This is a genomic window from Sphingorhabdus sp. Alg231-15 (assembly GCF_900149705.1).
Lineage (GTDB): Bacteria > Pseudomonadota > Alphaproteobacteria > Sphingomonadales > Sphingomonadaceae > Parasphingorhabdus.
Genome location: NZ_LT703001.1, coordinates 633659 through 689788, shown reverse-complemented (window position 1 = coordinate 689788; position 56130 = coordinate 633659). Strand labels below are relative to the sequence as shown.

Below are 56130 nucleotides of genomic sequence, written 5' to 3'. Positions count from 1 at the left end.
CGTGCACCAAGTCGCTGATTTTTCGAAAATTGAGGGGTGATATGATTGCCGATCAACATCGTGTGAATTGTGTGAACTTTGCGATGGGCAAATGCTCCTCCTCCGTTGAGCATGAACGGAATTTATGGTCTGTGATTTGTGTGAACTTTGGCATTACGACGGGTCAAGAACAGGTCAGAACATGCTCGACATGACGGTCAGAAAAGACCCTGTGAACCGTGTGAACTTTGAAACCGTAAAATTGCGGAGTGGATCATAAAATGACCCAATATGTATATCGTTTCGGTGGTGGTGTGGACGCGGATGGTGCGCCAACTGACGCAACGGATGCGCGCAACCTTCTGGGCGGCAAGGGTGCCAATCTCGCCGAAATGGCCAATATTGGCCTGCCAGTACCTCCTGGTTTCACGATTTCCACCGAAATGTGTACGCGCTTCATGCAGGATGACGGCGTCTATCCCGACAGCCTAACCGGTGAAGTCGCGCAAGGCGTGGCGCATATCGAAACGATTACCGGCAAGAAATTCGGCGATGCGGCTGATCCGTTACTGGTTTCGGTCCGTTCCGGTGCGCGGGCATCCATGCCCGGCATGATGGATACGGTGCTCAACCTCGGCCTGAACGATGAAACTGTTGAAGGCCTCGCAAAAACCTCTGGCGACGAGCGTTTTGCCTGGGACAGCTATCGTCGGTTCATTCAGATGTATAGCGATGTTGTGCTGCAGTTGGATCATGATAGCTTTGAGGAAGCGCTGGAAATAGCCAAGGAAGATAATGGCTTCTTCACGGATACTGAGATGGAGTCTCAGCATTGGAAAGCGCTAGTGGCGGAATATAAGGGCCTTGTCGAAGAACAATGGGGCAAGCCGTTTCCGCAAGATGTGAACGACCAGCTCTGGGGCGCAGTCAGTGCCGTTTTTGGCAGCTGGCAGGCAGAGCGGGCCAAAGTCTATCGTCGGCTCAACGACATTCCCGCTGAATGGGGCACTGCGGTCAACGTACAGGCGATGGTGTTCGGCAATATGGGCGAAACATCGGCAACCGGTGTGGCCTTTACCCGCAATCCTTCAACCGGTGACAGCGCCTATTATGGCGAATGGCTGATCAATGCGCAGGGTGAGGATGTTGTCGCGGGCATTCGCACGCCGCAATATCTCTCCAAAGCTGCGCGGGAAGAGGCCAATGCCAAGCCGCTGTCGATGGAAGAGGCGATGGCCGAGACCTATGGCGAGCTGACCAACGTGTTTGATCTGCTGGAACGCCATTATCGTGACATGCAGGATATCGAATTTACCGTCGAACGCGGCAAATTGTGGATGCTGCAGACACGGTCCGGTAAAAGAACGGCCAAGGCGGCGCTGAAGATCGCAGTGGATATGACGAATGACGGCCTGATTACCGAAGAAGAAGCTGTAGCGCGGGTTGATCCGATGGCGCTGGACCAATTGCTTCATCCAACGCTGGATCCCGATGCCAAGCGCGATGTGCTGACTACGGGTTTACCAGCCTCTCCGGGCGCAGCCTGCGGGATTATCGTATTCGACTCCGATACTGCTGAACACCGCACCGAAATGGGCGACGACGTGATATTGGTGCGGGTCGAAACCTCGCCAGAAGATATTCACGGCATGCACGCGGCCAAGGGCATTTTGACGGCCCGTGGTGGCATGACGTCACATGCCGCAGTGGTGGCCCGCGGCATGGGCCGTCCCTGTGTATCCGGTGCGGGCGGGCTCAGTATTAATAATGAGACCAAACTGCTGAAAATCGGCGATCGTGAGCTGAAAGAAGGCGATGTTCTGACGATCGATGGCAGTAATGGCCAAGTGATGGCCGGGCGCGTGAAAACGATCCAGCCGGAACTGGTTGGCGATTTTGGTGTCCTGATGGAATGGGCCGACAAGGTCCGCCGTCTGGGCGTGCGCACCAATGCCGAAACACCGCAGGATTGCAGGGTTGCGCGCGATTTCGGTGCGGAAGGTATCGGACTGTGCCGGACCGAGCATATGTTCTTTGAAACCTCCCGGATTACCGCTGTTCGCCAGATGATCCTCGCTGCCAATGAAGCGGGCAGGCGGGAAGCACTGGCCAAGCTGCTCCCCGAACAACGCGAGGATTTCCGCCAGATATTTGAAGTAATGGTCGGCTTACCGGTGACAATCCGCTTGCTCGACCCGCCATTGCACGAATTTTTGCCGCATCATCAGTCAGAATTTGAAGAAGTGGCTGCTGCTGCGGATGTTGGTGTGGAAACGCTGAAACAGCGGGCCAATGAACTGCATGAATTTAACCCGATGCTGGGCCATCGCGGTTGCCGGCTTGGGGTTACCTATCCCGAGATATATGAAATGCAGGCCCGCGCGATATTTGAAGCGGCCTGCGAAATCGCCGAATCCAGCGGTGAAGCGCCCATACCAGAGGTTATGATTCCGCTGGTTGCCACGGCGCGCGAGCTGGAACTGATGAAAGATGCCGTTGACCGGATGGCGGAAGAGGTTTTTGCTGAGAAAGGCCGCCGGATCGAATATCTGGTCGGCACCATGATCGAACTGCCTCGCGCTGCCTTGATGGCTGGAAAAATCGCTGAGCATGGCGAGTTTTTTAGCTTTGGTACTAATGACTTAACCCAGACAACACTGGGTGTGTCGCGTGATGATGCCGGACGTTTCCTGACTCAATATGTCGACAAGGGCATTTTCCCGCGCGACCCGTTTGTCAGTCTCGACGTGGAAGGCGTCGGGCAGTTGATCGAGCTGGCGGCCGAGCGGGGCAGAGCGACGCGCGGCGATATCAAGCTTGGCATATGTGGTGAACATGGCGGTGATCCGGCATCCATCGCCTTCTGCGAAGAAACCGGATTGGACTATGTCAGTGCGTCACCCTATCGCGTGCCGATCGCACGGCTCGCTGCGGCTCAGGCGGCGCTTAACAAGCGCTAGTCAGCTGGACCCTTTAGGATCTGATCCACCAGTGCCTCGTCGACGTTGAATTTCCAGTTCTGGATCAGATGGCGGGGATGGAGTTTACCGTTCAGGCAGGACAGGTGGCAATAGACGCCATAGGACATCGCCATATTGTCCTTGCTGCTCATGTCGCGAATTGAAAGGCTGGTGAGGTCCTTTGGGTCAATATCCTTGCTGCAAAAGACGCAAGGACCGAAGCCACCGGAAACCTCTTTGATTTCAGCAGGCGAGGGGGGATTGGCGGCTACATCGGAATTGAGCCGCGCGATCAGGCCGGTAATCGCCAGATTCCATCCAGCGCTGTCCTCTGAATCTTCAGACCACAGATCGAGCAGCTCGGAGTCGCCCAAAACCTCGGATACGGCCATTTTAGCCTGTTCAATAAGCGCGGCATCGGCTTCTTCTAATTTATCGAGCTTCTTCAGAAGGTCACCGGGAATATCAGGCGCGACTTGGTCCATAGATATCGCAACAATCTCGGCCGCTGCGATGATCTCTGATGCCAGATCGACATCAATGTCCTGCTCTTCAAGACTAGCCAGCGTATCGAATTTGGCAGTCACATCACTCAGACTTGTAACATCAGACACCCAATCCTGTGCGCTGTCATTTTCAAAGCTACCGGTACCCCATGCGCCCATTTTCTGTGCTCCATAAATTGATGAGCAGATAAATAGAGCGGTTTCGCAAAAAACAGGTTAAAATGGCTTGCCAGCAGAAGAATCTCCCCCTATCTGACTGCCTTCAATGCGCGCCCGTAGCTCAGCTGGATAGAGTACTTGACTACGAATCAAGGGGTCGGGAGTTCGAATCTTCCCGGGCGCGCCATTTCCCTCTTATTGGACAAGATACGGTCTTAGGTGCACTTGCACTGTTGCACTGGGGCGCGTAGATTATTTGCATTGTATCTGTATCCCACGCGTAAAGGATTGCCTTTTGGCCGATTTTTCTGACACTTTTGAAGATGCCCTGGCTGCTCGCGAAGCGGCCAAAATTCCTGTTCCTGACGAAGTACAGGACGCGGTGAAGACTTTACTGCGCTGGTCTGGTGAAGATCCAGATCGTGAAGGGTTGCTGGACACACCAAAGCGGGTAGCGAGAGCATGGAAAGAATATTGCGAAGGCTATAATGAAAACCCTGCCATACATCTGGCACGGACGTTCGAAGAAGTCGGCGGTTATGATGAGCTAGTGTTGCTCAAGGACATTCCATTCCATTCGCATTGTGAACATCACATGGCTCCGATCATCGGCAAGGCCAGTATAGCCTATATGCCGACAGACAGGGTTGTCGGTATCTCCAAGCTTGCAAGGGTACTTCACGGCTTCGCTCGACGTTTGCAGGTGCAAGAGCGTCTGACGGCGGAAGTAGCCGAATGTATCTGGGATAATCTGAAGCCCCATGGCGTGGCTGTTGTGATCGAGGCAAGCCATAGTTGTATGACCGCCCGCGGTGTTCGCACGCCGGGTGTTGGTATGACGACGAGCCGTCTCCTGGGCTGCTTCCTGGAAGATGCGCGTAGCCGCAAGGAAGTTATGAGCCTGATGGGCTATTGATCAATCAGGAGGATTGTGGCGCAGCGTGAAGCTGACCGCGGCCTCCAGCATCTTCAATCGTGTATCACCACTAGACAACCAATGATCTTCGCCTTTTAGTCGAATGAAATCGAAAGGTTTTTTGGCATCTTTTAATGCATCTGCCATTGCTTTGGATTGGTTGATATTGACCACGGTGTCATCGTTGCCATGAATCAACAATATTGGTGCGTCAGCGCGCTCTGCAAATTTTATCGGGGAGACTTCCTTGAGGTCGCGGCCTTTGCCCAGCTCGGCAAACAAAGCTCTTCGAAGGCCTCGACTATTTCCGCTTTCTTTCCTTTCTGTCTCAACGAGCAAAGATAAATCGCTGATACCGGCAAAAGAGACAGCGCATCTATAAAGGCCTTGCTGAACGGTCACACCGGCCAGAGCGGCATAGCCACCATAAGAGCCGCCCATGATGCAGGCTCGATCACCATCGGCTATGCCAAGACTAACGAGCGCTTGTAGTCCGTCCGATATGTCGGATTGCATTTTACGGCCCCATTCGCCTTCACTTGCATTGCGAAATTTTACGTCCTTGTTGGTGGAGCCACGAAAATTGGGCTGGAACACAGCATATCCTCGTGAAGCAAAGGCTTGGGCCCACCAATTGAATTCGGCTTCGTCATGGGAATGAGGGCCGCCATGAGGAAAAACGATTATTGGTAATTTTTCCGGCTTTCGTCCAGGCGGCAAAGTCAAAATTCCATCCAGATTGAGACCATCTTGCGCTTGGTAGGCAAATGTTGTGATTTTACCAACCTGTTGACCCTGAATGGCTGGATAAGAACTTCCAAGAAGTTCCGCTTTGAACGCCTTCAGATCAATCGACCACCAGCTGCCAGCATCTGCGTTTCCATTGGTGAACACAATTACTCTGCTAAATTCATCATTCCAATCAATGATGTCGACATTGACTTTACTGAAAGCACTTCTGATTTTGGCGGCCAGTTTATTGCGCTCACTGTCCAGAAAAACGGATCGATTATGGCCATTTTTCCGGCGATATCCGATCAGTCGGTTCGTTGATTTGTCGATAAACCAACTTGCGATTGCCTGATCAGTGAAAACGCGTTTTTTCTCTCCACCTGATAGTGGTATTTCAAAAATCTTCTGAGAGTTAATGCTATTGTCGACCTGCTGAAAAATGACCGTGTCGCCATCTTTTCCAAGCGCAATCAGCGACAAATTTCCACGCTTGATCATTCCATTGGTAATGGTCTTACCTTTGGCGTTCTCTATTTCCCACTTGCCATTCTCTGTGTTGAAGTTGAGCTTGGCAGCGACTTGCCCGTTTTCCTCCAGAACCCAGTCGCTATAGGCTCTGAAATCACTCGTCTGTTCGTCGACCAAACTGTCGGATTTTGTATCAAGATCGATTTTGAAGACCCGCTCACGATAGGTGGTGGTTCGGTTTGAACGGAGTTTATTGTCGATTTCGAGCGCCATTCCTCCAAAATAACCAGACCAACGGTTATCAATTTTTCGCAAGCCATAGCGTCCAAAAATAGCATTCGCGATCCTCGCCTGCTTTTCGAAGACCCAGGCATCTTCATCTTTCAGCAGGGAGTGAATGAACACTTGCATAAACTCCCCCTTATTTGCTGCGAAGCCCCGACCCATTCGTTCTGTCTGTGAAGCCGTGACCACTATATATTCATCACCGGCCCAATCTACGTCGCGAACCTTGATTGTTCCGAGGTTTATCGATCTCAAAAGCCGATCTTTGCCCTCTAATATTATCAGTCGTCTCTGGTCTTTGTCAGCGGTGACAATGGCATAATATCTGCCCGTTGCTGAGATTGCAGTTCTCTCTAACGAAGGCAATTCGCCATAAGCTTTAAGAGGTGGAAGTTCATTTGCATTCGCTGGACCGTTCCATGCAAAAATAGTCAACAGCGGCAGTAGAAGCACTTTATATATGAATCGCATGGATAGATACACTAATGCCCAACATGTAAAAATATAGCGCTAAATTGGAAGATTTGGAATTGCTACTCCATCCACATACGCATGAGATTATATTGCAGCGCTTGCATGCGGGTGTAGTTTTCATCGCGCATATTTAATCCTTCCAGTGCCGCAACTTCGTTCAACTCGTACATGAGGTTGCGTTTCATGACATCGCGGATGCGGCTTTGAATGAAGGTAATCGCTACCATTCTCTCACCTTGCGAGATCGCTTCGACTTCATGCAAAGTATGGGATGGATAGACGATGGCAGTTCCAGGAACGCCCTTGAAGCGCATGCCGGCTTCACCTTGAGTCACATACAATGCCCCACCTTTATAGTCTTCGGGGCCATTCAAAAAAATTGTACAGCTAATGTCTGATCGAATGGGCCCATCGGGCAGGGGAATGATCGCACTATCCGCGTGCAGCCCATAATGCATGCCGGGTTGATAGCGAGTGATCAGTGGAGGAGCGACCTTCTCGGGAAAAGCGAAATCTGTGAATTCCGGATTGGACATTAGTGCATCATGGAGAATCTTCGATGTTTTGTTGTAGGCTTCCAGATCATGCAGTTGCAGGTTGTTTTTCACCTTTGAATGGGGATTGCTGATCTTCCCATCCACAAATTGACCGCTACTGGCGATTTTTTTGATTTCATTGACCTGGCTTTGGTCGAGTAATTTTAGCTGCTTAAACATTATTTTCTCGTTTCAATCCATTGCATCGCATCGGCTACCAGAGGAAAGTTGGTGGCTATTTTTTCCGTCCACACTATCGCGGCACGTATCTCAGCGGCATAGTTTTGGTTGGCTTCTGCCAGCAATTCCTGACGCAAGTTGGGACTATAATCATGTTCCGGTGCTTTGGAATAGGAAGACATGATGGGCCCCGCTACCAGTTCAGCCGCTTTTTGCTCTGACAGATCAAGATTGAAGTGTGATGCGGCGGTGATCAATTGATCTTGGGGGGTGTCGAGAAATGCCTCAAAATCCATCCACAAGATTTTGGCCGACTGGCTTGTCTTCTGCGCTACGAAAAGCGTCACCAGTTCGCACATCCAACTCATTGCAACGCGCTGGGCTAATGATAACTCCCAAAGCCGTGCAGGCGGTTCACCCAGATGTTGGGTCAGTCTTTTGAGACGGGCACCGGCCATCATGTGCGTTTCCTGAACCGATGCCTCACCAGCTAATATGGTGGGGATGTAACGATCGAGCGGAGCGTAAAGAAACAACGCTTCCGTTGGCATTGCCAGTAGCTGTGGAGCCAATTCGCTAACAAAACTGCTCGCCTTGATCATCACCCGTTGATGAGGATGGAATGCACGCGATAACCAACGGACGGTTTCGGAAAAGCGTTTTTCATAGACTTCCGGCGACCATGGACTTTCCGGCTCGTGTCGTATTTGGGAGATTTCACATAAGGTGCGTAGAAGCTGCGGTTCCCGCAGCGCGAGTACGGTATCAATTTCCCCGAGCAGCCGTGAAAGCAACGTCGATCCGACATGTCCGATATGAAAAATATACTGCGGCACGACGCCTTGGGGCAGATTGACCTTGGACAGTGCCGCCCATGGAACCAGCTGTCGCCGCAATTGCGGTGTAATGATGCGCTGATCGAGAAAGCTTGCCTTGCGATAGTCGTCTTCCGTCAAATGCGATAACAGCACTTGATCGGTAGGTAGATCAACCAGATGGGTCAGGAGCCGAGCATCCTGAGAAAACTGATTTTGCCAGCTATTGGTCAATATGCCCTCAATCCTAAGAAAAAGCCCGGAGGCGGATTGTTACTCTGTAACGCACCAGCTCCGGGCTTTTCAATCACTTGCTGACAAATATTATTCTTTGTCTTCAGCGCTTTCTTCTGTTTCTTCAGCCGCTTCCTCGGAAGTGTCTTCATCTGAAGCTTCGTCAGCCTCTGTTGCTTCAGCTTCTTCACCGTCATCTTCGCTTTCCGGTGCCAAAGCCGCAGCAGCCAATTCGGCCTGCTCTTCTTCAAACATCTGGGCGATCACGTCGATGCCGTCTTTCTGTAGCTCAGCTTCATCGTCAGAGCGGGCCACGTTGACCTCGACAGTGACAGAAACTTCAGGGTGTAAACGGATGCGAACGTCGAAAACACCAAGCGTTTTGATCGGTTTTTCGAGGATCACCATGCTTTTCTCAACACTGGCACCGTCGGCAGCCAATGTTTCGACGATGTCACGAACCGAAACTGAACCATAAAGCTGGCCGCTGGCGGAAGAGGCACGGATCAAAACGATCTGTTTGCCATCAACATTGCCGGACGCTTTTTCGGCGTCTTTGCGTTTCGATTCATTGTCCGCTTCAATCTGCGCACGGTTGGCTTCGAAAACCTTTTTGTTCGCTTCGTTAGCGCGCAAGGCTTTCTTGTTAGGCAGCAGAAAATTGCGTGCATAACCGTTTTTCACGGTTACGACGTCGCCAATGCCGCCCAGTTTTTCGACTCGTTCAAGCAAAATAATATCCATGTCTCTTGCTCCTATTTCACGAGGTAAGGCAGCAGGCCGAGATGGCGAGCGCGTTTAATTGCCTTGGACAATTCGCGCTGCTTCTTGGCAGAAACTGCGGTGATACGACTAGGTACGATTTTGCCACGCTCGGAAATATATCCCTGCAGCATTTTCACATCTTTATAGTCGATGGGTTGTGCGTTCTTACCGGAAAAGGGGCAGCTTTTGCGGCGACGGAAAAATGGACGTCCCATGTTTATTACTCCTTTTCTAGCTTAACTGTCGTCGCGGTCACGACGAGGGCGGTCACCACCACGATCGCTACCACCACGGCGGCTGTCACGGTCTGGCTTGCGCATCATCACGGACGGGCCTTCTTCATGCTCGTCCACGCGGATGGTCAGAAAACGGATCACGTCTTCGTTGATACGGGTCTGACGTTCCAGCTCGGCAATCACGTTGGTTGGCGCGTCGAGACGCAACATTACGTAATGGGCTTTGCGGTTCTTCTGAACCTTGTAAGCCAGCGTACGCAGGCCCCAGGTTTCCGTCAAAACGACTTTGCCTTCATTGGCTTCAACAATTTTTGTAGCTTCCTGAGCGAGACTATCGACCTGAGACTGGCTCAGATCCTGACGCGCGAGGAAGACATGCTCATAATGCGGCATGCTTCATTTCCTTCATGTTACCGATCGCTGACGCCGCACCATGCTGACACGCCCCTCCGGCTTTCTTCATTTTCCGCGTGATTCGAAGTCCGAACTGCGCGGAAGCGGGGCCTATGGCGGATTTGCAGGACGATTGCAAGTGCTGTGATTTGAGGGAAAATAGACAACCTTCTCTCCAGCTGCCTCACCAAGCTAACCAAATTCGCAGTAGTCAAAAAGGGCGCCTATTTGAGATAAGTCCCGTATCGGAAGGATATACTATGTCAGTTGAAGCATTGGAAAAACCTTGGCATCTGCGTGGCAACTGGGCCCCTGTTCTGGAAGAGAAGGCGGCTACCGGCCTTGTCGTAGAAGGTGAAATCCCTGACAATTTAAATGGTACTTACATACGGACAGGACCCAATCCGAGTTCAGGACAATCGGTTCACTGGTTTTTTGGAGATGGCTTATTGCATGGTATTCGCCTGCAGGATGGCAATGCCGAATGGTATCGAAGCAAATATGTCGAAACGATAGGTTTCGGCGAGGATCCTTTGCAAGCAGGCCATATGGGAAAATGGGATCACAGTAAGGCGAACACCCACATTGTGAGCCATAATGGCGAGGTTCTAGCGCTTAACGAAGGAGCATGGCCTTACGTCATAGATCAAGATCTCCGCACTATTGGCATGCAGAATTACGATGGTGCTCTGACCACGGCGATGACCGCTCATCCAAAAATCTGTCCTGAAACAGGAGAATTATTGGCTTTTTCCTATGCGAATTTTCAAGCACCTTTCCTGCAATATATACGAGTTGGAGCAGATGGAGAGTTAAAACAGCTGGAAGGCATAGATATTCCTCAGAAGGTGATGATGCATGATTTTGCGATCACTCGAAACTACGCGATTTTCCTTGATCTGCCGGTCGTTTTTGATTTCGAAATGGCGATGAAGGGCTTTCCCTATGAATTTCGCCCAAATGCAGGAGCGCGTCTGGGGGTCATGCCACGCAATGGCAATAACGGGGATGTGAGATGGTTCGAAATTGCGCCTTGCGCGATTTTCCATACCGTCAATGCTTTCGAAGAAGGGGATAAAATCGTAATGATTGCTTCCCGCATGGGCTCCTGGAGCCATAGCGACTTTAGCGATGTTGGTTATTTGTGGCGCTGGACCATTGACCTGAAGACCGGTCAGGTAACCGAAGAGCAGCTGGATGATCGTCCCGGAGACTTTGGCCGGGTGAATGAACAGTTCACAGGCCTTCCGTCTCGCTATGGTTATTTGATGGAGATGGATGGCGAAGGTAATCCGGAAGAACCAACCTATGGCAAGGCGTTGCTCAAATATGATCTGCAATCCGGGGCGTGCAAGTCGCACGAACTGGGGGCTAGCGTCCGTGGCGGTGAACCCACTTTCGTGCAAACGGGAACCGATGAAGATGATGGTTATGCCATGACCTTTGTCCATGATGAAGCAACCGATCAGTCAAGCTTTGTCATATTGGATTGCAAGAATTTCGACGCAGAACCGGTAGCGACAATAAGATTGCCCGATCGGGTTCCCTACGGCGCACATGGCAATTGGATACCGCTGCAATAATTATACAAATCTGCCTCAGTGCACAAAACGAGTTCTGGCTGATCGCAATCAGCTGAGATGAGGAAATTTGAACCCAGATATGTTACAAGGGTGTTCTCAAAGCGAGATTAGGAACATTCTTGTGTCGAAGCTTTCCCGGACTGTTGGTTTTTCAATTGCGTTGACGTTGGCCATCACTCTTTCTGGCTGTGCCACCGATGTCATCCGAATTGAGCGCGCCGGAACCATGACCGATGCCGCGCGCTCCGCCACCGATGCGACACGGGTGCTAATGGCGGATGTGCAATCGGAAAACCGAAAGGCACTTATCGATCTGGTCGCCGTAGATCCCAATTGCCGCCTTCCTACACCGCTAATTGCCCAGGGAGAAACAGGCAATAACGAGACGATCTGCCGTAAAGGCAGCAGGCAAGAGAACGACTTCCAGCTGCCGCGTCTGACCCGTCAGGACTTTGGTCCATCGCTGGCTGTTATTGATGGGCTGGTGACTTATTTTGACGCAGTGGATGCAATAGTTACCCGCGAACCCACGGACTTGGCCGGCAAGCTGCTTGGTGCGCAAGCAACTTTAGACGCCGTCGCGGCCAATTTGGGAAGCATAGCCGGGCAAGAAGACGTCAAACTCCCTGCTTTGACCGATGATCAGAAAGGGGCGGTTGAGGACACGCTGTCATTGCTCAATGAGATTATCGATGAATCAGCGCGTGTCGATGACTTGCGTGATGTTGAAATTCAGCTGGATCAGGCCGCTTTCGCCAAGGATATCGACAGGCTGAGCCGGATAAATCAGAGATGGTTGCTTGTCATGGATGTGCAGATTGACAATCGGTTGACCCTTATTGAGAGCCGACTGCCTCGCATTCCCGCACAACAATTCGATCAAAGACATCGTTTCGCTGCACAGCAAATGACATTGATCGAACGGCAAGAGGCATTGCCGGAATTGGCAATCGCATTGTCGAAGACCGTAGGAACGTTGCGCGAAACGCATCGCGATTATCAAGGCCTGTTATTTGGTGACGATAGGCTACTGACGCTGGACGAAAAACGGAAGGCAGCAGCCATCACCCGGACGCGATTGCGCAGGGCTCTGGGTCATCTTGCTGCGATCGCCAGAGTGTTCTGAAAAGGAGAGGTAAATGGTTGAACTAGCCGGCCCATTGCTCAGCATGCGTGACAGCTTGCATATTCTTCTTGCACGTGTCGGCAGCAATTATGCGCAGTCTGATCGCGTCACGCGCGCCATCTTTAAGGTAAATTCTCTGCTGCAAAATCTTGCAACGGGGACTAGTGCGGACATCGTCAAACTGCGCGTTGTGACTGAGAATATTGCGCTATTCACGCCCCAAGAAGCGGCTGCTTTTGATCTCTTGTTTGATGAAATTGAAAAAGTTCTGGCCGATTTGTAACCGCGGGTGCTGGGTTCAAGATGAGGTTTCTGCTGTCCGTTTTGTATCCCATCCTGACCCTCCGGCTCATTTGATGAATTTGAACATATGACCGCCGATCTTGCGCATCTGAATTTCTTCCGAACCCTCGGTGATCCGGTAGCGCCGGTGATGGCGGTAGATATGTTCGAACGGTTTGTGGCGGGAATAGCCCATGCCGCCATGGACTTGCATTGCGCGGTCGGCTGCATCGCAGCACAATCGATTGGCGCGGTAGTTACACATGGACACCTGCGCTGACAGATATTTGGCAACATCGACCTTGGCCATACCGTCCATCTGTGCTGCGGTTTTATAGATAAGCTGGCGCAGCATTGCCGCTTCGGTATGCAATTCTACCAACGGAAACTGGATCGCCTGATTGACGGCCAGTGGTTTTCCGAACGGCTTGCGCTCTCCGGCATATTTTACTGATTCATCGATGCAATATTGCGCGGCACCCAGTGACGACGCGGCCTGACGAATACGGTTTTCGTGGACGAAATGCTGTGCGGCAGCGAGACCCATGTCGAGGTCTCCCAATATTTGGTCCGCTGGAATCCAGACATTGGTGAAGCTGCATTTTGGGTGATCGGTGGGCATGTTAAATGTCCACATATATTCGCCAATTTCAAAGCCTTCTGCATCGGTGGGAACCAGAAAACAGCCAATACCCTGGGCATCGCCATCCTTGCCGCGATGGCGGGCAAAGGTCATGACATGAGTGGCGACGTGCAGACCGGTGGTCCACATCTTGTTGCCGTTGATCAGCCAGCCATCCACTCCATCGCGCTGCTCTGGCACGGCCGTGGTATCCATCCATGTTGCATCAGAGCCGTGATCTTCCTCTGTCAGGCCAAAGCACCATTTCATCTCACCTTTCAGCATCGCAGGAATGCATTCCTGTTTCTGCTTCTCGGTGCCAAAGTCGCGCACCATGAGGGGCTGGACGAGATTACCGACGATTGAATTTTCATTCTGCAGATCGTTATGCAGGCCAAGGCCCTTGTGTGCTAGATGTTCGCGAATGCGGGCCATGCCTAGGTTGGAGCCATCTTGTCCGCCGAAATCCTTGGGCAGGGCATAGCGGAAATGACCAGCGGCATCGGCGGTGCGGCGCATCTCGTCGAGCAGGTCTTCCCATTCCTTGGTCGGCAGACCCTGATTGTCCCAGTCGGTTCGGCTGTCTTCCCGGCGATGGTCGAAAAAACGGATATTATCGTCGCGCTGCTCAATCGGTTTGATTTCAGCTTCGATAAAATCATCCAGAACGGTGAGATAGTCTTCAATATCCTGTGGAATGTCAAAACTCATATCATGGGTTCCATTTGTTGAGAGCGACGGCAAGGCCGGCATATTTGGGTTGGTCGATAGACAGGCGTTCCAATGCAGACAGCCTGAGATGATCCCACAGACCCGGATGTTCCGGACCCACGCGTCCTTCTGAAAGCGCCGTGCAGAGCTGTCCATGGTCAAATCCGATAGCTTTTAACCGTTCGTCTGAAGCGGTCTGGAAAGCAGAACCAAAGCTGGCGTGCCGCTTGGCGATGCCCAGTGCATTGCCGGCAACCCTGGATTGGAAACGGTCATGGCCCTTCAGATCGGGCTGGACCGTTTTCATATTCCATTCGGAGAGGGCAGCCAGCAGCTCATCATAGCTGGTTTCACCTTTAGCCTCTTGTTCTTCGGGTATTTTCCAATTCAGCGCAGTGCTGATCTCTTGTGGCAAAATCTCTTCAAACAGCAGTGCTAGATCAATTTCAACTTCCGACACGCGGCGACCAATGACGGTGCGCTCCAACGAACGATCCCCGTGGCTGCGCCAGATCTCACCCATGACCAGACAGGCGACTCCCCACCAGACAGTGGAATAGATCAACCAGAACCGGAAACGGTCCGGGTCAACATTTTTTCCGCTGTGCCTGGCATATGCAGCGAGAAACGCTTCGGCGCTGTCAAAGCCGCCCGCAACCTTCTCATAATGGCCAAAGCGCCAGCTGGGAGTGCAAAGATAGGCGAGATCCTGGACGGGATCACCCAGTCGGGCCAATTCCCAATCCAGTACCGCAGACAGGCCGGATGGCTGGATCATGAGATTGCCCATGCGGAAGTCGCCGTGCACCAACTTTCGGGATTCACGATCTGGATCATCCGGGCTGGCCGGAGCATTTTCCTTCAGCCAGTGAAAAGCATATTCGTAGATCGGGATGGCACCGCCAATCTCTTCATATTTGTCTTGCTGCAAGCCGATAAGGTCCAGCGGGGCGTAATATTCCAGATTGCCGAACAACGGGCCGGGATCGATATTGTGGATGTTCCACAGCTCCGCCGCGCATTGGTCGGTCAATTTGCTCTCGGCTTCAGCAAATTCGGGATTGCCAAGGATTTTGTGGGGCAGGGTCTCCCCCTCCGCCTTGTCCATAACAAAACCTTCGCCAAGGCCATCTTCTGGCGATAGTCGCGCTCGGACCGTTGGGGCCGTCACGCCAGATTGAACCGCCAGATCGATAATATCCGCCTGGGTGGCCAGCGGCACACCACGCAAACCTTCATCATCCGGAGAAATCCCTGCAGGCAATCGGCGGAGAACAAATTCCTCGCCTCCATAGGCAAAGGCCCAGCTCTCCATGCTGGCTCCGCCCGATAGCCTGCGAAGGCCTGACAACTCACCGTCCATGCCGAGTGTCCTGCGGCAAAAAACAGTCAGTTCATGTTCGGAAACGGCTTCATTCATCCTGAAAGCTTAATTGCTCAGTTAAAACTTGGCAATCGTAATAGTGGTGCAATAGTGATAGCGATTTACGTCGTGATACTTGCATGCACTTCCATTCCCTCTTACCTGCAGGGACAACAAATCAACAAACCGATAAGGGGCAAGCATGAGGGCGTTTATTTTTCCGGGACAGGGCAGCCAGGCGGTTGGCATGGGCAAGGCGCTTGCCGAAGCCAGCAACACGGCCCGCGAAGTTTTTCAGGAAGTCGATCACGCGCTGGAACAGAATCTCTTCCAGTTGATGTGTGAAGGCCCGGAAGATGAGCTGACCCTAACAGAGAATGCACAGCCGGCGATCATGGCCAATGCGATCGCGACTCTCCGTGTTATGGAGAAAGAGGGCGGCAAACCGATGGCGGACCTTTGTACCTATGTCGCCGGCCATAGTCTGGGCGAATATACCGCGCTTTGTGCGGCGGGCGCGCTAGATCTGACAACAACAGCAGAATTGTTGAAATTGCGCGGTCAATCGATGCAAAAGGCGGTTCCGGTGGGTGAGGGCGGTATGGCCGCATTACTGGGAGCGGATATCAAGAAGGCCGCCAGCCTAGCGAAAGCAGTGGCGCAGGGCGACATCTGTACGGTCGCCAATGACAATGATCCGACCCAGGTGGTCATTTCCGGCCATATGGCAGCGATCGAACGTGCCATTGCACTTGTTAAAGAACATGAGATTAAACGCGGTGTGTTGTTGCCAGTTTCGGCGCCATTTCATTGTTCGTTGATGCAGCCTGCGGCGGAGGCGATGGAAGAGGCGTTGGCAGAAGCCAGCATATTGCCGCCCGCTGTTCCGGTTTTTGCCAATGTGACAGCAGATGCGGTGACCGATACAGATGAAATACGGCAGTTGCTGGTAGAACAGGTCACGGGAACCGTGCGTTGGCGGGAATCGGTGCTGAACCTGTTCGAGGCTGGCGTTGAGCAGTTTGTCGAATTCGGTGGCAAGGTGCTTGGCGGAATGGTGAAACGCATAAATAAGGAAGTTCAGACAACCAGTCTTATCGCAATGGATGATATTGAAGGCTTTCTGAAGGATATTTGATTTGGTGGATTTGGAGGCCATAGAAATATTTGAGGTCACCAACAATAATATAGAGCTGATGGATCATGTCGCTGATGATCTGTTTGATAATCCTGTCGATCCGGCGCGGCTGTCTGCTTTTCTGGCGGAGGAGAGCCACTGGCTGGTTGTTGCGCAGCTGGATGGAAAGGTGATCGGCAAGTGCACTGCAATGGTCCACAAACGGCCAGACAAGGCAGATGAGCTCTATATTGACGAAATTGATGTTATTGAAAAGCTGCGGCAGAACGGAATAGCCAAGCAAATGCTTGCCAAAGTCTTGAAATTGGCAGACGAACGCGACTGTGAAGAATGCTGGCTAGGCACGGAACAAGACAATATACCCGCCCGCAAACTTTATGAATCCAATGGCGCCAAGGCCGAAGATTTCGTTCTATATTATCTGGAATACTGAGGAATTTTATATGTTTGATCTGACAGGAATGACCGCGCTGGTAACCGGCGCATCGGGTGGCATTGGTTCAGCAATTGCTAAATCGCTGGCTGCACGCGGTGCGACAATTGCCTTGTCCGGTACGCGCAAGCTGACATTGATGGATCTGATTCCGGAACTGGAAGGAGATGGACATGTTGTCATCCCTTGTAACCTTGCCGACGCCGAAGAAGTCAACGCGCTGGTGCCGCAAGTGATCGAAAAACTTGGTAAGCTCGACATCCTGGTCAACAATGCCGGAATTACGCGTGATGGGCTCGTCATGCGTATGTCCGATGATGACTGGTCGGATGTATTGAACGTCAATCTGGAATCAGCCTTTCGTCTGGCCCGTGCTGCTGCGCGGCCGATGATGAAAGCCCGGCACGGCCGGATCATTTCTATTACATCGGTTGTCGGCGCTACCGGTAATCCGGGGCAGGTGAACTATGTCGCATCAAAGGCGGGATTGGTCGGGATGTCCAAGGCGCTGGCGCAGGAACTGGCGTCACGCGGAATTACCGTAAACTGTGTTGCTCCCGGATTTATCGCTACGCCGATGACCGAGGCACTGACAGATGCGCAAAAAGAAGAGATAAATCGGAAAATTCCCGCAGGTAAAATGGGGGCTGGTGGGGATATCGGGGCGGCTGTGACCTATTTGGCCAGCGATGAAGCATCCTATGTTACCGGCCAGACACTGCACGTGAATGGCGGCATGGCAATGATCAGCTAAACGGCTTTCACAATGTTCTCCACAATATTTCTGCTGGTGATGACCGCAAACCCCGAACCGCTTCTTCCGACTGCGGGACTGCTGACAATTGAAAATTTCGATTGTGTGAGCAAGGGCGTCTCGGCCGATCAGGCGCAGGCATATTTTGCGCTGGCGCGTCAAGGTAAGGAAGTTGATGCGTTCAAGTCAGCAAAGGGACTGACTGAAGACTGTCAGGCCGAACACGGCTGGACAGATATTCAGACGCGAAGTGCATTTAGGGTTTCCTTGATGGATGGCTGGATAATGCAAGACGGATTGGTGGAGAAAATCCAAAAATTGGGAGATTTTAAATCCTTTTTGGATCAATATTATAGCGATAATGTGAAACCGACAGGTCGATATATGCTGGAGGATGTCTTCCTGTCTGGGAAAATGGACAAGGATTTGACCGCAGCGGGCTATCCCGAAGACAAGGAATTGCGGGAACTAGCGTATAATTACTGGGAATGGCGCGGAGCATTGTACGGTATCGAAGAAGACTTTCGAAACGGCGAATTGCGACAATAAGAACAATAAACAGCGTTCATTCATAAAGCTGCGCTTGCCCTCTTGCATGCAACGCGCCATGCCACTAGGACAAAATAGAAATTAATACCAACGAAGAAGGAACTCTCATGAGTGAGACTGCAGACCGCGTAAAAAAGATTGTTGTTGAGCATCTTGGTGTAGAAGCTGACAAAGTAAACGAAGAAGCGGCATTCATCGATGATCTGGGCGCTGACAGCCTCGATATTGTTGAACTTGTGATGGCGTTTGAAGAAGAGTTCAGCGTCGAAATTCCTGACGATGCGGCTGAAAAAATCGCAACGGTTAAAGATGCGATTGATTTTATCGACAACAACAAGGGCTAATTGATTTTGGAATGCGGCCACTTTTGTGGGCTGATATTCCGGGGCCAATGATCGCTAAATGATTACAAAGCGGCTCACCGGCCTGGGAAGCATTTCCTGAACCGGTGGCCGCTTTTGAATTGGGGCTTAGGAAGGCCCGTTATAAGGAGCATAGCATGCGTCGTGTTGTAGTGACCGGACTGGGTTTGGTAACGCCTCTTGGCGGAGATGTGGAAACAAGTTGGAGCAATATTCTTGCTTCAAAATCCGGTGCGGGAAAGATTACGCGCTTCGATGCTTCAGACCAGAAATGCCATATCGCCTGTGAGGTGAAGCCCGCCGACCATGAATATGGTTTTGATCCGAATTTGCGCGTCGATCATAAGGTACAACGTCAGGTTGATCCGTTCATCATCTACGGCATCGATGCCGCTGGACAGGCACTGGAAGATGCAGGGCTGACAGAATTAAGCGATGAAGAAAAATTGCGCACAGGCTGTTCTATTGGTTCCGGTATCGGCGGATTGCCGGGTATCGAAAAGGAATCGCTGGTTCTTAACGAACGTGGCCCAGGACGGGTAAGCCCGCATTTTGTCCACGGGCGACTCATCAACCTGATCTCTGGACAGGTTTCAATCAAATATGGTCTGATGGGGCCCAATCACGCTGTTGTCACAGCCTGCTCAACTGGCGCGCATAGCATTGGTGATGCAGCACGAATGATTGCCCTTGATGATGCTGATGTGATGCTTGCGGGTGGAGCTGAAGCAACTATTTGCCCCATTGGTATCGCCGGATTTGCGCAAGCCAAAGCGCTGTCCACCAAGCGAAATGATGATCCAGCCGCTGCTTCGCGGCCATATGATAAAGACCGTGATGGCTTTGTCATGGGCGAGGGTGCAGGTGTTGTCGTTCTGGAAGAATATGAGCGCGCCAAGGCTCGCGGCGCGACCATCTATGCCGAAGTGGTTGGCTATGGTCTGTCCGGTGACGCACACCACGTAACCGCGCCGCATCCCGATGGGGTTGGCGCGTATCGCTCAATGGAAATGGCACTGAAACGCTCTGGCCTGACCACTGCCGATATTGATTATGTCAATGCTCACGGCACATCGACCATGGCGGATGTTCTGGAGCTGGCCGCCGTGCGCCGCCTGTTCGGTGACGATATCGCGACGATGTCGATGAGCTCAACCAAGTCTGCCATCGGCCATTTGCTCGGCGGCGCAGGCGCAGTAGAAGCGATTTTCTCCATCCTTGCGCTGCGTGACCAGACCGTTCCACCAACACTGAATCTGGATGATCCTGAAGAGAGTTGCGCGGGCGTCGATCTGGTACCGCATGTCGCCAAAAAACGCGAAGTCAAAGCGGTTCTTAGCAACAGCTTCGGCTTTGGCGGAACCAATGCCAGCGTCATCATGAAGGCGGTATAGCATCATCATGCGGCGCTTCGGCTGCCTTATTCTTCTGGTTGCGGCCGCGCTGGTTTTGATACTTGCGGGCAATTTCCTCTATGGCTGGAACGCCAGTGGACCATTGGAGAATGAGCAGCAATTTATCGTCAAGTCGGGCTCCAGCCTGGGCATGGCGGCAAAAGCGCTGGAAGACGAAGGTGTCATCAAGTCTGCGGATGCCTTCTTGAATCGCGCCAAGATTTTCGGTGGATCCGAGCCAATCAAGGCTGGCGAATTCGTTATTCCTGCTGGCGCAAGTAATGCCACGATTCTGGGCATATTGCAGGGCGGGAAAACCGTGCAGCGGCTCATCACGATACCAGAAGGTACGCCCTCGATTATCGTGCATGAAAAACTAATGGCAGAAAAACTTTTGACCGGTGACATCCCCGTTCCCGAAGAAGGTTCACTCTTGCCAGACAGCTATAGCTTTGAACGCGGTGAGAGCCGAGCGGCGGTCGTGGCGCGCATGCAAAAGGCGATGAAGGATACGATTGCCGAACTATGGCCCAAAAAAACCGCAGCCAGTGTGGTCAAGACACCAGAAGAAGCCGTCATCCTTGCGGCGATCGTCGAGAAGGAAACGGCGCTAGCCCGCGAACGACGCACCGTTGCGGCTGTCTATAGCAACCGGATCAATCGCAACATGATGCTGCAGGCCGATCCTACGATTATCTATCCGATCACCAAAGGCAAACCGCTGGGTCGGCGCATTCGCCAATCCGAAATTGCGGCAGTGAATGATTATAACACCTATTCGATGGTTGGCTTGCCTAAGGGGCCAATTGCCAATCCCGGGCGCGCCTCAATCGAAGCGGTGCTTAATCCGGCGGACAGTGAATATCTCTTCTTTGTCGCGGACGGCAAAGGCGGGCATGTTTTCGCAAAGACACTGGCGGAACATAATGCCAATGTCGAAAAATGGTTCGCCATACGCCGCCAACGCGGAGAGATGTAAGCGTGCCTATGGCAAGCCAATTGATCAACAGCGTGATGGCATCAATATTGGCATTTTCGGGCTCAGACTCGCCTGAAATATCCGAAGAGGCGGGTAGCGATATCGTGCAAGCTTCGCCGGATGCGCAGGATCATGATGCATCACAAAAATTGCTGGGACGCTATTATCTGCGAGGCGTGATGGAAACGGCTTCCGGTCTGCAATTGTCCGAGGATGGCAGTTTTCAATGGTATCTGAGCGTTGGAGCACTGGACATTATTTCTGGCGGAAGCTGGAGTTTTGAGGATGGGCTGGTGACGCTGATCTACGATCCACCGAAAGAGGGTGCGCGTTATGACCCCATCGGCACAGTCATCATGAAGATCGACGGAGAAAACCTTGTTCCACCGGAAAAAATGGGACGGGGCGTTTATGTGAAAGCGAAGCCACGACCAGAGAGCGAGTAATGTGTCTCAGTCGTCCGAACTATCAGACCCGGCAGCCACAACAATAAGTCCAGCGTCGACGATTTTCTGACCCTCTACACCGTCTGTCGGCATCACCACCATTCTGAGTCCTGGTTTGCCATCCGCATCGGGTTTGCGCCAAGACATTGTGTTGAGCGGCGAAAACTCTCCGGGCATGTCGTTCTCTGTCATGCCTACGGCATCGGCACGCTCGGTCAGTCGTGTTGGGAAGCCAGCGGGTTCGACCCCCAGCATCATTGGTTCGTCGGATGGTCGTGATGTGAGAAGAATACAATAGCGATCCTCGCTATCCTCTCCCCATGCCACGACGTAGCGGTCGGAAAACAGGTGATGTATGGCGCCGTTCTCGGTATAGCGCGCGCGAACCATATCTCTGCCTCTGGCGGTGATCGGTAACAGCGCCAAGCCTTCAAAAGGTGCAATATCCTTTTGGACAAAGCCAAGGCAATCGTCGAAAATTATCCGCATAACCAGCGGCTCGTTATCTTCTATTGTCCGGGGTTCAGATGCCGCAACTGGAAGAGCCGACAAGACAGAGCCGAGCAGTGCCATGGCGACCCATTGAGACTTCCGCATATCAACTATACTCCATGCTTGTAACCAAGCGTAGGATAGGTCCGATCAGTAGTTAAACCGCGTCGCCAAGCTATCCCGAGCTTCCTGATATTCGCTGATCAGTATGTCGACCATGTCCTGAACCGAGCGGACTTCATCAATAGCACCGATGCCCTGACCGCTACCCCAGATATCTTTCCACGCTTTTTTCTCGGTATTGCCGCCAGAGCCGAAATTCATGGTCTTATAGTCACCCTGTGGCAGGTCATCTGGGTTCAGGCCGGCATTCTCGATGGAGCCGCGTAGATAATTACCGCTTACACCGGTGAACAGGTCGGAATAGACAATGTCCTTGGCACGGCCTTCGACGATTCCATCTTTATAGCCCTGGTCGGCATTGGCTTCCTTAGTCGCGATAAAGGCGGAGCCCATATAGCCGAGATCCGCACCCATAGCCTGCGCGCCGAGAATAGATGCGCCGCAACCGATAGAGCCAGACAGGGCAACAGGGCCATCAAACCACTGACGAATTTCCTGCATCAGTGCAAAGGGAGAAATAACACCGGCATGACCGCCAGCACCTGCTGCCACCGGGATAAGGCCATCGGCGCCTTTTTCGATCGCTTTATGGGCAAAGCGGTCGTTGATAATGTCATGCATGGTGATCCCACCCCAACTATGCACGGCGGTGTTGAGATCCTCAATGGCGCCCAGTGACGTGATGATCAGCGGGACCTTCCACTTGGCACAGGTGGCCATGTCTTGATCGAGACGATCGTTGGATTTGTGGACAATTTGGTTCACCGCAAAGGGAGCTGCTGGCTTGTCGGGATTGTCCCGGTTCCATGCCGCAAGTTCTTCTGTAATCTGGTGCATCCATTCATCGAGCAGGCTTTGTGGCCGTGCGTTGAGGGCAGGGAAGGACCCGACGATACCGGCTTTACACTGCGCAATGACCAATTCCGGTCCCGATACGATAAACAAAGGTGAACCGATAAGCGGCAGGCGAAGATTGTCGAAAATAGCAGGTAAAGTCATAAGGTCCCCAATAGAAAAGGCTAAACGGAAAAGCTTAGACCTCCGCCATAGCCCAAGCCGAGGCGGATTCCACTGTTATTTTAACCGATTGCTTAATCCGGCTGCTAAATCCGGTTTACCGCACTGAGCAGCGCTTCAACCGAGGCTCTTGCGACATCGCTATTGATGCCGACACCATAGAATTCGCGGCCATCACCGGTCTTGCATTCGACATAGGCCGCCGCCTGCGCGTCCTTGCCTGAACCGAGGGCATGTTCCTGATAGTCCATGATCTCCAGCGAGATGCCAAGAGATGAGGCGAGGGCGTCGACAACGCTGGATATCAGGCCATTGCCGCGACCACTGACGGACGTTTCTCCGTCGGGCCCTTTGACCTTGCCGACGAATATGCGTTCGCCGCCGGTCTGACTTTCCTGATAGTCGATAAGGCTGTATTTACCGCCACCATCAAGATGATAGCGTTTCTGGAATGCACCCCAGATATCTCTGGCAGACAGTTCCCGGCTTGTCTCGTCGGCCAGTTCCTGCACCGTGCGACTGAAATTGGCCTGCAGGCGTTTGGGGAGCTTTAACCCGTAATCCTGCTCCAATATCCAGGCGATACCACCTTTGCCGGACTGGCTGTTAACACGGATCACCGCTTCATAGTCCCGGCCTATGTCGCGCGGGTCGATAGGCAGATAAGGGACATTCCAAAGTTCGTCATTGCGCTGTTCTTGCGCCGCAAAGCCCTTTTTGATGGCATCCTGATGGGAACCGGAAAAGGCGGTAAAGACCAGTTCTCCGGCATAGGGATGGCGTTCCGGAACCGGCAGTTGATTGCAATATTCGACCGTATTGACGATTTCATCCATGTTGGAAAAATCAAGTTTTGGGTCGACACCCTGCGTGTACATGTTGAGGCCGAGCGTCACCAGATCGACATTACCCGTGCGCTCGCCATTGCCGAACAGACAGCCTTCGACACGGTCAGCACCGGCCATCAGACCCAGCTCCGATGCCGCGATGCCCGAACCGCGATCGTTATGCGTGTGCAGGCTGATCACGACATGCTCGCGCTTGCTAATATGTTTGCACATCCACTCTACTTGGTCGGCATAGATATTGGGCGTTGAGGCTTCGACCGTTGCTGGCAGATTAAGGATCAACGGTTTCTCTGCCGTCGGCTCGATAATCTCCATGACTGTCTCACAGACCTCCAGGCTGAATTCGATCTCTGCGGTTGAGAAAGTTTCGGGCGAATATTCGAAATGCCAATCGGTATCTGGATATTTCTCCGCCTGTTCGCGCAGGATCGTTGCGCCTTCCTTGGCAATATCCTTTACGCCTTCCTTGCCCAGCTTGAACACAACATCACGCCATGCTGGTGAAACCGCATTGTAGAGATGGACAATGGCCTGCTTGGCGCCTTCCAGACTGGCAAAGCTGGTTTCGATCAGATCACGGCGGGACTGGGTGAGGACTTGCACCATGACATCATCGGGAATGCTGCCGGACTTGACCAAACCGCTTATAAAATCAAAGTCGGTCGCGCCGGCGGACGGGAAGCCGACCTCAATTTCCTTGATCCCGATTTTTACGAGCAAATCAAAAAAGCGCTGTTTCTTTTGTGCATCCATTGGATCAATCAGCGCTTGATTGCCATCCCGCAGGTCGGTGGAGAGCCAACGTGGAGCCTTGTCAATGATGCGGGAAGGCCACTGGCGGTCCGGCAAATCAATCTGACCAAAGGGGCGATATTTTTGAGATGGATTAGAATGCATGATCGATACTCTTATGCTGCAAGCGATTTCACGCAAGGCGGAAATTGCTAGTTAATTTCAATTTTCTGGAAAAATAATCCCTTAGACGGGGCCGCCGCATCAAGCAGCAGCTCAGCTACGCCTAAGGGCGCATAAGTCGGTGTAGCTCTAGGTTTGAGGCACATCTCATGCCGACATTCATATCTTTTGCGGTGCAAAAATCAACCATGCTGGTGAAATTATTTTGCAGGAAGTGAAACCTTTTCGCTCGACCTCGCGAAACCATCAACGAGCATGACGGCTCAACGAAATTATTTTTACCCTCAATCACAAGAACTTAAATCTTACCAAGGAACAAAAAATGAAAAATCTTATTATGCCATTGGCGCTCGCACTAACCGCGACCACCGGAACTTTCGCCCTTCCTATTGATGCGGCCATTGCTGGCCCGACCTACACCGGTGTTAAGGGTGGTAACACGGCAGTCGGCGGTTATGACGTCACGTCTTACTTCACCGGAAGCGGCGTTCCAGTCAAAGGCAGCAAGGCGCATAAGGTAAAATATAAGGGCGCTGACTATTTTTTCAGCACCGCGGCTAACGCCAAAAAGTTCAAGGAAAAGCCAGCACAATTCGCTCCACAATATGGTGGTCACTGTGCATGGGCGTTGTCACGCGGCTCGCTCGCTCCCGGTGATCCACTGGTCTACAAAGTAGTTGGCGGCAAACTCTACCTCAACGTCAATAAACAGGTTCAGAAAACCTGGCTGACCGACGTTGCTGGCTTCATCAAGAAGGCCGACATTAACTGGCCAAAATTCCCGGATAACGCCAAATTCGGCGGTTAATCGGACCCCCTATTCGTCACGTAGCTTTCTAACCTGAACTCTAAACTCAAAGGAAAATATCATGAATAATACACGTAAACTGTCCGCAATGCTCGCTGTCATGGGTGGTCTGTCCCTCGCAGCTCCATCGGCTGCTCTGGCAACCTGTACCGCAGCGCCAGCGACCCAACCGGCCTGTAGCGCCTGTGCAGCAGCGGCCTGTGCTGCAGCCTGTGGCGCTTGTGCAGCCGCGGCATGCGGAGCCTGCGCTGCTGCCCCAGCCTGCGCTGCTGCCTGTGGCGCTGACGCCGGTGCCTGTGCTGCCGAACCTGCCGCTTGTGGTGCCTGTGCCGCCGCTTGTGCACCTCAATAATGAATAGTGGTTTGGGGGGGATAGCCTGTGCTAAACTACAGCGCCCCCCTCAAACAAATTTCCCGAAGGACTTACCAATGAATAAAACATTTCTTGCAGCCATCATGATGGCGACACTGCCCATCGCATGTTCTGCTCCATCGTCGGATACAGCAGAGACGACCGAAACCGTGGAAGCCGCGATCACTGAAATTAGTGATGAAGTTCAGGTTCCGGTGTTTACTGGTCCTGCCGGATCGGAAAATGTCGCGGTGAGCGGCTATGACACGGTGAGCTATTTTGAAGGCGACGGTGTGCCTGTTGAAGGTAGCGATCAACATCGCGTTAAATATAACGGCGTTGAGTATCATTTTGCCTCAGCTGAAAACGCCGCGAAGTTTCAGGCGGAACCCGCTAAGTTTGCCCCACAATATGGCGGACACTGTGCTTGGGCTGCTTCACGCGGAAAGCTTGCATCGGGTGATCCGAAACTCTACGCGATTGTCGACGGCAAGCTCTATCTGAACTTCAATCAGCAAGTCCAGGAAACCTGGAACAAGGATATCCCGGGCTTTATCGAAAAGGCTGATCAGGAATTTCCAAATATTCCGGCAACGGCGCGTTACGACGACGCTTAAACACCGGATCAATGACCAGAAAAGGCGGCGAGGCAGGACTTCGCCGCCTTTTTTTGTTTGCACTCTGGATTTGCTGGTAAATAATTAACGAAGTTGCACTAGCTTCCCCCTTCATCGTCTTGGGGAGCGATACATGTTTCGACTGGTTTATCTGAGTACACCTAAACCAGAGGTGGGTAAGCCAGAAATCGAGCAGATATTGGCATCCTCACGTAAGAATAATGGCCATAACGATATTACTGGCTTGTTGATTCAAGACAAGAAGCGCTTCCTGCAATATCTGGAGGGCGATCAGAGCGCGGTGGAAGATACGTTTAACCGGATCGCATCCGATCCCCGGCACACAGCGGTGATTTTGCTGAAAAGCGGTTTTGTTGAGCGCAGGCAGTTCCCCAAATGGGCCATGGCATCGAAAAATGCCGAACGCAGCAATAGTCTGACGGCGGCCGTTAGCGAAATGACGGCCGCTTGCGACAAGGATGTTGCCGATGAACTGCTCAGCTTTGCTGCGGCAAGAGACCACGCCGCCTAGCCAATGATATGGCCACAGCGGACGTGGTTACTCAAACGCTTGCCAGATTCTAGTTCTTCTCTTTGTCGACCAACTGATTGGCACCAATCCATGGCATCATGGCGCGAAGCTCGGCTCCTGTTTTTTCGATAGGATGGGCCTCGGCCTGTTTGCGTGCCGCTTTCAGCTCTGGTTGACCGGCGCGGTTGTCGAGGACGAAATTCTTGACGAAACGACCAGACTGAATATCGGCCAATACCCGCTTCATTTCAGCCTTTGTTTCATCGGTAATGATCCGCGGACCGGTTGTGATATCGCCATATTCTGCCGTGTTGGAGATCGAGTAGCGCATGTTGGCAATGCCGCCTTCATAGAGCAGGTCCACGATCAACTTGGTTTCGTGCAAGCATTCGAAATAGGCCATTTCCGGAGCATAACCAGCCTCGGTGAGGGTCTCGAAGCCTGCCTGGATCAAATGCGTGATCCCTCCGCAAAGCACCGCTTGTTCACCGAAGAGGTCGGTTTCGCATTCTTCGCGGAAATTGGTTTCGATAATGCCTGAGCGACCACCACCTACGCCGGAGGCGTAAGCAAGGGCCACGTCATGAGCATTGCCGCTCTTGTCGGCATGAATGGCAACTAGGCAAGGGACACCGCCACCGCGCTGATATTCACTGCGTACCGTGTGTCCGGGACCTTTTGGTGCGATCATGATGACATCCAGATCATCACGAGGTTCAATCAGGCCGAAATGCACGTTCAGGCCATGAGCGAAGGCAAGGGCAGCGCCGGGTTTCATATTCTCATGATAATCGGCGGCATAGATTGCGGCTTGATGCTCATCGGGGGCCAGGATCATGACAATATCGGCCCAGGCGGCCGCGTCAGCGTTGCTGAGCACTTTGAAATCAGCGCTTTCAGCCTTTTTCGCGGTTGCGGAGCCTTCGCGCAGGGCAATAGCGACCTCTTTGACGCCGCTATCGCGCAGGTTTTGTGCGTGGGCATGGCCCTGACTACCATAGCCGACAATGGCGATTTTTTTGTCTTTGATGAGGCCTAGGTCGGCATCTGCGTCATAATAGACTTTCATTATTCTTCCTTATATTCAGATAATTAGAGCAGTGAGTGTGATAATCCCAACGCTTGACAACATGATCCAACCGGGATGTTTAAACTTCGCCAGAATCGCGTTTGCGATACCTAGGCCGATAAAGGTCACAGCTATTGCTGTTAACTGGAGGTCATTGCCGGGGGTAAAGCCGCCCGCGACCAACGTCAGATAGAGTGCGATCAGTAAAAGCAGCGCGGTTGTGGAATGCCAGCCGAAAACTATGAGTGCGCGCCACTTGGGATCGGACAGGATTGTGGTGTTTTCTTGCAGCATGGGGCCGATCAGTTTCCTTTGGCCTGCAACCGAATGGAACAATGCAAGAATCACGATCAAGCCTGCCGCAACAAAGAGCAATAGCGCGCTCATGCCGAATCCGGTCCCCGGCCAATGGCAACTACACCAGTGCGTCCGACTTCGACCAAACCGACTTCCCGCATCAGGCCGACAAATGTCTGGATCTTGTCGGGTGCACCGGTAATTTCGAATACAAAGCTCTCGGTTGTCGCATCCACCACACGCGCGCGATAAACATCAGCAAGACGCATCGCTTCGATCCGGTTTTCGCCTTTACCGGCGACTTTAACCAAGGCCAGTTCGCGTTGTACATGGGGACCAGCTTCGGTTAGGTCGCGGACACTATGGACCGGAACCAGGCGGTCAAGCTGGGCGATGATCTGTTCAATCACATGCGGCGGGCCGTTGGTGGCAATGGTAATCCGGCTAATCGCATGATCGGCGCTGATGTCGGCCACAGTAAGGCTTTCGATATTATAACCGCGCGCAGTAAACATCCCCGCGATCCGCGCCAATATGCCCGCTTCATTGTCGACGAGTACCGCGAGGACATGGCGTTCGACCTGTTCTTCTTTGATATGCATTACACAAGCGCCTTTGCGTTATCGTCCATCGTGCCTTTGACATCTTCCGGTGCCAACAGCATCTCAGTATGAGCGGCTCCGGATGGAATCATCGGGAAACAATTGGCCAGTTTCGCAACGCGGCAATCTACAAGCACAGGACCATCCGTTTCGATCATTTTCTTGATACCCGCTTCCAGTTCAGCCGGATCTTCAATCAATATGCCGGTCCAGCCATAGCTTTCAGCCAGCTTAATAAAGTCTGGCAAACTATCGCTATAACTATTTGAATAACGGCTTTCATAGGTTAGTTCCTGCCACTGTCGGACCATGCCCATATATTCGTTGTTGAGGATGAAGATCTTGACCGGCAAGCGATATTGGCTGGCAGTGCCCAGCTCCTGAATGTTCATCTGGATCGAAGCTTCGCCAGCAATGTCGATAACCAACGCGTCGGGATCGCCCAGCTGCGCGCCGATGGCAGCGGGCAGTCCATAGCCCATCGTGCCGAGACCGCCACTGGTCAGCCATTTATTCGGTTTCTCAAAATCAAAATGCTGCGCCGCCCACATCTGATGCTGGCCAACTTCGGTGGTAATGATCGGACTTTGCTCATGCGTAGCTTCCCACAGCTTGCGGATAGCCTCTTGCGGCATGATTTCGGTCTTGCTCTCGGGATAGGCGAGGCAATTGGTCGCCCGCCATCCTTTAATCCGAGCCCACCATTCTTCATAGTCAGGCGTCGTGAATTTCCGGCCCTTCAAGACTGCAAGCAATTGTTCCATAACCCGTCCGACATCGCCGATAATTGGCAGATCGACGCGAATGGTCTTGTTGACAGATGACCGGTCTATATCGACATGGATCTTCTTGCTATTGGGGGAGAAGGCGTCGATCCGGCCTGTAATCCGGTCATCAAAGCGAGCCCCTAGGCAAACGACAAGATCGGCACGGTTCATAGCCATATTGGCTTCATAGGTGCCATGCATGCCCAGCATACCGAGCCATTGCTCCGAAGATGCAGGAAAGGCGCCGAGGCCCATCAGCGTCGATGTCACAGGCGCGCCCATGAGCGCCGCCAACTCACACAATAGGGTGCTGGCCTTTGGTCCACTGTTGATAATCCCGCCGCCGGTATAAAGCACCGGAGCGTTGGCATTCATGATCATCTCAGCTGCTTCGTTAATGGCCTTGAAATCGCCGTCAATCTGCGGCTGATAGCGTGTGTTCTTCAGGTTATTATGTGAACTGAATTCAGCTTCGGCAACCTGTACGTTTTTCGGAATATCGACAACGACGGGGCCAGGACGGCCCTGAGTGGCAATATGGAAGGCCTCAGTCAGCACACCGGCCAGATCGGACGGCGTTTTAACGAGATAGTTGTGCTTGGTGCAGTGCCGGGTAATACCTACCGTATCAGCTTCCTGAAAGGCATCAGAACCAATCAGATTGGTCGCAACCTGTCCGGTGATAACAACCATCGGAATCGAGTCCATAAGCGCATCGGTGATGCCGGTCACTGCATTGGTGGCACCTGGTCCGGACGTGACCAGAACTACGCCGGGCTTGCCGGTTGATCGGGCATAACCTTCGGCCGCATGAGTCGCTGCCTGCTCGTGCCGAACAAGAATATGTTTTATCTTCGGATGATCATATAGCGCATCATAAATTGGCAGTACCGCGCCGCCCGGATAACCAAATACGGTATCTACACCCAGATCAAGCAGGGTTTGAACCAATATTTCTGCACCGCTTTTTTCGGCCACTTTGCGCTCCATAGTTACTGTTTAACCCGCGATCGGCGGGCGTTTGATAGGCGATGCTGCACCGCAACGCAACGTGTAAGAAAGCAGGCGGTGACGGTTCGAATGGGGCGCGCTACCTATTTATATATATTATGTCAAGGACAATTATTGTAATAATCTAACAATATTCTCCAGATTATCATTATTTATAATCTCTTTGTGGCGTGGCCATTCGGCGGGGCACTGATTGCGAAACCAGGTAAACTGACGCTTGGCATATTGCCGGGTTGCCGCCATTGCCTTCGTCTTGGCATCGTCGAGACTGATCTCGCGCTGTATCCATGCGGCAATTTCAGGGACACCGATGGCTCGCATGACTGGGCAATCCGGCGGTAGATCCCTTTTCAGCAAATGTGCGACCTCTGCTTCGCCGCCGTGATCGAGCATGATCCCAAACCGGCGGTCACAGCGCTCATAGAGCCATTCACGCGGCGGCAGGAGCACCAGCGGGTGTAAGGAAATGTCATCGCTAATCCCACCAGCCATATGAGCATGCCAATGATCCATCGGTTTGCTGGACGAGCGAACCACCTCAAGGGCCCGCATGATCCGGCTCGAATCATTTGGGTTCAATCGGTCCGCTGATATCGAATCTTCCTTCAAAAGTGCCTTATATGCCTGATCAACCGTCAAACTTCGAACCTCGGCTCGAATGGTAGGATTGATCTCAGGTATCGGAGCAATGCCATCAAGCAGGGTCCGCACATATAGTCCCGTTCCGCCAACCAATATGGGTAATTTGTCGCGCTCATGGGCCTCGGCTATTTCCGCTTTTGCGTCTGCGGCCCATCGTGCGGCTGAACAGGTCTCGGCACCATCAATATAGCCGTATAGCCGGTGCGATATTCCCGCCATCTCTTCTTCACTGGGTCGCGCGCTGAGGATTTGGAGGTCGCTATAGACTTGCGCGCTATCGGCGTTGATGACTACGGAGGGTTGCTTTTTGGCCAAGTCCAATGCCAAGGCGGATTTACCGCTGGCGGTCGGACCGACGATCAAAGCGACGTCTTTTTTGTCTTTTGGAGAATATATGCTCATTGCCACGCTAATAGCAGCAGATCAGCTGGAAAAGGGAGAGCTAAGTTCAGCTGCCGATCGTTTGGCAGATGCAGGCGCCCGGATTGAACAGATTGGCAAAATTATCGATGGCAAAGCGGGTGATATTATCTGTGAAGGCGAAATCAGGGCGCTACGCGAGGCGTTGCCAATTGATGAAGCTACGATTGATTTCGTTCTGCAGCCAGCCGAGGCTCGAGAGAAGAAACTGCTGATATCGGACATGGACAGCACGATGATCACCGTCGAGTGTATCGATGAGCTGGCGGGATATGCCGGAATAAAAGATCAGATTGCTGAAATCACCGAGCGCGCAATGCTGGGTGAATTGGATTTTGAAGAGGCGCTACGGGGCAGGGTGGCGCTGTTAGCTGGCCTCGAGATTTCCGCAATCGATCGGTGTCTTGATGAGAAAGTCGAGATAATGCCGGGTGCGAAAACCTTGGTGCGTACGATGGCTGCGCGCGGCGCAAAGACCATATTGGTTTCCGGAGGATTTACACGGTTTGCTGAGCCGGTGGCGCGAGATATCGGCTTTGATAGCTCAGAAGCGAATATATTGGAGGAACAAGGTTCCCAATTGACAGGAAAGTTAGCCGGCCCTGTCGTTGATGCTCAACGAAAGGCGGAATTGCTCCGCCAAACTGCCCAATCGCAAGGTCTTTCGCTTACCCAGTGTATGGCTGTAGGCGATGGCGCCAATGATATCCCGATGATTGCGTTGGCAGGAACCGGTGTCGCATATCGCGCCAAGCCCAAGGCCGCAGCAGCTGCTGATGCGGCAATTAAGCACAATGACCTCAGTGCCTTGCTTTACATCCAAGGGATCGGTGCTGATGAATGGAAAACCGAGTAAGCGACCTGGGCAGAATTACTACCGCGACTTAACGATACAGTCATTGCCAGAGGCCTTAACGGTGCTGCACATCTGACTGGCTTGCGTCTTGGTTGCAAAGGGCCCAGCTTGTAGCCTGGTTATATTGCCAGCCGCAACCAGATAGGGTTGCAGATTATTCAAGCCCGATACCCGCTTTTCGAGTGTATTCCAAAGAGCCTTGGCCTTGTTCTGGCTGCCAAAGGCACCCAGCTGAACGCGCCATTTCCCGTTAGAGGCAGTGCGAACCGGGGTGGGGGCTGGCTTTACAACCTTAGGTGTTGCCGCAGGCTTGGGTGCGGCCGCAGATTTAGGTGCTGGTACCGGCTTGGTCACAGGTTGTCCTGCTGGTTTCGGTGTCGGAACAATTTTTGGCGGGACAGCCTTTGAGGCCGGCAATTGCGCTGTCTGGATGGCACCAGACGATTGTACCGGACGCAATCCACCCACTTGCGCGGTTCGGACACGTTTTTCACTCTCTTCCATCTGCCCGGCCAGTTCAATGGCACGGCGGCGTTGATCAAGCGGGATATATTTGTCCATCTGCGCCATATTAGATGTCGCTTGCGGCAAGCCGGCTGCTGAGGCGCGTGTCATCAGGGCGTAGGCCTTGATCCAGTCTTTCTCCACGAAATCGCCATTAAAATGACCGGTGCCCAGGACATATTGTGCACGTGGTTCGCCGCGATTTGCTGATGCTTGCAGATAAGGCAAGGCCGCCTGTTGGCGTTTCTTCTGAAACAGGATCAATCCATAATTGTCGCTTGCTTGCAGGTGGCCCTGATCGGCGGCTTTCTTATAATAACGTTCGGCCTGGTTCAAATCCATCGCAACGCCACGGCCAAGCTTATGGGCCTGACCCATATTGAACTGGGCATCTGCATCACCGGCAGCAGCAGGACCGCGCCATTCAGCCACGGCCGTCTTGTAATCGCCGCGTCCCCAAGCATCCACCCCCGCCTTTACATCGGCCAGTGCAGGGGAAGCCAATCCGAAAATTGCCGAAGCCAACGCCAGTTGACGTGCTATTTTTGAATATCTCATGCGAAAGGCCCTTAGTCTGCTAAAATTGGTAAATGCATCATATGCGTAATTTCCCTTTAACGCCAATTTGCAAATTTTTCGTAACCTTGATCAAAATTTGCAAGCGATGAAGGAGCTCATTTCTAACATCGTGTAAAATGGATTCTGGCCCGACAAAAAACATCCTGTGTTCGTTAACCCTATTTTAGCCCTGTTCTGTCAGAGAAGGCGATGAATGTAATTCAGACGATCTGATCAACCCGCGATATGACGAAGGGGAATAGAGTGCGAGTTCTAGCAATGGCATCCCAAAAAGGTGGTTCCGGCAAGACAACTTTGTCGGGCCATCTGGCCGTACAAGCACAACTGGCAGGCGCAGGCCCGGTTGTACTTATCGATATCGATCCACAAGGCTCCTTGGCCGATTGGTGGAACGAACGCGAAGCGGAACTGCCTGCATTTGCGCAAACAACCGTGTCGCGCCTGGCTGCCGATCTGGCTATTTTGCGACAACAAGGATTTAAACTGGCCGTCATTGATACACCGCCTGCGATCACCATGGCGATCCAGTCGGTGATCTCTGTTGCTGAGCTTATCGTGATCCCAACCCGTCCCAGTCCACACGACTTGCGTGCTGTTGGCGCGACCGTGGATCTTTGCGAACGCGCAGGCAAACCGCTGCTATTCGTTGTAAACGGCGCGACGCCGAAAGCGAAAATTACTTCGGAGGCTGCGGTTGCACTATCGCAGCATGGTACTGTTGCACCAATTACCGTTCATCATCGCACGGATTTTGCCGGATCGATGATCGATGGCCGTACGGTTATGGAAGTCGATCCCGAAGGTCGCTCCTCACAGGAGATTCAGCAGCTCTGGGGTTATATCTCAGACCGGTTGGAGAAGAATTTCCGCCGCACTGTATTTTCATCGCCTGCGATGACGCCCAGCCCGAATGCTGGTGTTCAACGACCTGGAGGCAATTTCGGCCGCCGGGTCATCGGGTCTTAATGGGAGGAGCAGAGAATATGAGCGAACCTAAGCCATTAGCATCGCTGTCATCGTCCCTATTGGCACGCAAGGGTGGTGCAAAACCAGCTATGCGCCGTCAGGGCATGGCGTTTCCATCACATTCTGATCAAGAAAACGAAGATCTTGGCTGGAATGACATGGGTTATGACGCGAACCCGGATCATGAAGCAGCGCAATCCGACGCGGAGAACGCCGCTGAGCCGGAGCAATATCATTATAATCCCTTGGCAGGTGCCATTCCGGATGTCGTTCCTGCGGTTAAGAAGCAGCAAGAAGAAATTGCCGCGAAATTGAGCCAACAGCCAGCACGTGAAGAAGCGCCTGTAGCTGAGCCAGTAGAACAGGAGCCGGTAACAAAATCAGAACCGGCAGTTCCCGTTCCGCTTTCAATTTCACGCGAAGTGGCACCGGTTGCAGAAAATTCCAGCATAGGTGTTGCGCCTCCGCGCCGTAAAAAGGCGGCTGCGACCAAACAACCAGCCAAGACGCGTCGTCCAGCGCAAAAGTCCCGGACACGCAAAGCCAAGGCTGCGTTTACCTTACGTCTGGATGCTGACAGGCACCTAAAACTGCGGTTGGCGACGGCTGTGAAGAATGTTTCGGCACAGCAGTTGGTAACCAAAGCTGTCGATGAATATTTGAGGTCTATCCCCGAACTTGACGATCTGGCTGAGCGCATTCCGTCACGCGGCGCGGCTTAAACTGAACACATTGAATTTAATTGCGAGGGCATTGTTATGAAACGCGATATGATACTGAAATTGGCCGCATCAACTATGGTCATTTCGACGACGCTGACCGGTTGTGGTCCATTTGGAGGTGGTTCGGTTGCATCTTCATCCAGCAAACCTGCGACCGTCAAAGATGGTCCAAGATATGCCAAGAAAGCTGAAAAAGCACTTCGCAAGGGACAGGTTGAAAAGGCGATTGTCTATGCTGAACGTTCTGTTGCCGGTGTCGGTACAGATCCTGAAACACGGGCTTTGCTTGGACATTCCTACATGGCAGCTGGCCGGTTCTATTCGGCAGAGCGCAGCTTTCTCGACGCAATGGAACTCGGCAAAAATGATGCCCGGACCGTTTTGAGCCTCAGCCTCGCACAATTGGCGCAAGGTAAAGCCAACAAAGCCAAGCAGTTGATTGAGAATAACCGTCAGTTCATTCCAACCGCTGACTATGGTCTGGCGCTGGCATTGGCGGGTGATTCCAAAGCGGCTATTGCAGAGTTGGAACAGGCAATCCGCAGTTCGAATGTAACCGGCCGTACGCGCCAGAATCTTGGGCTTGCTTATGCTTTGGATGGTCGCTGGAAAGAAGCCAAATTGATGGCCATGCAGGATATGAGACCAGCAACGGTCGACAACCGTATGATGCAATGGGCACAAATGGCTCGGCCTGGTGCCTATGACGTGCGTGTAGCTTCGCTGCTGAACGTAAAACCTGTTGCCAATGATCCAGGTCAACCAGTTCGTCTGGCATTGAACGCAGCCCCTGAAATGCCTGCGGTTGCCGCGGCAACACCTGCTGAAGATTACAGCCGGGAAGTTGCAAGCTTTGACCGTGATGTACCGCTACCTGCGGTTGGACCTGCACCGGTAGCGGATGCTGATGTCGACTTTATGGCGAAGGAAAATGATGTCAAAGTGACCAAGGTCGCTGTTCCGGCTAGCAAGCCCGCCGAGGCAAAGCCGGTGTCAAAGCCAGCTCCCAAAGCGGCTGAAAAGACTTTCGTTGTAGAGAATTCGGATGTTCCGGCGCCAGCAACTAAAGCTGCTCCAGCAACTACTGCTGCAGTACAAGCGATATCAGCTGTTAAACCGATTATGCAGAAAGTGGCATTCACACCACGTGCGCGCTCGATCTCAAATGGCAAGCACCTTGTTCAGCTTGGCGTCTTCTCATCACCTGAGAACGTGAAACGTGCCTGGGGTATCTTGTCATCGCAGAACAAAGACTTGGCATTGTTCCAATATGCAAGTTCTCCGATCCAACGGAACGGCAAAACATTGTATCGCTTGGCAGCAATGGGCTTTGGTAACGAACAATCCGCGAAGGATATGTGTGGCGGTATCAAAGCAAAAGGCGGCAACTGCATTGTGCGCAACGTGCAGAATGTTCGTCCAACGCAAATGGCCGGCAAAAAGCTAAAGACGCTAGCTGCGCGCTAAGGCTTTAAAACAGACATTATAAGGGCGGGAAAGCTAAAGCGCTTTTCCGCCCTTATATATTGCACGAACGCGACCCTGTACGGGTAGCTTGTCAAATGGTGTGTTACCCGCGGATGCCGCCATTTTTCTTGTATCCACCTGCCAAGGGGCTTCGGGATCGATCAAGATCAGATCAGCCTCATATCCTTTGAAAATCTGCCCTGCTTCCACACCCAGTATTTTTGCCGGAGTGGCGGAAAGCAACGCAAACAAGCGGTGCATATCAATGAACCCGTCGCGGACAAGGTTCAATGAAAGTGCTAGCAACGTCTCGGCACCGGCCATACCGGATTCCGCCTCTGCAAATGGCAAGCGTTTATCCTCGGGACCGCGCGGGTCGTGACCCGATGAAATCACGTCAATTGTTCCATCCTTTATCGCGGTAAGACATGCCGTCCGATCGTCCTCGCTTCTCAGCGGTGGTGAAAGCCGTGCAAAAGTTCGGAAGTCACTGGTTGCAATATCCGACAGGAAAAGATGGGCGGGCGTAATGCCGCATGTCACAGGCAATTGTTCCGCTTTTGCAGCGCGTACCAGATCAAGACCCTGGGCGGTGGTCACTTGACGGAAATGAACATGAGCACCGCTTTCTCGTACCAGGGCAATATCACGCGCAATGGAGAGCGCTTCGGCCGATGCAGGCGCACTGGGGAGACCCAGACGGGTCGCGGTTTCGCCAGCCGTTGCAACAGCACCGGCGGTCAAGCCACTATCTTCGCTATGCACAATGACTGGCATGTCCAGCGACCGGCAATAGTGGAGCAGCTTCAGCATGATACCGCTATCGCCAATCCAGTTTCTGCCCGTCGCTACAGCTCGGGCTCCGGCTTGCTTCATCAGACCGATTTCTGCCAGTTCGTTTCCAAACAGACCTTTTGTTGCAGCAGCCAGAGGATGAGACCATAAATCCGGTTTTCCCTCAGACGCGTTATGTTTGATCATCGCTGGCAGATCGAGCGCCGGTGACTGATCGGGCATTAAGGCCGCGCGGGTAATGCCGCCGAAATGAAAGGCGGGCTTGTCGATGGCAAAAACACCAAGGTCAATAATGCCGGGAGCCAGCAGCTGGTCCTGGCAATCCACTACATCATGACCGTCTGGTGCAATTGTCGCCCCTACGCCTACAATGCGGTCACCTTCGATCTCTACACTGACAGCTTGTGGTGTGATTTCCCCGGGGATCAGCACTCTGGCGTTGGTGAACAGCTGTTTCATGACCAGCCCTCCACGCCGCGAGATCGCCGGGTTAAGACGTCCAGACAGGCCATTCGGACCGCAACGCCCATTTCTACCTGTTCGGTTATTGCGGACCGATCAGGATCATCGGCAATATCACTGCTAATCTCTACTCCACGGTTCATTGGTCCTGGATGCATGACCAGTGCATCGGGCTTCGCCAGTGCCAGCCGCTCTCGGGTCAAACCGTAGAGGTGGTGGAATTCTCTGGGGCTCGGAATGAAATCCCCGTTCATCCGTTCATTCTGCAGCCGCAGCATCATCACAACGTCAGCTCCGTCAAGCGCTTGTTCAAAATTGGAGAAAGCCTCAACATTCATGCGATCAAGAGCCGCTGGCAACAGTGATGTCGGCGCGCATACTCGCACCCTTGCGCCCAAAGTGGTCAGGCAATAGATGTTGGAACGGGCCACTCGGCTATGCATGACATCGCCGCAGATCGTAATGGTCAACCCGCTGATATCGCCTTTACGCCGCTGGATGGTCAGCGCATCCAATAGGGCCTGAGTCGGATGCTCATGGCTGCCATCACCGGCATTCAAGACCGGACAGTCAACCTTGTCCGCAATCAGCTGCACGGCACCGGAACTGCGGTGTCGGATGACAATCGCATCCGCCCGCATGGCATTGAGCGTGACCGCTGTATCAATCAGCGTTTCACCCTTTTTGACGCTGGATTGCGCAGCATGCATATTTACGACGTCGGCGCCCATGCGTTTGCCGGCAATCTCAAACGATAGCAGCGTGCGTGTACTATTTTCAAAAAAGGCATTGATGACTGTTAGCCCATCCAACCGATCGACATGTTTGCTAGATTTGCGATTGAGATCGACCCATTGTTCCGCCTCCTTCAGCAGAAATAGTAACTCCCAGGGCTGCAATCCTGCGATACCCAATAGATGGCGATGGGGAAAAGCGTCCGATCCTGCGGGAAACTGATGTCCGGCGGCGGAAGGTGAACCTGTTTGCTGCGATGTCATTAAAGCCAGCCCTATAGAGCCATCATTCTACGGCGGCAAGCCCGTCAATTGCTCCTTGCAGGATATACGCAGCGGCCATCTGATCGACCACTTCGCTGCGCCGTTTCCGGCTGACATCGGCAGCGATCAGTTCACGGGTCACGGCTTGTGTGCTCCAGCGTTCGTCCCATAACAATATAGGGAGGCCAACTGGGCGCAAATTTTGGGCAAAGGATTTTGCAGCCTGAGTCTGTTTGCTCTGGCTGCCGTCAAGATTGAGCGGCAGGCCGACAACGAATCCGGTAACATATTGATCGGTAATGACGGTTTTGATTCGCTCCAGATCCTTTGAGAATTTCCGGCGCTCGATCGTCTCCGCAGCGGTCGCGATCATCCACTGCGCATCGCAAAGTGCCATGCCCACCGTCTTGGTGCCGACATCGAGTCCCAGCAAGCGTCCGCCATCGGGCAGCGCAGCCCGAAAAGCGCTTCGGTCGTCTGTCATTAGCGCGAGAGAAATGCAGTCATCCTTTTCATCACATCTTCGCGAACATTACGCCAGAACAGACTGTAATCATAGACATGATAGTTGTTGCCAGGCAGGGTGTAGGGGCCCAGATCTGGTGGATCGCCGATAAGCAGAAATCCGCGATCGTCGCAGCGCGCTGGAACGGCACCAGCGACCAGTGTTGCATCGCTTAGTTCATCATTCGGTACCAAAGTTCCGAGATTTAGTTCTGCTGCAGATTCGGAATTGGTGTCGCCATTTATCGGATTGGTACAGAGTAAGTTTGTATCCTTACGCGGCTCGCCGTTAAAGCCGATGGTCGTGTCATAAACTTCGACAATACGGCCATAATCGGCCGGCTCGGCAAAGCTTTCCCAGCTTAACAGGCAATTGGATTGTTCAGCGGACTCGCATATGTCGAGACCCAGCGCTGGGACGTCGGCCTCTACTGACACCGGCCAGCCGACCACGTAAGCGGCGACGATTCGGTTCGCCAAGGGTGTGCCGGCCACCCTGTCTTTCAACAAATTTGTAAGATGCAGGCTGCCCTGACTATGCCCAGCCAATATAATCGGGCGATCGTCGGGAACTTCACTAATGAAATAGTCAAAGGCAATCAGAACATCCTGATAGGCGGCATCCAGCGCTTGTTGACCCTCTTTCTTCTCGGTCAGGAAAGCGCCAAGCGTGGCCTGGCGGTAGCGCGGTGCCCAGACATCTCCGGCCTTATTGAAAGCACTTGCCTGTCCGCGCAGGAATATCTTGGTCCGGTCCTCGGTTTCCTTGTCGCCAAGCGGCGCGTTCCACTTGTCCTTGTTGATAAAGGATGTCGGGTGCACGAAGAAAATCGCGGCGCGTTGGTCTTTTTCGGGAGCCTCTCTACTTGATTCATAGCCTTGAGGCAACCAGAGGGCAGGGTTACCTTTCTTGATTTCCGGGCGCGCATACCACATCGAAACATCGGCATAGATACTGTCTTCCAGCACTTCCTGAGCTTGAAATTCGGTGTCGGGTACAAACACGACTTCGGCTAGTTCTTCTCCGTAGACACGCAGGACAAATGCCCCTGCGATGACCAATACGATCATGGCTGCAACGAAATAGAGAAACTTACGCGCCAATTATTTTACTCCAATTTGGGCTATAGCCGCTCATTCAACTTGAAGCGGCCTCGCGCCAATGCTAGCGGCGCGAGGTACACAATATTCTGTGCTATTACCCGAAAAAAGATGAACCGATAAAGAATGAATCATGTCAGTCGATAAAGAAACCGTCAAAAAGATCGCAAGCCTGTCTCGGATCGCCGTAACTGAGGCAGAGGCCGACGCATTGGTGCCAGAGCTTAACAATATCCTCGGATGGGTCGAGCAACTGGGCGAAGTGGATTGCTCCAAGGTCGAACCGATGACCGCAGTTATCCCCAATAAACTGCGCTTGCGCGATGATGTGGTCAGTGATGGCGATGTCCGCGATAAGGTCCTCGCCAATGCACCAGTGGCTGAACATGGCTTCTTTGGTGTGCCGAAGGTGATCGAATAATGGCTGAGATTTTTGAATTGGGTATTGCAGGCATCCGCACGGGTGTGGCTGCTGGCGATTTTACCGCGAAAGAAGTCGCCGAGACGTTTATTGACCGGGTGAGCGCTGCGAAGTCGTTAAACGCGGTGCTGGTGGAAACGCCGGATCATGCTCTCGCTGCGGCAGAGGTAACCGATAAAGCGAAGGCGGCTGGCGAAACGCTTGGTAAAATGGCGGGTGTGCCGATTGGTATGAAAGACCTGTTCTGCACAGAAGGCGTTGCGACAACGGCGGGCAGCCTGATTTTGGATGGTTTCACACCGCAATATGAATCAACTGTGTCGGCCAACTTGTTCAAGGCCGGTGCTGGGATGCTTGGTAAGTTGAACATGGATCAGTTTGCCATGGGGTCATCCAACGAAACAAGTGCTTTCGGCAACGTGATTTCGCCGTGGCGCCGCAATGATGGCGGCAATACAGATATGGCACCTGGCGGCTCTTCTGGAGGCAGCGCAGCTGTAGTGGCTGGACGCATTTGCCCTGCGGCTACCGGAACCGACACCGGTGGTTCGATCCGCCAACCCGCAGCTTTTGTAGGCATTACTGGCTTCAAACCAACCTACGGTCGCTGCTCGCGTTGGGGCACCATTGCCTTTGCCAGTTCGCTCGATCAGGCTGGACCCATGGCACATGACGTTCGCGATTGTGCGATCATGCTGGAGGCGATGTCCGGCTTTGATCCCAAGGATTCAACGTCGCTTGATTTACCGGTTCCCGATTGGGAAGCAGGATTGAAAAGCGATCTCACGGGCAAACGTATCGGCATTCCCAAGGAGTATCGGGTCGACAATATGCCGCCGGAGATTGATGCGCTTTGGCAGAAAGGGATTGAGTGGCTGAAAGATGCAGGCGCGAAAATCGTCGATGTGTCCTTACCGCACACCAAATATGCACTTCCGGCCTATTATATCATCGCTCCGGCAGAAGCCTCGTCCAATCTCGCACGCTATGATGGTGTGCGTTATGGAATGCGCGACCTACCGGACGGGGCAGGGCTGCAGGATATGTATGCCGCCACCCGCGAGTCTGGCTTTGGGCCCGAGGTCAAGCGCCGGATCATGATTGGCACCTATGTGCTGTCTGCTGGCTATTATGATGCTTATTATACGCAAGCCCAAAAGGTCCGTACTTTGATCTCTCAGGACTTCGACAAGGCCTGGGAAAGCTGTGATCTGCTGCTGACGCCAACCGCACCGAGTGCTGCCTTTGGACTGGGTGAAAAAACCGATCCGCTGGCAATGTATTTGAACGATGTGTTTACGGTTCCAAGCAGTCTTGCAGGGCTGCCAGCCATGTCGGTTCCGGCTGGACTGGACGGGCAGGGGCTTCCTTTGGGGTTGCAGATTATTGGTAAGGCACTGGACGAGCAAGGCGTGTTTAACGCTGGTCTGGCATTGGAAGAACGCGCCGGCTTTGTTGCAAAGCCGGAGCAGTGGTGGTGAATATGACTGAATCAACCTATCGAATCCAGGGCGCAACAGGTGAATGGGAGGTCGTTATCGGCCTTGAGGTTCACGCGCAGATAACATCCAACGCAAAACTCTTTTCGGGTGCGTCTACGGAATTTGGTGCTGAGCCAAATACGCAGGTAAGTCTGGTCGATGCGGCGATGCCCGGCATGCTACCCGTGCTGAACAAGGAATGCGTCCGTCAGGCTGTGCGCACGGGTCTTGCCCTAAATGCGCAGATCAACAAATATTCACGTTTCGACCGGAAAAACTATTTCTATGCCGATTTGCCGCAAGGCTATCAGATTTCCCAGCTCTATCACCCAATTGTGGGCGAAGGTGAAGTCGAAATCTCGCTGGATGAGAAAGATCCGGATGCCCATGGTAAAACGGTCGGGGTCGAACGTATCCATATTGAGCAGGACGCCGGGAAACTGATGCACGATCAGCACCCGACCATGAGCTATGTCGATCTTAATCGCTGCGGTGTGGCGCTGATGGAGATCGTATCCATGCCGGATATGACATCACCTAAGGAAGCAGCAGCTTATGTGCGTAAGCTCAGATCAATTCTCCGCTATGTAGGCAGCTGTGATGGCAATATGGAGCAGGGTAGCATGCGTGCCGACGTCAATGTCTCCGTCCGCAAGCCAGGCGACAAGCTGGGTATCCGGACAGAGACCAAAAACGTCAACTCCCTGCGCTTCATTCAGCAGGTGATCGAATATGAAGCCCAGCGTCAGGTCGATGTGCTGGAGGAAGGCGGCGAGATTGTTCAGGAAACGCGTCTATTTGACCCGGACCGGAACGAAACCCGCTCGATGCGCTCCAAGGAAGATGCGCATGACTATCGCTATTTCCCGGACCCGGACCTGCTGCCGCTGGAACTCGAAGATGACTTTATCTTTGATTGCAAAGCCAGCTTGCCGGAACTTCCGGATGAAAAGCGGGCGCGTTATAAGAATGTACTTGGTCTTAGCGCCTATAATGCAGCGGTTCTGACAGCTGAGCATGAAACCGCATTGTGGTTCGAAGAATTGCTCGAAACTGCCAAAGAACCTGAGAAAATCGCCAGTTCAGCAGCCAACTGGCTGACGTCGGAGCTTTTTGGTGCGCTCAACAAAATGGGTCTGTCGATCGAACAAAGCCCGGTTTCCCCGAAGCAAGCCGCAGAGCTTCTCGGGCTGATCGCAGATGGAACAATTTCCGGTAAAATCGCCAAGCAAGTCTTCGAGATCATGCTCGAAACCGGTGATGGCGCAGCCAAGATCGTTGAAGAAAAGGGCCTGAAGCAGGAATCCGACACCGGCGCGATCGAGAAAGTCATCGCCGACGTCATGGCGGCAAATGGAGACAAGGTCGCCGAGTATCGCGGCGGCAAAGACAAATTGTTCGGTTTCTTCGTTGGTCAAACCATGAAAGCGATGCAGGGCAAAGCCAATCCACAGGTTGTGAATGAGCTTTTGAAAAAAATACTGGGCTAACAGTTTTTAATTATGTAGCTAAAGTTCCTGATCTGAAGCCGCGATTGTGGTTTCGGCTACTTGGGGGACAAGGATACATGAAGAAGATTATGGGTGTGCTGGTTTTGGCCAGCTTCTCTCAGGCTTTGGCAGCGCAAGCTATCAAAAGCGAACCGCCACTGGAGGCTTTTTCCGACGAACAAATTTCGGATGTTGAATATCCGGACCTTCAGTTTGAAGAGACCGAGGGTGATATCAAGGTTTACGATAAATACTTCTTTTTCCATCGCGCTGAGACAAACTTCGATGTAGCGTTTGGGGATATAAATGAATGTGACGCGTTGGCCCGTGGCGCGGGATATTATCGATCAAATGTTTCCTATTATTCTCCTCAGGCCGGCGTGCTGGGAAGCGCCGCTGGCAGTATCATCGGGTCCATGGTGGCTGACGCGATTTTTGGTTCTGCCGAAAGGCGGAGAATACGCCGCGTAAATCTCCGCAACTGTATGGCTTTCAAAGGATATGAACGCTACGGCCTTGAAAAGGAGCGATGGCAGAAGTTCCACTTTGAGGAAGGCTTTGGTGAAGCCAATGCAGTGAAAAGACGCAGTTATTTTATGGTTCAAGCCAAAGTAGCTTCCGGGCCGAAACCTGCCGGGATGGTGCTTGAAAAATGATCAAATTTACAAACACGAAATTCACTTTGGCGCTGTTATCGCTCGCCTGCCTGCTGCCCATTGGTGTGGCACAGGCAAAGAGCAAAAATCTTGAGTTCAATGCTGTTGAAGAAAAGAAGATCGTCAACGGTACATTCCAAATGGACGAGTCCAAGGGTTATATCTTTTTGCACAGCAATAGCCGGCAGTTCGGTGTGTTTATCAAACAGCCAAGCGAAGCAGATATTCAGGCCTACGAAACGGATTGGGCAGAGAAGTTTGAGAAAGCAAAAAAGAAATATACCAGTAAATTAAAGAGATGGGAAAAGCTGAAGGAAGCGAAAGCCTCCAAGCCGGGGAAAAAGCCAATTGAACCCACCGCCGAGAATTTTTCAATCGGACCCATCGAGCTAAGAAATTCTGTGAGTTTTGGACCCCAATTTGTTTTCAACAAGGACAAATCAGATAAAGAAAATCCGGTTTTCCGTTACATGATTGAAGTCGAGCCTGGAAATTATCTTTATCATGGTCCCGTTTTTACGGTCCCAGGTACGGCAGCTTCCGGTGTTTGTTTTTGTTTGGGGAGTGTCCAGTTTCAAGTGAAGCCGGGCGAGATAACAGACCTTGGTAATTTTCTGACAAATGCTCCTGCATTAGACAATGGCGGAACCAGCCTGGTTGGCACAATGTTTCTGCAAAATAGGTCGCCGGATTCGAAGCAGCTGAGGTGGTTAAAGAATCCTGTTGCATATGGTGTGCCAGAGTCACTTTCATCTTATGAGGCGGTTAAAGCAGACTTTTCTCCATCTGGAAAAATGAACAACGTATATCGTGCTATGGTGAGTAGGATGGGCCCGGTTGATGGATTGTTCCGTTATGATCGAGACAAAATGGTCGATCTGAAGGTTGAGCCTGAGCCTGAAGCAAATCAGGCTGAACCCGAGATTCCGGAAGTTGATTCAGCTGAGGGGAGCGGAACAGTTGAAGAAGCTGCAGTGCAGCCAGAGGCAAGCTGAACGTTATTGGATTTCAGCTGTCTTCCCACTTGCCCTTTTGATACCTTTCCGCTAGGCGCACGCGTCAATCAAAATTCGATAGTGATTTGACGGTGTAACTCGTGCGGGCGTGGCGGAATTGGTAGACGCGCCAGATTTAGGTTCTGGTATCTTCGGGTGTGGGGGTTCGAGTCCCTTCGCCCGCACCAAAACACCGAAAAACAGGTCGAAATAGAAATTATGAAGGCATTAAAGGGTAATCATGCAGATTGTTGAAACGCTGAACGAAGGTCTGAAACGGGCCTATGACATCAAAATCTCCGCGAAGGACATTGAAACGCGTGTGGATAATGAGGTCAAGAAATTGGCTCCACAGGTCAATATGCCGGGTTTCCGTAAGGGCAAGGTTCCAGCGAATCTGGTCCGCAAGATGCACAATGATGCCTTGATGCAGGATGCTCTGAGCAGCACGGTTCAGGAAAGCGTTGAAAAAACAATCGCAGACAACAAGCTTCGCCCAGCCATGCAGCCAAGTGTTACGCTGGCTGACGGTTACGAAGCCGGTAAAGATGCCGAAGTGAAAGTTGAGCTTGAAATTCTACCCGAGGTTCCAACACCGTCCGTTGATGGCATCAAGCTGGAGCGCTTGCAGGTCGAAGCGGATGAAAAAACCGTTCAGGAGTCGCTCGACAAGTTTGCCGAGAGCCAGAAACAGTTTGAAACCGCAGCCAAGAGCCACAAAGCAAAGATTGGTGACCAGTGCCTGATCGATTTCGAAGGCAAGGTTGACGGTGTGCCTTTTGACGGCGGCAAAGGTGAGGGCATGGCTATCGAGCTTGGCTCTGGCCGCTTGATCCCTGGTTTCGAAGACCAGTTGGTTGGCAAGAAAGCCAATGACGAAGTCCTGGTCAAAGTGACCTTCCCGGAAGATTATAATGTCGAGACCCTGAAGGGCAAAGATGCGACATTTGATGTCGTAATCGGTGAAGTGCAGACGGCCAAAGCTGCCAAGGCCGATGATGAAATGGCGAAAGCCATGGGCCTTGAAGGTCTCGAGCAGCTGACCGAATTGCTGAAAGGCCAGATTGATCAGGAACTTAACGGTCTGACCCGTACGCATATGAAACGCAAATTGCTGGATCAATTGGCTGCTTCACATGATTTTGAAGTGCCGCCAACCATGGTCGAAGCGGAGTTTAACCAGATCTGGCAGCAGCTAGAGCAGGAAGCCGCTCAGGAAGAAGATCCCGAAGCAGCGAAAAAAGAAATGGAAGACGAAAAAGACGAATATCGCGAGATCGCTGTTCGCCGTGTTCGCCTTGGCCTGCTTCTGTCCGAAATTGGCCAGGCCAATGGCGTAGAAGTCAGCCAGCAGGAAATGTCCATGCTGATCCAGCAGGCTGCCCAGCAATATCGCGAAGAAGACCGTCAGCGGTTCGTTGAATATATTCAGCAGGATCAAATGGCTGCCGCTCAACTGCGCGCACCCATGTATGAAGACAAGGTTGTCGACTTCCTGTTCGAAAAAGCCGAGATTACGGATAAGACGGTGACCCGCGACGAACTGGAAGCTGCCATCGAAGCCGAAGACGAAGCGGAAGCCAAGCCAGCCAAGAAAAAAGCGCCGGCGAAAAAACCTGCTGCCAAATCAGCCAAAACCGAAAAGGCTCCGGCGAAGAAACCAGCGGCCAAAAAGCCGGCGGCAAAAAAGGCAGCTGCAAAAGCACCGGCAAAAACCGCTGCGAAAAAGCCTGCGGCGAAGAAACCTGCCGCTAAAAAGCCAGCAGCCAAGAAGCCTGCGGCGAAGAAATAACAACCCAGTTCATGCTAGCCGGACATGCATGGCATGCTCCGGCTAGTCTCATGGCCTAGAAGCTGACTTCGTCAGCCTTGTTAATAACGGTACCCAAGATACCATATTCTTTGGCTTCGTCTGTCGACATCCAATAGTCACGGTCAATATCTTTGCGCACACGGTCAATTGATTGTCCGGTCGCCTCTGCAATTTTTTGAGCGATTCGTTCGCGCATCTTGACAATTTCTTCTGCTTGAATGGCAATGTCTGATGCTTTTCCGCCTGCACCGCCAGATGGTTGGTGGATCAGAAAGCGGGTATTGGGTAAACAAAATCTCTGTTTGGTAGGGACACCGAGGAATATATGAGTAGCTATGCTGGCTACCCAACCCGTGCCGATTACAGCGACAGGCGCGCTGATATATTCGATAAGATCGTGGATCGTGTCGCCAGACTCCACATGACCACCCGGCGAATTGATGAGCAGTCTGATGGGTTCATCGCCGACATGATCAAGATATAACATCTGTGCTGATACGCGCTCGGCCAGTTTTTGATCGACACCTCCGAAAATCATCACCGTCCGCGTCTCCAGCATCCGTTTCATCATGAAGGCCATAGGATCTGACGCTCCATTATCTTCGTCGGCATGAAATTCAGGAATGGAAGGCGAATATGATGGCATAAATATCTCCTGCGAAAACGGGATGTTTCGGTGATTCTGGGAGCATAGCCGGAGGATATTTGATGCGCAATGTCATCCGATGACCATAATGGTTTGGAAAAAATCCTTAACCGACTTGAACATTGCTTAAGATACACCGATGTAGGGCTGAACGGATGGGGACTCCGGTTGGCGGTGTACCCATTTTCAGATCCTGGTTTTTCACAGAAGGCACCACATTATCATGCATGATCCGATCGTCGACGCTCTTGTTCCCGTCGTTATTGAGCAATCCAACCGCGGAGAGCGCAGCTTTGACATTTTTTCACGGTTGCTGCGGGAGCGTATCGTCTTTGTAACCGGTCAAGTTGAGGACGGCATGGCTTCGATCATCACCGCCCAACTCTTGTTTCTGGAGTCGGAAAACCCGAAGAAGGATATCTATCTCTACATTAACTCGCCCGGCGGTGTCGTGACAGCTGGCATGGCGATTCACGATACCATGCAATATATCCGGCCTCGCGTGGGTACGGTTTGCGTCGGACAGGCGGCTTCCATGGGTAGTTTTCTGCTGGCTTCGGGTGAACCCGGCATGCGTATGGCGACCACCAATGCTCGGATCATGGTCCATCAGCCCTCTGGCGGCGCTCAGGGCATGGCATCTGACATTGAAATCCAGGCCAAGGAAATCTTGCGGATTCGTAGCCGGATGAACGAGCTTTATGCCAAATATACTGGCAAACCGATCAAAGAGATCGAAAAGGCGATGGACCGGGATACGTTCCTGGAAGCTGATGAGGCCAAGGCCTTTGGTATTGTCGATGAAGTCTACGACAAACGGCCAAAACCCGCTGATGAAGATGCTAAATAAGGCGTTATCGCGGGCCTAAATGAAAATTAAGCCGCTTTTGATAGACTTAAGGGTAGCAACGGATGGTGCCAAAAAAAGCGGTAGCATTTTGTATTTTGAGGGTTAGATTGCAGTTTCTAGCCCAGTTTTAAGGACTTTTTATGACGAAATTGACGGGATCTGATTCGAAGAGCACGCTATATTGCTCTTTCTGCGGAAAATCCCAGCATGAAGTCCGCAAGTTGATTGCCGGACCAACCGTATTCATCTGCGACGAATGTGTTGAACTCTGCAACGACATTATCCGCGAAGAAACCAAGGGCGCGATTACTGGCAAAAAAGACGGCGAAGTGCCATCTCCGCAGGAGATTTGCGACGTCTTGAACGATTATGTGATCGGTCAGGACCGGGCAAAGCGCGTTTTGTCTGTAGCGGTTCACAATCACTATAAACGCCTCAACCACGCCGCCAAATCCGGTGACATTGAGCTTGCCAAGTCCAACATTCTGCTCGTCGGGCCGACGGGTTGCGGCAAGACGCTATTGGCACAGACTTTGGCGAAGACCTTTGACGTGCCATTTACAATGGCTGACGCCACGACATTGACCGAAGCGGGCTATGTCGGCGAAGATGTCGAGAATATCATTCTGAAGCTATTGCAATCTTCCGATTATAATGTCGAGAAAGCGCAACGCGGCATCGTTTATATCGATGAAATCGACAAAATTAGCCGTAAAGCGGAAAATCCATCAATTACCCGGGACGTGTCAGGTGAGGGCGTTCAGCAGGCTCTGTTGAAGCTTATGGAAGGCACAACCGCCAGTGTTCCACCACAAGGCGGCCGCAAACATCCGCAGCAGGAATTCCTGCAGGTCGATACGACGAACATCCTGTTCATCTGTGGCGGTGCATTTGCTGGTCTTGAAAAAATCATTGGCGATAGGCTGGAGGCCAAATCCATCGGTTTTGGCGCTCATGTCGCGGCCCCGGAGGAACGCAAGATTGGCAAGTTGCTGGCCGATGGCGAACCTGAAGATCTATTGAAATTCGGCCTGATTCCGGAATTTGTTGGTCGTTTGCCGGTCATTGCAACGCTGGAAGACCTAGATATCGATGCGCTGGTTCAGATTCTACAGGAGCCGAAAAACGCTCTGGTTAAGCAATATGCAAAATTGTTTGAACTGGAAGATGTTGGTCTGACCTTTACCGACGACGCTCTGGTTGCCATCGGTAACAAAGCGATTGAACGCAAAACGGGTGCACGCGGCCTGCGGTCTATCGTTGAGAATATCCTGCTCGACACCATGTTCGATCTTCCTGATCTGGAAGATGTGGACGAGATTGTGATCGACAAGGATGTCGTCGCCGGCACCAAAGAGCCAGTGAAAGTCATCGCGAAGAGCAGCAAGGCCAAGAAAGAAGACGCGGCTTAGCATCCCGAGAAACTGAATCACGATGCAGACCACGGCTATTCTTGTCCGATGCTCGCTTCATACCGCATAACGGCGTCAAACCATCAGTGAGTTTGAGGATTCGGGTCGAATGAATTCTCAAACTAGTTTGGTTTTCCACCCTCTTTCGTCGAGGTAATATTCAGACCAACAACCAAGAATCGGACTTCTTTTTCTGCGGACGGCCTGTGCTCTATCCCCTTTGGGACAGTGAGCATCTCACCCTTTCCTAGGGTCACATCACCAGTACGGAATTCGATTTTCATCTCGCCATCAAATATTATGAAAAGTTCGTCTTGGTCATCATGTTTGTGCCAATGGGTGGAGCCAATTCCTTTTGCGACTTTGAACAGCGATCCATTTGCTTCGGTCAGTATTTTTTGCGACCAAAATTCGGTCAAGGCGTCAAGCTCGGAGATAATGCTAGATTTCTGCATGTCGTTTCCTGATCCTTGCGCCATTGATCGAAGCTCAGATCAAAGGGGCGTGCATTTTCTGTTGGGTCCCGTTTATCACAGATTGGCAATAACCTGAAAACAGGGGGACAATTGTGGCAGCTTCAATATCGCGACATGCGTTGACATAATTGTCCTGTTCTTTGCTATGACGTTTGAACTGATGCTCACTAGGAATGGAATTATAGGTCATGGTAGAAGGACGCTGTAATTGCAGTTCAGTAATCTTTGCGATTGATATTGAACCCAAAGACATATTTGTTTGTCACTGCTCAATCTGCCGCCGGTGGACCGGGAACAGCGGTGTCGCGGTTATCATCGTTCCGAAAGACAAGTTCCGCTGGATGACTGGCGAAGAGCAAGTCATGTGCTGGACCAAACCAGATGCCGATTGGCAAAGCTGGTTCTGTAGGACCTGCGGCTCAGCATTACCTGGAGCGAATGATGATTTGAACATGTTTGTTCCCGCTGGGCTGATTAAATCAAATACTGCAAACCTTCGTATCGCTCATCATATTTGGGTAGGATCAAAAGCATCATGGGATGAGATATCAGGCGATGCAAAGTTGCATCTCGAGGAGTTCCAAAACTGACTTTTAATTCAGGATTTCTCTGACAATTTCTAATGCTCGCTTTTTCGTCCAAAGCGGACACAGGCTTAAGGCATTGAACTACTTATAGACGCAAGCATCCAATCCCTGGCGCTTCACCACATTAATCCGTGCTGCGATGGTATTGCCATAGCGTCGGGTAAAGCCACTCGCGCCGTTTACCGCCCGTTTCTTGGGCAAGGGCAGGGCCGCGGCTATGCGTGCTGCTTCGATCTTGGTGAGCTGTGACGCATCTTTCTTGTAGTAGCGCTGTGCGCCCGCTTGCGCTCCATATGTGCCAATACCGGTTTCCGCGACATTGAGATAGACTTCCATGATGCGTTTTTTGCCCCAGATCTTCTCGATCAAGAATGTGAAATAGGCTTCCAGTCCTTTGCGGAAATAACCGCCGCCTTGCCAGAGGAAGACGTTTTTGGCGGTTTGTTGGGAAATAGTGGAGCCACCACGGATGCGACCACCTTGGGCATTGCGCTTGATTGCTGAGCGTATGGCCTCGCGATCAAAGCCATCGTGGCTACAGAACTTGCTATCTTCAGCGGCGATGACCGCTCGTGCCAGATTAGGAGATATGGCTTCCAGAGGTTCCCAGTCTTTGGTGATACTGTTGTCATCCATGATCATCGTGGCGGTGATCGGCGGTGGCAGAAATGCCAGCAGACCCACCCATGCAATGGTGATCAATAGAAAATAGACGACCAGCTTGAATAAAAGCTTGATGATGCGCACGGGCAGAGATTTTGCTTTTCGGCGGGATTTTGCAGCCATGATCATCAGATAATAAAAAAGCGCCCCGAAAACAAATGCTGTTTCGGGGCGCCTAAAACTTTAGAGTGATTGACAGGTTTAGGAATCAACCTGCTGCAAGAAGCTGTTTTTCCCCAGCGATACGCAGCATCGCTTTTTGCAGTTTTTCAAACGCGCGGACTTCTATCTGCCGAATCCGTTCACGGCTGACTTCATAAACCTTGCTCAGGTCTTCCAGCGTCTTGGGTTCTTCCGACAAGCGACGCTCAGCAAGAATATGCTGTTCGCGTTCGTTAAGCGATTCCATCGCCTCGGTTAGCATGTCGTGACGGAAATCGGCTTCCTGTGCGTCAGCAATCTGCTGATCATGCAATGGGCCATCATCTTCCAATGTATCCTGCCACTGGCCGCCATCACCATCTTCTGACAATGGCACGTTCAACGATGCATCGCCACCCATGGACATGCGGCGGTTCATATTCACCACTTCATGCTCGGCCACGCCAAGATCGGTCGAGATCTTGTTCACGTCTTCCGGGGACAAGTCGCCATCTTCAAACGCCTCAAGATTGTTTTTCATCCGACGCAGGTTGAAGAAAAGCTTCTTCTGTGCGGCGGTTGTACCCATTTTTACGAGACTCCAGCTGCGCAACACATATTCCTGTATCGACGCGCGGATCCACCACATGGCGTAGGTAGCCAGGCGGAAACCTCTATCGGGTTCAAATTTCTTCACGCCCTGCATCAGACCGACATTGCCTTCGGAAATCAGGTCCGAGACGGGCAGGCCATAGCCGCGAAAGCCCATGGCGATTTTAGCCACGAGTCGCAGGTGGGACGTTACAAGCTGAGCAGCTGCTTCCTGATCTTTATGTTCAGAATAGCGTTTCGCCAGCATATATTCTTGTTCGGGTTTCAATAACGGAAATTTACGGACTTCCGAAAGATAACGGTTCAGGCTCGCGTCCCCCCCTAAGGCAGGGATTTTTGCCGGAACATTGCTATTATTAGCCATTTTTGTTCCTTCTCTGGTTTGCCGCCGGGCCTCATCAAGCACCCATTGGTCTCATTCCATATAGTATCTAATATCTATACACGCAACTTACTGAATAGTTCCTGCATATCGGGTGGAAAGTTACAGTTAAATAACAATTTTCTTCCCGTTATGGGGTGAACAAATCCAAGGATAGCAGCATGTAGCGCCTGACGGCAAAATCGAATATCTTTTCTGCCGGAAAGCAATGATTTTCGACGAGTACCATATAGCGGATCGCCGATAAGACTATACCCGATATGGGACATATGGACCCGGACCTGATGGGTCCGCCCGGTTTCCAGCATACATTCCACCAAAGTGGCGCCGTTTAGCGGTTCCTTGGTCGTATAATGGGTGATTGCTGTCTTTCCCTTGTCATCACCGACGACAGCCATTTTCTTGCGATCTGTATTGCTGCGACCAATATTGCCCTCAATCGTCGCCGATGGCGGATTAGGGCGACCATTGCAGATAGCGAGATAGCGGCGTTCGATATCATGCGCGGCAAATAAAGCGGTCAGCCCCTGATGGGCTTTGTCGGTTTTGGCGGCGACCATCAATCCGGATGTATCCTTATCGATCCGATGGACGATGCCAGGCCGCGTGACACCTCCAATGCCAGACAATTGCCCTTTGCAATGATGGAGCAGGGCGTTGACCAATGTCCCGTCAGCATGGCCCGCAGCCGGATGAACAACCAAACCTGCCGGTTTATTGACGACAATCAGGTGATCATCCTCAAAAACCACGTCGAGCGGTATATTTTGGGCTTGTGCAGGGCCTTCGATTGGGGCTGGCACAGTCAGCGCGAACGTCTTACCGGCACATTTTTTTGAGGCAGGATCGGTGCAGGTCGTTCCGTCTATCAACAAATTGCCGCCAGTGATCAGATTTTTGATCCGCTCGCGGGAAAGGTCATCGAGAAAGCCCGCCAAGGCGGCATCAAGCCGCTGTTTCTTGTCGGTTTCAGGCACGATGCCGGATTTTATGGATTGCCCCGCTGTCATCGCCTAGATGTGGGCTATGAAACTGGCCATATCAAGCGCGATATTGAACGATTTGCAGCAACTTGCCCGTGAAATGGCTCCGGAGGAAGCTTGTGGGCTGTTATTTGGCAATAATGGGACAGTTTTGAGCGCGAAGACCACGAAAAATGTAGCCGGAAATCGACTGCACCATTTTGAAATAGATCCTGTTGATCTGATCGCGGCCGAACGGGCGATGCGCGATCATGGCCCTGAAATCATCGGCTATTTTCATTCCCACCCGTCCGGGGAGGTCGTGCCATCAAAAACCGATGCTGCCATGGCTGCGCCCGATGGCCGGATATGGCTGATCATCAATGGTCATGACGCGGCAGCCTGGCAGTCCGTTGAAAATGGTCAAATATATAGCCGCTTTGATCCAATCACCCTTGATTGCCAAAGCACAAAGGGCCAAACAGCGGACAATTGATATTTCACAAATTAAAGGTTCATTTTCATGTCTCAATCCGGTGTCGATCTTGCAGCATTGCTTTGTTCGAAATTATGTCATGACCTGCTGAGCCCAGTCGGCGCCATAAATAACGGTCTTGAGTTGCTGGAAGATGAAACGGACCCGGAAATGCGGGATCGCTGCCTTGATCTGCTTGCCGATAGCGCGAGAGCATCAGCGGACAAACTAAAATATTTCCGACTGGCCTTTGGAGCTGCAGGCGGTTTTGGTGATGAAGTTGATCCTGGGGAAGCGAAACAACTGGTCGAAAGTCTGGTCGGTGATCAAGGTAAAATCACGCTGGGTTGGGCCGTTCAAAGCGCCACACTACCGAAAAAGGCGATCAAGATTCTTTTGAACCTTGCTCTTATTGCCCGTGAAGCTTTGGTTCGCGGCGGGCAATTGGATGTCGGTGCTGAGCATGGTGACAATGGGATCGAAGTGGTTGTTCGCGCTGAAGGCGCAAAAATTGCGTTGGATGACGGTATTCGTGCAGCACTTGAAGGCACTTTGCCGCAATCTGAGCTGAGCGCCCGTACGGCCGCTGCCTGGATGTCTCGCGAATTGTCCTGCGAAAATGGTGGGGATCTGCGGGTATCGCCAGCTTCTGATACAGAATTGTTGCTAGGCGCGATAGTCGCCTGATCGGGCATGATAGAGGAAGGGCATTGATGATGGATATGATCTGGACGCCTTCTCCCAATTTTGATGTGCGCAAGTTGCCGATCAGCATATTGGTCATGCACTATACCGGCATGAAGGACGCCGCCTCGGCGATAAACTGGCTTGCTAATCCTGATGCAAAGGTTTCGGCCCACTATGTCGTGACCGAGGACGGTCAGATCGTGAATATGGTCAAGGAAGATAATCGTGCATGGCACGCCGGACGCGGCTATTGGCGCGGGATTGAAGATGTGAATAGCGCCAGCATTGGCATTGAGATCGTCAATCCGGGCCATGAATGGGGCTATGTGCCGTTTCCGGAAGAGCAGATGGACTCGGTAACGCGGCTCGCGCATGATATTGTCAAACGGCACGACATTGTGCCTTCCAATGTCATCGGTCATAGCGATCTCGCGCCGGCACGTAAGCTGGACCCAGGAGAGCTGTTTGATTGGGACAGGTTAGCAAGGCACGGTATTGCGCTGAAAAAACCATCCTTAAATCGGGGTGAGCCACC

Annotated in this window: 61 protein-coding genes and 2 tRNA genes (2 of these 63 only partly in view); 36 read left to right on the top strand and 27 right to left on the bottom strand. The window is 52.2% G+C overall.

Going from position 1 to position 56130, the window contains the following annotated elements; genetic code table 11:
- Together glyS and ppdK are read left to right on the top strand one after the other, a co-directional pair.
- On the top strand, positions 1-40 hold the end of the coding sequence (gene glyS, locus DG177_RS03300) for a glycine--tRNA ligase subunit beta (RefSeq protein ID WP_108810194.1). It extends 2288 nt beyond the left edge of the window; 40 of the gene's 2328 nt are visible here — the last part of the coding sequence; the start codon falls outside the window, past its left edge; it ends in the stop codon at positions 38-40.
- Between the two features lie 220 nt (positions 41-260).
- Positions 261-2939 carry a pyruvate, phosphate dikinase gene (gene ppdK, locus DG177_RS03295; protein ID WP_108810193.1) on the top strand — a complete coding sequence of 893 codons (2679 nt, stop codon included), beginning with the start codon at positions 261-263 and terminating at the stop codon, positions 2937-2939.
- On the opposite strand, the gene DG177_RS03290 is transcribed toward ppdK, so the two are convergent.
- Positions 2936-3604 (bottom strand): DUF4259 domain-containing protein, encoded by a 669-nt coding sequence (locus DG177_RS03290; RefSeq protein WP_108810192.1) that lies wholly within the window; start codon positions 3602-3604, stop codon positions 2936-2938. The two genes, ppdK and DG177_RS03290, sit on opposite strands and share 4 nt — an antisense overlap.
- A gap of 110 nt (positions 3605-3714) precedes the next feature.
- Between DG177_RS03290 and DG177_RS03285 the strand changes: the two genes are divergently transcribed.
- Positions 3715-3791, top strand: a tRNA-Arg gene (locus DG177_RS03285).
- A gap of 108 nt (positions 3792-3899) precedes the next feature.
- Positions 3900-4520 carry a GTP cyclohydrolase I FolE gene (gene folE, locus DG177_RS03280; RefSeq protein WP_337658470.1) on the top strand — a complete coding sequence of 207 codons (621 nt, stop codon included), beginning with the start codon at positions 3900-3902 and terminating at the stop codon, positions 4518-4520.
- On the opposite strand, the gene DG177_RS03275 is transcribed toward folE, so the two are convergent.
- The 6 genes from DG177_RS03275 to rpsF all read right to left on the bottom strand — a co-directional run bounded on the left by DG177_RS03275 (position 4521) and on the right by rpsF (position 9638).
- Positions 4521-6260: an alpha/beta hydrolase family protein gene (locus tag DG177_RS03275; protein ID WP_337658469.1), complete on the bottom strand. Its 1740-nt coding sequence runs from the start codon at positions 6258-6260 to the stop codon at positions 4521-4523.
- 278 nt (positions 6261-6538) lie between these two features.
- Entirely contained in the window at positions 6539-7195 is a 657-nt protein-coding gene (locus DG177_RS03270; protein WP_108810190.1) for a Fe2+-dependent dioxygenase, read from the bottom strand.
- Complete coding sequence (locus DG177_RS03265) at positions 7195-8244, bottom strand: hypothetical protein (protein ID WP_108810189.1); 1050 nt, start codon at positions 8242-8244, stop codon at positions 7195-7197. Before DG177_RS03265 ends, DG177_RS03270 begins: the two co-directional genes overlap by 1 nt.
- A 90-nt stretch (positions 8245-8334) precedes the next feature.
- Positions 8335-8988 (bottom strand): 50S ribosomal protein L9, encoded by a 654-nt coding sequence (gene rplI / locus DG177_RS03260; protein WP_108810188.1) that lies wholly within the window; start codon positions 8986-8988, stop codon positions 8335-8337.
- 11 nt (positions 8989-8999) lie between these two features.
- Complete coding sequence (rpsR, locus tag DG177_RS03255; RefSeq protein WP_108810187.1) at positions 9000-9224, bottom strand: 30S ribosomal protein S18; 225 nt, start codon at positions 9222-9224, stop codon at positions 9000-9002.
- Positions 9225-9245: 21 nt separating this feature from the next.
- Positions 9246-9638 (bottom strand): 30S ribosomal protein S6, encoded by a 393-nt coding sequence (rpsF, locus tag DG177_RS03250; protein ID WP_108810186.1) that lies wholly within the window; start codon positions 9636-9638, stop codon positions 9246-9248.
- Between the two features lie 260 nt (positions 9639-9898).
- Between rpsF and DG177_RS03245 the strand changes: the two genes are divergently transcribed.
- The 3 genes from DG177_RS03245 to DG177_RS03235 all read left to right on the top strand — a co-directional run bounded on the left by DG177_RS03245 (position 9899) and on the right by DG177_RS03235 (position 12630).
- Complete coding sequence (locus DG177_RS03245; RefSeq protein ID WP_337658468.1) at positions 9899-11221, top strand: carotenoid oxygenase family protein; 1323 nt, start codon at positions 9899-9901, stop codon at positions 11219-11221.
- A 121-nt stretch (positions 11222-11342) separates the two neighbouring features.
- The gene (locus DG177_RS03240) at positions 11343-12347 is read left to right on the top strand and encodes a hypothetical protein (RefSeq protein WP_108810184.1); all 1005 of its coding nucleotides are present in this window, start codon (positions 11343-11345) and stop codon (positions 12345-12347) included.
- A gap of 13 nt (positions 12348-12360) precedes the next feature.
- The gene (locus DG177_RS03235; RefSeq protein WP_108810183.1) at positions 12361-12630 is read left to right on the top strand and encodes a hypothetical protein; all 270 of its coding nucleotides are present in this window, start codon (positions 12361-12363) and stop codon (positions 12628-12630) included.
- 66 nt (positions 12631-12696) lie between these two features.
- On the opposite strand, the gene DG177_RS03230 is transcribed toward DG177_RS03235, so the two are convergent.
- The gene (locus tag DG177_RS03230) at positions 12697-13962 is read right to left on the bottom strand and encodes an acyl-CoA dehydrogenase family protein (RefSeq protein ID WP_108810182.1); all 1266 of its coding nucleotides are present in this window, start codon (positions 13960-13962) and stop codon (positions 12697-12699) included.
- A gap of 1 nt (position 13963) precedes the next feature.
- On the bottom strand, positions 13964-15325 hold the full coding sequence (locus DG177_RS03225; protein WP_337658467.1) for a phosphotransferase family protein: 1362 nt from the start codon (positions 15323-15325) through the stop codon (positions 13964-13966).
- A 202-nt stretch (positions 15326-15527) separates the two neighbouring features.
- Here DG177_RS03225 and fabD point away from each other — a divergent pair, with 202 nt between their 5' ends.
- The 8 genes from fabD (at position 15528) to DG177_RS03185 (ending at position 21380) form a co-directional block, all read left to right on the top strand.
- Positions 15528-16463, top strand: coding sequence for an ACP S-malonyltransferase (gene fabD / locus DG177_RS03220; RefSeq protein ID WP_108810180.1), 936 nt, complete (start codon positions 15528-15530; stop codon positions 16461-16463).
- Positions 16464-16467: 4 nt separating this feature from the next.
- A complete protein-coding gene (locus DG177_RS03215) occupies positions 16468-16896 on the top strand; it encodes a GNAT family N-acetyltransferase (protein ID WP_337659017.1) in 429 nt (142 codons plus the stop codon).
- A gap of 10 nt (positions 16897-16906) precedes the next feature.
- The gene (fabG, locus tag DG177_RS03210) at positions 16907-17650 is read left to right on the top strand and encodes a 3-oxoacyl-[acyl-carrier-protein] reductase (protein ID WP_108810179.1); all 744 of its coding nucleotides are present in this window, start codon (positions 16907-16909) and stop codon (positions 17648-17650) included.
- A 12-nt stretch (positions 17651-17662) separates the two neighbouring features.
- Positions 17663-18199: a hypothetical protein gene (locus DG177_RS03205; RefSeq protein ID WP_108810178.1), complete on the top strand. Its 537-nt coding sequence runs from the start codon at positions 17663-17665 to the stop codon at positions 18197-18199.
- A gap of 107 nt (positions 18200-18306) precedes the next feature.
- Positions 18307-18543: an acyl carrier protein gene (locus DG177_RS03200; RefSeq protein WP_108810177.1), complete on the top strand. Its 237-nt coding sequence runs from the start codon at positions 18307-18309 to the stop codon at positions 18541-18543.
- Between the two features lie 155 nt (positions 18544-18698).
- A complete protein-coding gene (gene fabF / locus DG177_RS03195) occupies positions 18699-19955 on the top strand; it encodes a beta-ketoacyl-ACP synthase II (RefSeq protein WP_108810176.1) in 1257 nt (418 codons plus the stop codon).
- 7 nt (positions 19956-19962) lie between these two features.
- Positions 19963-20934 (top strand): endolytic transglycosylase MltG, encoded by a 972-nt coding sequence (mltG, locus tag DG177_RS03190; RefSeq protein ID WP_108810175.1) that lies wholly within the window; start codon positions 19963-19965, stop codon positions 20932-20934.
- 8 nt (positions 20935-20942) lie between these two features.
- Positions 20943-21380: a hypothetical protein gene (locus DG177_RS03185; RefSeq protein WP_108810174.1), complete on the top strand. Its 438-nt coding sequence runs from the start codon at positions 20943-20945 to the stop codon at positions 21378-21380.
- 6 nt (positions 21381-21386) lie between these two features.
- On the opposite strand, the gene DG177_RS03180 is transcribed toward DG177_RS03185, so the two are convergent.
- From DG177_RS03180 to leuA, 3 genes are all read right to left on the bottom strand, one after another.
- Positions 21387-21977 (bottom strand): hypothetical protein, encoded by a 591-nt coding sequence (locus tag DG177_RS03180; RefSeq protein WP_108810173.1) that lies wholly within the window; start codon positions 21975-21977, stop codon positions 21387-21389.
- A 45-nt stretch (positions 21978-22022) separates the two neighbouring features.
- A complete protein-coding gene (locus DG177_RS03175; RefSeq protein ID WP_108810172.1) occupies positions 22023-22994 on the bottom strand; it encodes a nitronate monooxygenase in 972 nt (323 codons plus the stop codon).
- Between the two features lie 104 nt (positions 22995-23098).
- Positions 23099-24757: a 2-isopropylmalate synthase gene (gene leuA / locus DG177_RS03170; protein ID WP_108810171.1), complete on the bottom strand. Its 1659-nt coding sequence runs from the start codon at positions 24755-24757 to the stop codon at positions 23099-23101.
- Positions 24758-25097: 340 nt separating this feature from the next.
- Between leuA and DG177_RS03165 the strand changes: the two genes are divergently transcribed.
- The 4 genes from DG177_RS03165 to DG177_RS03155 all read left to right on the top strand — a co-directional run bounded on the left by DG177_RS03165 (position 25098) and on the right by DG177_RS03155 (position 27084).
- Positions 25098-25583 (top strand): YHS domain-containing (seleno)protein, encoded by a 486-nt coding sequence (locus tag DG177_RS03165; RefSeq protein WP_108810170.1) that lies wholly within the window; start codon positions 25098-25100, stop codon positions 25581-25583.
- Positions 25584-25644: 61 nt separating this feature from the next.
- Complete coding sequence (locus DG177_RS17635; protein WP_337658466.1) at positions 25645-25935, top strand: hypothetical protein; 291 nt, start codon at positions 25645-25647, stop codon at positions 25933-25935.
- A 77-nt stretch (positions 25936-26012) separates the two neighbouring features.
- Positions 26013-26552 carry a YHS domain-containing (seleno)protein gene (locus tag DG177_RS03160; protein ID WP_337658465.1) on the top strand — a complete coding sequence of 180 codons (540 nt, stop codon included), beginning with the start codon at positions 26013-26015 and terminating at the stop codon, positions 26550-26552.
- A gap of 133 nt (positions 26553-26685) precedes the next feature.
- Positions 26686-27084, top strand: a complete 399-nt coding sequence (locus tag DG177_RS03155) for a BLUF domain-containing protein (RefSeq protein WP_108810169.1) — start codon at positions 26686-26688, stop codon at positions 27082-27084.
- 49 nt (positions 27085-27133) lie between these two features.
- Here the strand turns inward: DG177_RS03155 and ilvC are convergent, their stop codons facing one another.
- From ilvC to miaA, 5 genes are all read right to left on the bottom strand, one after another.
- Positions 27134-28153 carry a ketol-acid reductoisomerase gene (gene ilvC / locus DG177_RS03150; protein ID WP_108810168.1) on the bottom strand — a complete coding sequence of 340 codons (1020 nt, stop codon included), beginning with the start codon at positions 28151-28153 and terminating at the stop codon, positions 27134-27136.
- 15 nt (positions 28154-28168) lie between these two features.
- Complete coding sequence (locus tag DG177_RS03145; RefSeq protein WP_108810167.1) at positions 28169-28540, bottom strand: hypothetical protein; 372 nt, start codon at positions 28538-28540, stop codon at positions 28169-28171.
- Complete coding sequence (ilvN, locus tag DG177_RS03140; protein ID WP_108810166.1) at positions 28537-29052, bottom strand: acetolactate synthase small subunit; 516 nt, start codon at positions 29050-29052, stop codon at positions 28537-28539. Before ilvN ends, DG177_RS03145 begins: the two co-directional genes overlap by 4 nt.
- Complete coding sequence (locus DG177_RS03135; protein WP_108812739.1) at positions 29052-30797, bottom strand: acetolactate synthase 3 large subunit; 1746 nt, start codon at positions 30795-30797, stop codon at positions 29052-29054. The genes ilvN and DG177_RS03135 overlap by 1 nt, the downstream gene beginning before the upstream one ends.
- A gap of 144 nt (positions 30798-30941) precedes the next feature.
- On the bottom strand, positions 30942-31874 hold the full coding sequence (gene miaA, locus DG177_RS03130; RefSeq protein WP_108810165.1) for a tRNA (adenosine(37)-N6)-dimethylallyltransferase MiaA: 933 nt from the start codon (positions 31872-31874) through the stop codon (positions 30942-30944).
- On the opposite strand from miaA, the gene serB reads away from it, so the two are divergent.
- Positions 31867-32748 (top strand): phosphoserine phosphatase SerB, encoded by an 882-nt coding sequence (gene serB / locus DG177_RS03125; RefSeq protein ID WP_108810164.1) that lies wholly within the window; start codon positions 31867-31869, stop codon positions 32746-32748. The genes miaA and serB overlap by 8 nt on opposite strands.
- Positions 32749-32766: 18 nt before the next feature.
- Here the strand turns inward: serB and DG177_RS03120 are convergent, their stop codons facing one another.
- Positions 32767-33810, bottom strand: a complete 1044-nt coding sequence (locus tag DG177_RS03120; RefSeq protein WP_108810163.1) for an SPOR domain-containing protein — start codon at positions 33808-33810, stop codon at positions 32767-32769.
- A 264-nt stretch (positions 33811-34074) separates the two neighbouring features.
- On the opposite strand from DG177_RS03120, the gene DG177_RS03115 reads away from it, so the two are divergent.
- From DG177_RS03115 to DG177_RS03105, 3 genes are read left to right on the top strand one after another with little or no spacing between them, the layout of a single operon-like run.
- The gene (locus DG177_RS03115; RefSeq protein WP_108810162.1) at positions 34075-34797 is read left to right on the top strand and encodes an AAA family ATPase; all 723 of its coding nucleotides are present in this window, start codon (positions 34075-34077) and stop codon (positions 34795-34797) included.
- Positions 34798-34814: 17 nt separating this feature from the next.
- The gene (locus DG177_RS03110) at positions 34815-35519 is read left to right on the top strand and encodes a hypothetical protein (RefSeq protein WP_108810161.1); all 705 of its coding nucleotides are present in this window, start codon (positions 34815-34817) and stop codon (positions 35517-35519) included.
- Between the two features lie 36 nt (positions 35520-35555).
- Complete coding sequence (locus DG177_RS03105; protein ID WP_108810160.1) at positions 35556-36986, top strand: SPOR domain-containing protein; 1431 nt, start codon at positions 35556-35558, stop codon at positions 36984-36986.
- A 33-nt stretch (positions 36987-37019) separates the two neighbouring features.
- On the opposite strand, the gene DG177_RS03100 is transcribed toward DG177_RS03105, so the two are convergent.
- The 4 genes from DG177_RS03100 to DG177_RS03085 are packed head-to-tail and all read right to left on the bottom strand — an operon-like array spanning position 37020 to position 40849.
- Positions 37020-38240, bottom strand: a complete 1221-nt coding sequence (locus tag DG177_RS03100) for an amidohydrolase family protein (protein WP_108810159.1) — start codon at positions 38238-38240, stop codon at positions 37020-37022.
- On the bottom strand, positions 38237-39241 hold the full coding sequence (locus DG177_RS03095; protein WP_108810158.1) for an aspartate carbamoyltransferase catalytic subunit: 1005 nt from the start codon (positions 39239-39241) through the stop codon (positions 38237-38239). Before DG177_RS03095 ends, DG177_RS03100 begins: the two co-directional genes overlap by 4 nt.
- Before the next feature lie 22 nt (positions 39242-39263).
- Positions 39264-39725, bottom strand: coding sequence for a Holliday junction resolvase RuvX (gene ruvX, locus DG177_RS03090; protein ID WP_108810157.1), 462 nt, complete (start codon positions 39723-39725; stop codon positions 39264-39266).
- On the bottom strand, positions 39725-40849 hold the full coding sequence (locus DG177_RS03085) for a DUF3089 domain-containing protein (protein WP_108810156.1): 1125 nt from the start codon (positions 40847-40849) through the stop codon (positions 39725-39727). Before DG177_RS03085 ends, ruvX begins: the two co-directional genes overlap by 1 nt.
- A 130-nt stretch (positions 40850-40979) precedes the next feature.
- On the opposite strand from DG177_RS03085, the gene gatC reads away from it, so the two are divergent.
- From gatC to tig, 7 genes are all read left to right on the top strand, one after another.
- Entirely contained in the window at positions 40980-41267 is a 288-nt protein-coding gene (gene gatC, locus DG177_RS03080) for an Asp-tRNA(Asn)/Glu-tRNA(Gln) amidotransferase subunit GatC (RefSeq protein ID WP_108810155.1), read from the top strand.
- The gene (gatA, locus tag DG177_RS03075) at positions 41267-42748 is read left to right on the top strand and encodes an Asp-tRNA(Asn)/Glu-tRNA(Gln) amidotransferase subunit GatA (protein WP_108810154.1); all 1482 of its coding nucleotides are present in this window, start codon (positions 41267-41269) and stop codon (positions 42746-42748) included. The genes gatC and gatA overlap by 1 nt, the downstream gene beginning before the upstream one ends.
- Positions 42749-42750: 2 nt before the next feature.
- A complete protein-coding gene (gene gatB, locus DG177_RS03070) occupies positions 42751-44238 on the top strand; it encodes an Asp-tRNA(Asn)/Glu-tRNA(Gln) amidotransferase subunit GatB (protein WP_108810153.1) in 1488 nt (495 codons plus the stop codon).
- 77 nt (positions 44239-44315) lie between these two features.
- The gene (locus DG177_RS03065; RefSeq protein WP_108810152.1) at positions 44316-44894 is read left to right on the top strand and encodes a hypothetical protein; all 579 of its coding nucleotides are present in this window, start codon (positions 44316-44318) and stop codon (positions 44892-44894) included.
- Positions 44891-45889 (top strand): hypothetical protein, encoded by a 999-nt coding sequence (locus tag DG177_RS03060; protein WP_108810151.1) that lies wholly within the window; start codon positions 44891-44893, stop codon positions 45887-45889. Before DG177_RS03065 ends, DG177_RS03060 begins: the two co-directional genes overlap by 4 nt.
- Positions 45890-45992: 103 nt before the next feature.
- Positions 45993-46077 (top strand) — tRNA-Leu (locus DG177_RS03055).
- Between the two features lie 53 nt (positions 46078-46130).
- A complete protein-coding gene (tig, locus tag DG177_RS03050; RefSeq protein WP_108810150.1) occupies positions 46131-47681 on the top strand; it encodes a trigger factor in 1551 nt (516 codons plus the stop codon).
- 55 nt (positions 47682-47736) lie between these two features.
- Here the strand turns inward: tig and DG177_RS03045 are convergent, their stop codons facing one another.
- On the bottom strand, positions 47737-48348 hold the full coding sequence (locus DG177_RS03045) for an ATP-dependent Clp protease proteolytic subunit (RefSeq protein WP_108810149.1): 612 nt from the start codon (positions 48346-48348) through the stop codon (positions 47737-47739).
- A gap of 223 nt (positions 48349-48571) precedes the next feature.
- On the opposite strand from DG177_RS03045, the gene DG177_RS03040 reads away from it, so the two are divergent.
- Both DG177_RS03040 and clpX read left to right on the top strand, forming a co-directional pair.
- Entirely contained in the window at positions 48572-49198 is a 627-nt protein-coding gene (locus DG177_RS03040; RefSeq protein ID WP_108810148.1) for an ATP-dependent Clp protease proteolytic subunit, read from the top strand.
- A 140-nt stretch (positions 49199-49338) separates the two neighbouring features.
- A complete protein-coding gene (gene clpX / locus DG177_RS03035) occupies positions 49339-50610 on the top strand; it encodes an ATP-dependent Clp protease ATP-binding subunit ClpX (protein ID WP_108810147.1) in 1272 nt (423 codons plus the stop codon).
- 122 nt (positions 50611-50732) lie between these two features.
- On the opposite strand, the gene DG177_RS03030 is transcribed toward clpX, so the two are convergent.
- Entirely contained in the window at positions 50733-51065 is a 333-nt protein-coding gene (locus DG177_RS03030; protein WP_108810146.1) for a cupin domain-containing protein, read from the bottom strand.
- Positions 51066-51274: 209 nt separating this feature from the next.
- Here DG177_RS03030 and DG177_RS03025 point away from each other — a divergent pair, with 209 nt between their 5' ends.
- Positions 51275-51676, top strand: a complete 402-nt coding sequence (locus DG177_RS03025) for a GFA family protein (protein WP_108810145.1) — start codon at positions 51275-51277, stop codon at positions 51674-51676.
- A gap of 78 nt (positions 51677-51754) precedes the next feature.
- On the opposite strand, the gene mtgA is transcribed toward DG177_RS03025, so the two are convergent.
- The 3 genes from mtgA to DG177_RS03010 all read right to left on the bottom strand — a co-directional run bounded on the left by mtgA (position 51755) and on the right by DG177_RS03010 (position 54481).
- Positions 51755-52459, bottom strand: coding sequence for a monofunctional biosynthetic peptidoglycan transglycosylase (gene mtgA, locus DG177_RS03020; RefSeq protein WP_108812738.1), 705 nt, complete (start codon positions 52457-52459; stop codon positions 51755-51757).
- A gap of 85 nt (positions 52460-52544) precedes the next feature.
- A complete protein-coding gene (gene rpoH / locus DG177_RS03015; RefSeq protein ID WP_108810144.1) occupies positions 52545-53453 on the bottom strand; it encodes an RNA polymerase sigma factor RpoH in 909 nt (302 codons plus the stop codon).
- A 74-nt stretch (positions 53454-53527) separates the two neighbouring features.
- Complete coding sequence (locus tag DG177_RS03010; protein WP_108810143.1) at positions 53528-54481, bottom strand: RluA family pseudouridine synthase; 954 nt, start codon at positions 54479-54481, stop codon at positions 53528-53530.
- 16 nt (positions 54482-54497) lie between these two features.
- On the opposite strand from DG177_RS03010, the gene DG177_RS03005 reads away from it, so the two are divergent.
- The 3 genes in view from DG177_RS03005 to DG177_RS02995 are tightly spaced (at most 35 nt apart) and all read left to right on the top strand, a layout consistent with a single transcriptional unit that may run on beyond the window.
- Positions 54498-54929 (top strand): Mov34/MPN/PAD-1 family protein, encoded by a 432-nt coding sequence (locus DG177_RS03005; protein WP_108810142.1) that lies wholly within the window; start codon positions 54498-54500, stop codon positions 54927-54929.
- A gap of 27 nt (positions 54930-54956) precedes the next feature.
- Positions 54957-55595 carry a histidine phosphotransferase family protein gene (locus DG177_RS03000; protein ID WP_108810141.1) on the top strand — a complete coding sequence of 213 codons (639 nt, stop codon included), beginning with the start codon at positions 54957-54959 and terminating at the stop codon, positions 55593-55595.
- A 35-nt stretch (positions 55596-55630) separates the two neighbouring features.
- Positions 55631-56130, top strand: partial view of an N-acetylmuramoyl-L-alanine amidase gene (locus DG177_RS02995; protein ID WP_443216429.1) — the 5' portion only. It continues 187 nt past the right edge of the window; only the first 500 of its 687 coding nucleotides appear in the window; its start codon is at positions 55631-55633; its stop codon lies off the right edge, out of view.

Coding starts and splice junctions, on each gene's coding strand:
- DG177_RS03205 (WP_108810178.1), top strand. CDS start 17,663: ATGTTCTCCACAATATTTCTGCTGGTGATGACCGCAAACCCCGAACCG.
- rplI (WP_108810188.1), bottom strand. CDS start 8,988: ATGGATATTATTTTGCTTGAACGAGTCGAAAAACTGGGCGGCATTGGC.
- DG177_RS03005 (WP_108810142.1), top strand. CDS start 54,498: ATGAAACTGGCCATATCAAGCGCGATATTGAACGATTTGCAGCAACTT.
- ilvN (WP_108810166.1), bottom strand. CDS start 29,052: ATGCATATCAAAGAAGAACAGGTCGAACGCCATGTCCTCGCGGTACTC.
- rpsF (WP_108810186.1), bottom strand. CDS start 9,638: ATGCCGCATTATGAGCATGTCTTCCTCGCGCGTCAGGATCTGAGCCAG.
- mtgA (WP_108812738.1), bottom strand. CDS start 52,459: ATGGCTGCAAAATCCCGCCGAAAAGCAAAATCTCTGCCCGTGCGCATC.
- miaA (WP_108810165.1), bottom strand. CDS start 31,874: ATGAGCATATATTCTCCAAAAGACAAAAAAGACGTCGCTTTGATCGTC.
- rpoH (WP_108810144.1), bottom strand. CDS start 53,453: ATGGCTAATAATAGCAATGTTCCGGCAAAAATCCCTGCCTTAGGGGGG.
- DG177_RS03100 (WP_108810159.1), bottom strand. CDS start 38,240: ATGAAACAGCTGTTCACCAACGCCAGAGTGCTGATCCCCGGGGAAATC.
- clpX (WP_108810147.1), top strand. CDS start 49,339: ATGACGAAATTGACGGGATCTGATTCGAAGAGCACGCTATATTGCTCT.
- DG177_RS03185 (WP_108810174.1), top strand. CDS start 20,943: ATGGCAAGCCAATTGATCAACAGCGTGATGGCATCAATATTGGCATTT.
- DG177_RS03030 (WP_108810146.1), bottom strand. CDS start 51,065: ATGCAGAAATCTAGCATTATCTCCGAGCTTGACGCCTTGACCGAATTT.
- DG177_RS03175 (WP_108810172.1), bottom strand. CDS start 22,994: ATGACTTTACCTGCTATTTTCGACAATCTTCGCCTGCCGCTTATCGGT.
- leuA (WP_108810171.1), bottom strand. CDS start 24,757: ATGCATTCTAATCCATCTCAAAAATATCGCCCCTTTGGTCAGATTGAT.
- DG177_RS03065 (WP_108810152.1), top strand. CDS start 44,316: ATGAAGAAGATTATGGGTGTGCTGGTTTTGGCCAGCTTCTCTCAGGCT.
- DG177_RS03025 (WP_108810145.1), top strand. CDS start 51,275: ATGGTAGAAGGACGCTGTAATTGCAGTTCAGTAATCTTTGCGATTGAT.
- DG177_RS17635 (WP_337658466.1), top strand. CDS start 25,645: ATGAATAATACACGTAAACTGTCCGCAATGCTCGCTGTCATGGGTGGT.
- gatC (WP_108810155.1), top strand. CDS start 40,980: ATGTCAGTCGATAAAGAAACCGTCAAAAAGATCGCAAGCCTGTCTCGG.
- DG177_RS03230 (WP_108810182.1), bottom strand. CDS start 13,962: ATGAGTTTTGACATTCCACAGGATATTGAAGACTATCTCACCGTTCTG.
- rpsR (WP_108810187.1), bottom strand. CDS start 9,224: ATGGGACGTCCATTTTTCCGTCGCCGCAAAAGCTGCCCCTTTTCCGGT.
- ruvX (WP_108810157.1), bottom strand. CDS start 39,725: ATGACAGACGACCGAAGCGCTTTTCGGGCTGCGCTGCCCGATGGCGGA.
- DG177_RS03145 (WP_108810167.1), bottom strand. CDS start 28,540: ATGAGCGCGCTATTGCTCTTTGTTGCGGCAGGCTTGATCGTGATTCTT.
- ilvC (WP_108810168.1), bottom strand. CDS start 28,153: ATGAAAGTCTATTATGACGCAGATGCCGACCTAGGCCTCATCAAAGAC.
- tig (WP_108810150.1), top strand. CDS start 46,131: ATGCAGATTGTTGAAACGCTGAACGAAGGTCTGAAACGGGCCTATGAC.
- DG177_RS03235 (WP_108810183.1), top strand. CDS start 12,361: ATGGTTGAACTAGCCGGCCCATTGCTCAGCATGCGTGACAGCTTGCAT.
- DG177_RS03120 (WP_108810163.1), bottom strand. CDS start 33,810: ATGAGATATTCAAAAATAGCACGTCAACTGGCGTTGGCTTCGGCAATT.
- DG177_RS03160 (WP_337658465.1), top strand. CDS start 26,013: ATGAATAAAACATTTCTTGCAGCCATCATGATGGCGACACTGCCCATC.
- gatB (WP_108810153.1), top strand. CDS start 42,751: ATGACTGAATCAACCTATCGAATCCAGGGCGCAACAGGTGAATGGGAG.
- DG177_RS03045 (WP_108810149.1), bottom strand. CDS start 48,348: ATGCCATCATATTCGCCTTCCATTCCTGAATTTCATGCCGACGAAGAT.
- DG177_RS03110 (WP_108810161.1), top strand. CDS start 34,815: ATGAGCGAACCTAAGCCATTAGCATCGCTGTCATCGTCCCTATTGGCA.
- DG177_RS03245 (WP_337658468.1), top strand. CDS start 9,899: ATGTCAGTTGAAGCATTGGAAAAACCTTGGCATCTGCGTGGCAACTGG.
- fabD (WP_108810180.1), top strand. CDS start 15,528: ATGAGGGCGTTTATTTTTCCGGGACAGGGCAGCCAGGCGGTTGGCATG.
- ppdK (WP_108810193.1), top strand. CDS start 261: ATGACCCAATATGTATATCGTTTCGGTGGTGGTGTGGACGCGGATGGT.
- serB (WP_108810164.1), top strand. CDS start 31,867: ATGCTCATTGCCACGCTAATAGCAGCAGATCAGCTGGAAAAGGGAGAG.
- DG177_RS03010 (WP_108810143.1), bottom strand. CDS start 54,481: ATGACAGCGGGGCAATCCATAAAATCCGGCATCGTGCCTGAAACCGAC.
- mltG (WP_108810175.1), top strand. CDS start 19,963: ATGCGGCGCTTCGGCTGCCTTATTCTTCTGGTTGCGGCCGCGCTGGTT.
- DG177_RS03095 (WP_108810158.1), bottom strand. CDS start 39,241: ATGACATCGCAGCAAACAGGTTCACCTTCCGCCGCCGGACATCAGTTT.
- DG177_RS03290 (WP_108810192.1), bottom strand. CDS start 3,604: ATGGGCGCATGGGGTACCGGTAGCTTTGAAAATGACAGCGCACAGGAT.
- DG177_RS03270 (WP_108810190.1), bottom strand. CDS start 7,195: ATGTTTAAGCAGCTAAAATTACTCGACCAAAGCCAGGTCAATGAAATC.
- DG177_RS03155 (WP_108810169.1), top strand. CDS start 26,686: ATGTTTCGACTGGTTTATCTGAGTACACCTAAACCAGAGGTGGGTAAG.
- DG177_RS03225 (WP_337658467.1), bottom strand. CDS start 15,325: ATGGACGGTGAGTTGTCAGGCCTTCGCAGGCTATCGGGCGGAGCCAGC.
- gatA (WP_108810154.1), top strand. CDS start 41,267: ATGGCTGAGATTTTTGAATTGGGTATTGCAGGCATCCGCACGGGTGTG.
- DG177_RS03040 (WP_108810148.1), top strand. CDS start 48,572: ATGCATGATCCGATCGTCGACGCTCTTGTTCCCGTCGTTATTGAGCAA.
- DG177_RS03200 (WP_108810177.1), top strand. CDS start 18,307: ATGAGTGAGACTGCAGACCGCGTAAAAAAGATTGTTGTTGAGCATCTT.
- DG177_RS03180 (WP_108810173.1), bottom strand. CDS start 21,977: ATGCGGAAGTCTCAATGGGTCGCCATGGCACTGCTCGGCTCTGTCTTG.
- DG177_RS03060 (WP_108810151.1), top strand. CDS start 44,891: ATGATCAAATTTACAAACACGAAATTCACTTTGGCGCTGTTATCGCTC.
- fabF (WP_108810176.1), top strand. CDS start 18,699: ATGCGTCGTGTTGTAGTGACCGGACTGGGTTTGGTAACGCCTCTTGGC.
- DG177_RS03165 (WP_108810170.1), top strand. CDS start 25,098: ATGAAAAATCTTATTATGCCATTGGCGCTCGCACTAACCGCGACCACC.
- fabG (WP_108810179.1), top strand. CDS start 16,907: ATGTTTGATCTGACAGGAATGACCGCGCTGGTAACCGGCGCATCGGGT.
- DG177_RS03105 (WP_108810160.1), top strand. CDS start 35,556: ATGAAACGCGATATGATACTGAAATTGGCCGCATCAACTATGGTCATT.
- DG177_RS03000 (WP_108810141.1), top strand. CDS start 54,957: ATGTCTCAATCCGGTGTCGATCTTGCAGCATTGCTTTGTTCGAAATTA.